The sequence below is a fragment of the Pseudomonas sp. NFXW11 genome, assembly GCF_049887815.1.
Classification (GTDB): domain Bacteria; phylum Pseudomonadota; class Gammaproteobacteria; order Pseudomonadales; family Pseudomonadaceae; genus Aquipseudomonas.
The window spans coordinates 107,501-165,171 of the sequence record NZ_JAGEKI010000016.1 but is presented as its reverse complement, the minus strand read 5'-3'; the positions used below and the strand labels follow the sequence as shown (position 1 = coordinate 165,171).

General features: G+C 66.7%; 37 protein-coding genes and 1 pseudogene (2 of these 38 running past the window's edge). 27 read left to right on the top strand and 11 right to left on the bottom strand.

Translation table 11 applies throughout. The features are described from left to right. Positions 1-913: the 5' portion of a methionine gamma-lyase gene (locus tag J4P02_RS23230; protein WP_426194633.1), read on the bottom strand. The gene continues 329 nt to the left of window position 1, outside the view; the window shows 913 of its 1,242 coding nt (coding positions 1-913); the start codon lies at positions 911-913; its stop codon lies beyond the left edge, outside the window. A gap of 124 nt (positions 914-1,037) precedes the next feature. Between J4P02_RS23230 and J4P02_RS23225 the strand changes: the two genes are divergently transcribed. The 11 genes from J4P02_RS23225 to J4P02_RS23175 all read left to right on the top strand — a co-directional run bounded on the left by J4P02_RS23225 (position 1,038) and on the right by J4P02_RS23175 (position 18,744). Beyond that, a complete protein-coding gene (locus J4P02_RS23225; RefSeq protein WP_426194631.1) occupies positions 1,038-1,517 on the top strand; it encodes an Lrp/AsnC family transcriptional regulator in 480 nt (159 codons plus the stop codon). 302 nt (positions 1,518-1,819) lie between these two features. Continuing rightward, entirely contained in the window at positions 1,820-3,229 is a 1,410-nt protein-coding gene (locus J4P02_RS23220) for a TolC family outer membrane protein (protein ID WP_426194629.1), read from the top strand. 59 nt (positions 3,230-3,288) lie between these two features. After that, on the top strand, positions 3,289-5,439 hold the full coding sequence (locus J4P02_RS23215) for a type I secretion system permease/ATPase (RefSeq protein WP_426194627.1): 2,151 nt from the start codon (positions 3,289-3,291) through the stop codon (positions 5,437-5,439). A gap of 45 nt (positions 5,440-5,484) precedes the next feature. Next, entirely contained in the window at positions 5,485-6,900 is a 1,416-nt protein-coding gene (locus J4P02_RS23210) for an HlyD family type I secretion periplasmic adaptor subunit (RefSeq protein WP_426194625.1), read from the top strand. A gap of 94 nt (positions 6,901-6,994) precedes the next feature. Beyond that, a complete protein-coding gene (locus J4P02_RS23205; RefSeq protein ID WP_426194623.1) occupies positions 6,995-7,177 on the top strand; it encodes a hypothetical protein in 183 nt (60 codons plus the stop codon). Positions 7,178-7,309: 132 nt separating this feature from the next. Beyond that, on the top strand, positions 7,310-7,969 hold the full coding sequence (locus J4P02_RS23200) for a hypothetical protein (RefSeq protein WP_426194621.1): 660 nt from the start codon (positions 7,310-7,312) through the stop codon (positions 7,967-7,969). 613 nt (positions 7,970-8,582) lie between these two features. Then, positions 8,583-14,591, top strand: coding sequence for a S8 family serine peptidase (locus tag J4P02_RS23195; RefSeq protein ID WP_426194619.1), 6,009 nt, complete (start codon positions 8,583-8,585; stop codon positions 14,589-14,591). Positions 14,592-14,771: 180 nt separating this feature from the next. Next, positions 14,772-15,827, top strand: a complete 1,056-nt coding sequence (locus tag J4P02_RS23190; protein ID WP_426194617.1) for a sugar phosphate isomerase/epimerase family protein — start codon at positions 14,772-14,774, stop codon at positions 15,825-15,827. Positions 15,828-15,854: 27 nt separating this feature from the next. Then, positions 15,855-16,742 carry an alpha/beta fold hydrolase gene (locus tag J4P02_RS23185; RefSeq protein ID WP_426194615.1) on the top strand — a complete coding sequence of 296 codons (888 nt, stop codon included), beginning with the start codon at positions 15,855-15,857 and terminating at the stop codon, positions 16,740-16,742. Positions 16,743-16,880: 138 nt separating this feature from the next. Beyond that, the gene (locus tag J4P02_RS23180; protein WP_426194613.1) at positions 16,881-17,477 is read left to right on the top strand and encodes a TetR/AcrR family transcriptional regulator; all 597 of its coding nucleotides are present in this window, start codon (positions 16,881-16,883) and stop codon (positions 17,475-17,477) included. Between the two features lie 88 nt (positions 17,478-17,565). Then, complete coding sequence (locus J4P02_RS23175) at positions 17,566-18,744, top strand: sugar transporter (protein ID WP_426194611.1); 1,179 nt, start codon at positions 17,566-17,568, stop codon at positions 18,742-18,744. A gap of 18 nt (positions 18,745-18,762) precedes the next feature. Here J4P02_RS23175 and J4P02_RS23170 read toward each other — a convergent pair whose 3' ends face one another. From J4P02_RS23170 to J4P02_RS23140, 7 genes are all read right to left on the bottom strand, one after another. After that, positions 18,763-19,995 (bottom strand): MFS transporter, encoded by a 1,233-nt coding sequence (locus tag J4P02_RS23170; RefSeq protein ID WP_426194609.1) that lies wholly within the window; start codon positions 19,993-19,995, stop codon positions 18,763-18,765. Positions 19,996-19,998: 3 nt separating this feature from the next. Next, positions 19,999-20,829, bottom strand: coding sequence for an ABC transporter ATP-binding protein (locus tag J4P02_RS23165; protein ID WP_426194607.1), 831 nt, complete (start codon positions 20,827-20,829; stop codon positions 19,999-20,001). Beyond that, a complete protein-coding gene (locus tag J4P02_RS23160) occupies positions 20,826-21,893 on the bottom strand; it encodes a FecCD family ABC transporter permease (RefSeq protein WP_426194605.1) in 1,068 nt (355 codons plus the stop codon). The genes J4P02_RS23165 and J4P02_RS23160 overlap by 4 nt, the downstream gene beginning before the upstream one ends. Then, positions 21,890-23,020, bottom strand: coding sequence for an ABC transporter substrate-binding protein (locus J4P02_RS23155; RefSeq protein ID WP_426194603.1), 1,131 nt, complete (start codon positions 23,018-23,020; stop codon positions 21,890-21,892). The genes J4P02_RS23160 and J4P02_RS23155 overlap by 4 nt, the downstream gene beginning before the upstream one ends. Beyond that, a complete protein-coding gene (locus tag J4P02_RS23150) occupies positions 23,007-23,888 on the bottom strand; it encodes a PepSY domain-containing protein (RefSeq protein WP_426194601.1) in 882 nt (293 codons plus the stop codon). The genes J4P02_RS23155 and J4P02_RS23150 overlap by 14 nt, the downstream gene beginning before the upstream one ends. A 7-nt stretch (positions 23,889-23,895) precedes the next feature. Next, positions 23,896-26,109 (bottom strand): TonB-dependent siderophore receptor, encoded by a 2,214-nt coding sequence (locus J4P02_RS23145; protein ID WP_426194599.1) that lies wholly within the window; start codon positions 26,107-26,109, stop codon positions 23,896-23,898. A gap of 167 nt (positions 26,110-26,276) precedes the next feature. Further along, complete coding sequence (locus J4P02_RS23140) at positions 26,277-27,179, bottom strand: helix-turn-helix domain-containing protein (protein WP_426194597.1); 903 nt, start codon at positions 27,177-27,179, stop codon at positions 26,277-26,279. Between the two features lie 374 nt (positions 27,180-27,553). Between J4P02_RS23140 and J4P02_RS23135 the strand changes: the two genes are divergently transcribed. From J4P02_RS23135 to J4P02_RS23095, 9 genes are read left to right on the top strand one after another with little or no spacing between them, the layout of a single operon-like run. Further along, positions 27,554-29,221, top strand: coding sequence for a (2,3-dihydroxybenzoyl)adenylate synthase (locus J4P02_RS23135; RefSeq protein WP_426194595.1), 1,668 nt, complete (start codon positions 27,554-27,556; stop codon positions 29,219-29,221). Continuing rightward, on the top strand, positions 29,214-30,959 hold the full coding sequence (locus J4P02_RS23130; RefSeq protein ID WP_426194593.1) for an ABC transporter ATP-binding protein: 1,746 nt from the start codon (positions 29,214-29,216) through the stop codon (positions 30,957-30,959). The genes J4P02_RS23135 and J4P02_RS23130 overlap by 8 nt, the downstream gene beginning before the upstream one ends. Then, positions 30,956-32,722, top strand: a complete 1,767-nt coding sequence (locus J4P02_RS23125; RefSeq protein WP_426194591.1) for an ABC transporter ATP-binding protein — start codon at positions 30,956-30,958, stop codon at positions 32,720-32,722. The genes J4P02_RS23130 and J4P02_RS23125 overlap by 4 nt, the downstream gene beginning before the upstream one ends. Beyond that, positions 32,712-36,179: an amino acid adenylation domain-containing protein gene (locus tag J4P02_RS23120; RefSeq protein ID WP_426194589.1), complete on the top strand. Its 3,468-nt coding sequence runs from the start codon at positions 32,712-32,714 to the stop codon at positions 36,177-36,179. Before J4P02_RS23125 ends, J4P02_RS23120 begins: the two co-directional genes overlap by 11 nt. Then, complete coding sequence (locus J4P02_RS23115) at positions 36,176-41,599, top strand: amino acid adenylation domain-containing protein (RefSeq protein WP_426194587.1); 5,424 nt, start codon at positions 36,176-36,178, stop codon at positions 41,597-41,599. The genes J4P02_RS23120 and J4P02_RS23115 overlap by 4 nt, the downstream gene beginning before the upstream one ends. Further along, positions 41,596-42,723, top strand: a complete 1,128-nt coding sequence (locus J4P02_RS23110) for a saccharopine dehydrogenase NADP-binding domain-containing protein (RefSeq protein WP_426194585.1) — start codon at positions 41,596-41,598, stop codon at positions 42,721-42,723. The genes J4P02_RS23115 and J4P02_RS23110 overlap by 4 nt, the downstream gene beginning before the upstream one ends. Next, positions 42,720-43,499 (top strand): thioesterase II family protein, encoded by a 780-nt coding sequence (locus tag J4P02_RS23105; protein ID WP_426194583.1) that lies wholly within the window; start codon positions 42,720-42,722, stop codon positions 43,497-43,499. Before J4P02_RS23110 ends, J4P02_RS23105 begins: the two co-directional genes overlap by 4 nt. 23 nt (positions 43,500-43,522) lie before the next feature. Beyond that, complete coding sequence (locus J4P02_RS23100; protein WP_426194651.1) at positions 43,523-43,846, top strand: isochorismate lyase; 324 nt, start codon at positions 43,523-43,525, stop codon at positions 43,844-43,846. After that, positions 43,839-45,263 carry an isochorismate synthase gene (locus J4P02_RS23095; RefSeq protein WP_426194581.1) on the top strand — a complete coding sequence of 475 codons (1,425 nt, stop codon included), beginning with the start codon at positions 43,839-43,841 and terminating at the stop codon, positions 45,261-45,263. The genes J4P02_RS23100 and J4P02_RS23095 overlap by 8 nt, the downstream gene beginning before the upstream one ends. Positions 45,264-45,363: 100 nt before the next feature. On the opposite strand, the gene J4P02_RS23090 is transcribed toward J4P02_RS23095, so the two are convergent. Further along, the gene (locus J4P02_RS23090; RefSeq protein WP_426194579.1) at positions 45,364-46,305 is read right to left on the bottom strand and encodes an alpha/beta hydrolase; all 942 of its coding nucleotides are present in this window, start codon (positions 46,303-46,305) and stop codon (positions 45,364-45,366) included. 189 nt (positions 46,306-46,494) lie between these two features. Here J4P02_RS23090 and J4P02_RS23085 point away from each other — a divergent pair, with 189 nt between their 5' ends. After that, a complete protein-coding gene (locus J4P02_RS23085) occupies positions 46,495-47,460 on the top strand; it encodes a bifunctional helix-turn-helix transcriptional regulator/GNAT family N-acetyltransferase (RefSeq protein WP_426194577.1) in 966 nt (321 codons plus the stop codon). Here J4P02_RS23085 and J4P02_RS23080 read toward each other — a convergent pair. Further along, the gene (locus J4P02_RS23080; protein WP_426194575.1) at positions 47,448-48,341 is read right to left on the bottom strand and encodes a LysR family transcriptional regulator; all 894 of its coding nucleotides are present in this window, start codon (positions 48,339-48,341) and stop codon (positions 47,448-47,450) included. The two genes, J4P02_RS23085 and J4P02_RS23080, sit on opposite strands and share 13 nt — an antisense overlap. A gap of 116 nt (positions 48,342-48,457) precedes the next feature. Between J4P02_RS23080 and mdlC the strand changes: the two genes are divergently transcribed. From mdlC to J4P02_RS23050, 6 genes and pseudogenes are all read left to right on the top strand, one after another. After that, positions 48,458-50,044, top strand: coding sequence for a benzoylformate decarboxylase (mdlC, locus tag J4P02_RS23075; RefSeq protein WP_426194573.1), 1,587 nt, complete (start codon positions 48,458-48,460; stop codon positions 50,042-50,044). A 63-nt stretch (positions 50,045-50,107) separates the two neighbouring features. Continuing rightward, entirely contained in the window at positions 50,108-51,499 is a 1,392-nt protein-coding gene (locus J4P02_RS23070; protein ID WP_426194571.1) for an MFS transporter, read from the top strand. A gap of 25 nt (positions 51,500-51,524) precedes the next feature. Further along, entirely contained in the window at positions 51,525-52,463 is a 939-nt protein-coding gene (locus J4P02_RS23065; RefSeq protein WP_426194569.1) for a ketopantoate reductase family protein, read from the top strand. Positions 52,464-52,546: 83 nt separating this feature from the next. After that, a pseudogene (locus J4P02_RS23060) lies at positions 52,547-54,003 on the top strand (aldehyde dehydrogenase family protein). Positions 54,004-54,077: 74 nt separating this feature from the next. Further along, positions 54,078-55,748 (top strand): arylsulfatase, encoded by a 1,671-nt coding sequence (locus tag J4P02_RS23055; protein WP_426194567.1) that lies wholly within the window; start codon positions 54,078-54,080, stop codon positions 55,746-55,748. Positions 55,749-55,759: 11 nt separating this feature from the next. Beyond that, positions 55,760-56,791 (top strand): formylglycine-generating enzyme family protein, encoded by a 1,032-nt coding sequence (locus tag J4P02_RS23050; RefSeq protein ID WP_426194565.1) that lies wholly within the window; start codon positions 55,760-55,762, stop codon positions 56,789-56,791. Between the two features lie 21 nt (positions 56,792-56,812). On the opposite strand, the gene J4P02_RS23045 is transcribed toward J4P02_RS23050, so the two are convergent. Further along, positions 56,813-57,671, bottom strand: partial view of a MalY/PatB family protein gene (locus tag J4P02_RS23045; protein WP_426194563.1) — the 3' portion only. The gene runs 290 nt beyond the window's last position; the window shows 859 of its 1,149 coding nt (coding positions 291-1,149); its start codon lies off the right edge, out of view — the gene reads right to left on this strand; it ends in the stop codon at positions 56,813-56,815.

The following is a 57,671-nucleotide window of genomic DNA, read 5'->3' as shown; positions in this document are numbered from 1 at the left end:
TGGCCAACTCGTATTGGACGAAGGACGGCAGGCCGGGGTAGGCCACCCACTGCACCAGCGGGTGCCGTTCAAGGTACTGGGCAACGGCCAGGGCATTGCTGCAATGGCGATCCATGCGCAGCGCCAGGGTCTTGATCCCGCGCAGCAGGAGGAAGGCGTCCTGGGGCGAGAGCACGGCCCCGGTCAGGTCCTTCAGGCCTTGCAAGCGCAGGCGCTGGGCCAGGTCCTGGCGGGTGACCACCACCCCGGCGGTGATATCGCCGTGGCCGCTGAGGTACTTGGTGGCCGAATGCACCACCAGGTCGGCGCCTAGGTCCAGGGGCCGCTGCAGGTAGGGGGTGCAGTAGGTGTTGTCCACCGCCAGCAGGGCGTTCGGGTAGCCGCGCACAATCGCCGCCGCGCCGGCAATGTCCACCAGTTGCATGCTGGGGTTGGCCGGGGTTTCGCAGTAGACCATGCGGGTGGTCGGGCCGATGGCGGCGCGCAGCTGGTCGAGGTCGGCGAGGTCGATATGCCGCACCCTGACCCCGAATTCCGCCAGGCCATGGTGCAGCAGGGCGAAGGTGCAGCCATACAGGGTACGGGCCACGATGATTTCGTCGCCGGGACGCAGGAAGGTCCAGAAGGTCGCGGCAACGGCGCCCATGCCGGAGGCGAAGGCCACCCCGGCCTCGCCGTTTTCCAGATCGGCCATGCGCGCTTCCAGCAGGCTCAGGCTCGGGTTGCCGATGCGCGTATAGACGTAGCCCGGCTCCTCGCCGGCAAAGCAGCGGGCGCCATATTCAGCAGTGGGGAAGGTGAAGGTGGAACTCAGGTAGATCGGTGGCACCAACGCGCCCTGATGTTCTTCGGGGTGGTAGCCGTGATGGATGGCGCGGGTGGAAAAACCAAGCTCGGTGTTTTTCTTGTGCATGCTGGAGGCTCCGGGATTTAACCTAATGCTATGCTCAAGCTCGGCATAATAATTTCCAATATCGACCCTTAAAATCAGAGTTATTGGAATAAACATCCATAAAAACAAAACTACGAGGCAAGAAATGCCTATTGATCTGGACCGTATCGACAAGGCCCTGCTCAGCGCCCTGCAACACAATGCGCGCCTGACCACCGCCGAACTGGCCGACAGCGTGGCCCTCACCACGTCGCCCTGCTGGCGTCGGGTCAAGTTGCTGGAAGAAAGCGGGGCGATCACCGGCTACCAGGCGATTCTCTCGCCCAAGGCCCTGGGCTATGGCGTCACCGCCTTTGTCAGCGTGATGATGGAATCCCACTCCCGGGAAACCGCCCGGGCCTTCGAGCAACGGCTGCTGGAAATTCCCGAGATCATCGCCTGCCACAACATCTCCGGGCGCTACGACTTCCTTCTGGAAGTGCTGGCCCGGGACCTGGAATCCTTCGGCGAATTCGCCCGCGAAGTGCTGCAGACCCTGCCGGCGGTGAAGGAAATCTATTCGAGCTTTTCCTTCAAATCGGTGAAGCCGGCGCGGCTGATCCCGGTGCTGCATAACGGCAGTTGAGAGCCGACGGCGCTGCTGCGGTTGCTGCGCGGCGAGCCCAGCCCTGAGGGAAGGTTTTACGCTGGCCGTCACGGGGTTCGCTGGCGCGCCCTTTGAGTGACGCGCTTTTCTACGGGCCAATCATCTGCCCAATGCCCGCGATGCAACCGCGGGCCGGTTTCGGAAACGCCTTAATGCAAACGATTCCCGGTCCTGTGCAGACTGCCTCGCGCTTGCACTGAGGCGGTAACGCGTTATCGCCATCGCATCACCACGGACAGCGGCCGCAACGGCTGCTCGTGCCTTGATGGACATGGACTGTTATGACGCTCTTGATCCGTACCCGCCGCTTCGTCAATGCCGCATGCCTGAGCGCGCTGCTGGTGCCTGGCGCATGGGCCGAATCGGCGAACCTGCTGGAGGTCTATCGACTGGCGGTGACCGAAGACCGGCAGCTTGCCGCCGCCCGCCACGACTACCTGGCGCGGCGTGAAGCGGTGCCGCAAGCCTACGCCGGGTTGCTGCCGCAACTGAGCAGCGGGGTGTCCTGGGAGGACACGCAACTGCGCCGCGATGAACCCGGGCTGGTGCGCAGGCGCAGTGCCGCGGTATTCCAGGCCAACTTGAAGCAACCGCTGTTTCGAGTGGATCGCTGGTTCCAGTTGCAGGCCGCCAAGGCCGACACGCAACAAGCCGAGCTGGAACTGTCGGCCAAGGAACAGGCGTTGATCCTGCAGGTGGCGCAAGCCTATTTCGAAACCCTCAGGGCGCGAGATCTTTTGGCCGCGGCCCAGGCCGAGGAAACGGCGCTGCGGCTGCAGCAGCAACAAGCCGAGGGGCGCTTGCGCAGCGGTGCCTCGAATATCACCGATGTGCTGGACGCCCAGGCCGCGTTCGATAACGCCCGGGCCAATCGCCAGTTGGCGCAGCGCAAGGTCGAAGAGGCGTTCGAGGGCCTGTATCGCTTGACCCATCGCGAGTATTCGTCGATCGACGGCATTGCTCACCACCTGCCGGTCCATCCGCCGCAGCCCCGGGATACCGAGGCCTGGATCAAGCAGGCACTGCAGCACAATCTGTCGCTGCAGGCCCGGCAGCTTGCCGTGCGCGCCGCCGAGCAGGCACGCCATCAGCGCCAGGCGCAATACACGCCGAGCCTGGATGCCGTCGCCTCATATCGCCGGGGCGACAACGATCACTTCGGCTACAGCAACCCCACCGACTTCGGTCGTGACGGTTATCGCGGCAACGTTGCCCAAGGCAGCCTGGGGCTGGAACTGAATATTCCCCTGTACTCCGGTGGCATGACCCGCTCCCAGGTTCGAGAGGCCAGCGAGCGCCTGGCGCAAAGCACAGACCTGCACGAACTGCAGCGGCGCGAGGTGCTGCTCGACACCCGCAACCTGCATCGGGCCGTGAACTCCGCAGTGGAACAGGTCGGCGCTCGCCGCCAGAGCATCCGCTCCAGCCAGGCGGCGCTGCAGGCCAGCCAGGTGGGCCGAGAACTGGGCTCGCGCAACACCGTGGATGTGCTCAATGCCCAGCGCCAGCTCTACAGCGTGGTGCGCGAATACAACCATGCGCGATACGACTACATCATCGACAGCCTGAAGCTGAAGCAGGCCGCCGGCACCTTGAGCCCGGCCGACCTGCTCAGCCTGTCCAGCTACCTGCAGGCCGGCTATGACCCGCAGCGCGACTTCCTGCCGCCCGACCTGCCCGCCGGCTCCTGAACCCGCGGGCAGGGCCGCGGGCCCTATCCATGATTCGAACGCGAAGGTACGCAAGCACCATGAGCAATCAAGCAACGAGCGCCGAGAGCCTCGAGCAGCCCTCGACACTGGACACCGGTCTGATCTGCCTGGCGATGTTGGCCCGTTTCTACAACATCGCCGTTTCTGTCGAGCAGCTCGCCCATGAATTCGCCACGGCCGATCAGCTGTTTGGCGAGCGTGAAATAGTGCTTGCGGCGCGCAAGCTCAAGCTCAAGGCGCGGTCGGTACGCAGCCGTTCGGCGCGCCTTGAGCACACGCCCTTGCCGGCGATTGCCATGGGCGGCGACGGTGGTTTCTTTATCATCGCCAAGATCGACCAGGGCCAGGTGCTGATCCAGGACCCGCGTGCGGCGCGCCCTGAAGTGCTGGACCTGGCCAGTCTTGAGCAACGCTGGACCGGGCAACTGCTGTTGCTGCGCTGTGAGTCGGGGCTGCCGGGGCAGGCCTCGCGCTTCGACTTCACCTGGTTCATTCCGGCCATCGTCAAGTACCGCAAGCTGCTGGGCGAAGTGTTGCTGGTGTCTTTTGCCCTGCAGCTGTTCGCCCTGGTCACGCCGCTGTTCTTCCAGGTGGTGATGGACAAGGTCCTGGTGCATCGCGGCCTCACCACCCTGGATGTGATCGCCAGCGGCTTGCTGGCCATCCTGGTGTTCGAGTCGCTGTTGAGTGCCTTGCGCAGCTATGTGTTCTCCCATACCGCCAGCCGTATCGATGTGGAACTCAGCTCGCGCCTGTTCCAGCACCTGATCAGCCTGCCCCTGGCGTACTTCCAGGCACGGCGGGTGGGGGATTCGGTGGCGCGGGTGCGCGAGCTGGAGAACATCCGCAGTTTCCTTACCGGCAATGCCATCACCCTGGTGCTGGACGTGTTGTTCTCGCTGGTGTTCATCCTGGTGATGTTCATCTACAGCGGCTGGCTGACCCTGGTGGTGGTGCTGTCGTTGCCCTTGTATGTGCTGGTCTCGGTGCTGGTGACGCCTGTATTGCGGGCCCGGCTGCAGGAGAGTTTCAACCGCGGCGCAGAGAACCAGGCATTCCTGGTGGAGACCATCAACGGTGTGGACACGTTGAAGTCCATGGCGGTGGAACCGCAAGTGGTACGCAAGTGGGATAACCAGGTGGCGGCCTATGTCGCCGCCAGTTTCAAGACCCAGGTGCTCTCCACCATCGCCAATGAAAGCGTGGCCCTGATCGGCAAGCTGGTGACCGTCGCCACCCTCTGGCTGGGGGCGCGACTGGTGATCGATGGGCAACTGTCGGTGGGCGAGCTGATTGCCTTCAACATGCTGGCCGGTCGGGTCAGCGGGCCGATCATGCGCCTGGCCCAGTTGTGGACCAGCTTCCAGCAGACCGGGGTCTCGGTGCAGCGCCTGGGGGACATTCTCAATGCCCGTACCGAGCTGTCCCAGACCGACCGCGGCGCGCTGCCGCCGCTGCTGGGCCGGATCGAATTCGACCAGGTGGATTTCCGTTACCGCGCCGACGGCTCGCTAGTGTTGCGTGGTATCGACCTGGATATCGCCGCCGGCGAAGTGATTGGCATCGTTGGCCGTTCCGGCTCCGGAAAAAGCACCTTGACCCGTTTGCTCCAGCGCCTCTACGTGCCCGAGCGCGGCCGGGTACTGGTGGACGGCATGGACCTGGCGCTGGCGGACGTGTCCTCGTTGCGCCGGCAGATCGGCGTGGTGCTGCAGGACAACATGCTGTTCAACCGCAGCATCCGCGAAAACATCGCCCTCACCGACCCGGGGGCGCCCCTGGAACTGGTGATGCAGGCCGCGACCCTGGCCGGCGCCCATGAATTCATCCTGGAACTGCCCGAGGGCTACGACACCCTGGTGGGTGAACACGGCGCCTCGCTGTCCGGTGGCCAGCGCCAGCGGGTGGCCATAGCCCGGGCGCTGATGGGCAACCCGCGCATCCTGATTTTCGACGAAGCCACCAGCGCCCTGGACTACGAGTCCGAACGGCTGATCCAGCAGAACATGCAGGGCATCTGCCAGGGCCGCACGGTGATCATCATTGCCCACCGGCTTTCCGCGGTGCGTGACGCCACGCGGATTCTGGTGGTGGAGCGTGGGCAGATCGTCGAGCAGGGCAGTCACGCCCAGCTGCTGGCCCTGGCGGATGGGCACTACGCCCGGCTGTACTGGATGCAGCAAGGCTGAGGCGCCAGGCATGAAGGCAATTCTGACCACGGGAGCCACGTACACATGAGCAGCAGCCTGTCTTTACTGCAGCGCTATCGCCAGGCCTGGCGCTCGGCCTGGCGGCAACGCCGGAGCATGGATGCCCCGAAGCGCCTGCCCGATGAAGCGCAGTTTCTGCCGGCGGCCCTGGCCCTGCAGGAAACCCCGGTGCACCCGGCGCCGCGGATCTTTCTCTGGAGCATTCTGGGCTTTGCCGCACTGACCCTGGCCTGGGCGTGCCTGGGGCAGATGGACGTAGTCGCCGTGGCGCCCGGCAAGATAGTCCCCAACGGCAAGAGCAAGCTGGTGCAGTCCAGCGATACCGCGGTGGTCCGGCGCATTCATGTCAGCGACGGGCAGCGGGTCGCGGCCGGGGAGTTGCTGCTGGAGCTGGACCCGACCGCTGCGGACGCCAAGGTCAGGCGTTTGCAGGGTGAGCTGCGGGCGGCGCGGGTCGACGACGCGCGCAGTTCGGCGATGCTCGAAGCCACAGTGCGGCAGCAAGCGCCGGCAGCGCTGCTGGGGCGGATCGCCGAAGCCGGCCCGGAACAGGTGCTCGATGCCCAGCGCTGGCTGGCGGGGCAGTACCAGGAATACCGCAGCCACCTGGAGCAGGCGGATGCCGAACTGCTCCAGCGCGGCGCCGAGATCCAGGCCGCCCGGGCCCAGGTGGCGAGCCTGCAGCAGAGCCTGCCAATCGCCACGCAACTGGCCGAGGACTATCAACGGCTGTTGCAGCAGCAGTATGTAAGCCGTCACCAGTACCTGGAAAAGGAACAGCTGCGGCTCGACCTGCAACGCCAGTTGCATGTCCAGCAGGCCAGTGTCCGGCAGTCTGCCGCGGCCCATGACGAAGCCCGCAAGCGCCGCGAAGGCATCGTTGCGCAAACCCGGCGCAGCATGCTCGACCTGCAACAGCAGGCCCGGCAGAGAATCGCCGCGCTCGAGCAGGAACTGGCCAAGGCCCGCTACCAGGAAACCCTCACCAGCCTCAAGGCCCCGGTGGCGGGCACGGTGCAGCAACTGGCGATCCACACCGTGGGTGGCGTGGTCACTGCCGCCCAGCCACTGATGGTGATAGTGCCCAGCGACCAGCCAGTGGAAGTGGAGGCCATGCTGGAAAACCGCGACGTGGGTTTTGTCCGGGCGGGCCAGGCGGTCACGGTCAAGGTCGAGACCTTCACCTTTACCCGCTACGGCACCGTCGACGGTGAAGTGCTGAGCGTTTCCAACGACGCCATCGAAGATGAAAAGCGCGGGCTGATCTACACCAGCCGGATCCGCCTGAATACCGATCATCTGCAAGTCAATGGCCAACGAGTGTCGCTATCGCCCGGCATGTCGGTGACGGCAGAGATTAAAACCGACCAGCGCCGGGTGATCGATTATTTCCTCAGCCCATTGCAACAGTATGTGGGGGAGAGTTTTAGGGAGAGGTAGTAGCTCTTGTAGGAAGAGCTAAAGGAATGAGTGTTGTTTTCGGAATATTTGCATTTTTTGTTATTGGTGTTTGGTGTAAGTCTCAGGAGGTTGAATGGAAGTGTTATGGGCTTTTCTGGACTTGGCATTTTATTGGATTGGTTATGCGGCTTTAAAGCTTCTGACGGGAGGTAGGTTTGAAGATGCAGCGGCGAGCAAACTATGGGTTGGATTTGTAGGTCTGATAGTGGTTGCTTTGCTTTTTGTGATGTTCTTGTTGGTGTGGAGAACTATGTAGTGATTTTGGAAGTTTGGTGGCTGATTTGTTTGGCTCTACTAGAAGGCTTGAGGGTATTGAAGTGTTCAAGGATGTCGAAACTTATGCGAAATTCTCTTGTTTGACATTAAGCGTTGATTTTAGGGTGGCTTGATGGTTGTGAAGTTCTATGAGTTGTCGGCTTGCTGTCTTATGGGCTTCGTGTTTACGAGGTATGGCTGGTTTGATGCCGGTTTAGTGTTTGGTGTTGAAGGACTTGAATGGGTTTCAGGAGGTGGAATGTTTTATTCGGGTATTGTTTTGTTGGTGTCGCTTCTTGTTTCTTTTAGTGCGTTAGCACGTTGTGAGTTGTCGCGTAAAGATGGGCATGTTTACGTATACGAAATCTCTGATGCCGAATGCAAGTCTATTAACTACTCAAGAGGGTACTCAGGTGGGCGCACGGTCAGAATGATAGTTAGATATCCCGATGCTCAGGTGGTTGTTGAAAGCAAAAGGCGCGACGAGGTTGTTTTTCGCCTGATGGATACAGTTAATGAGAATTTCAATTTTTGGAGGGTCTTTGAGGGACGGTACCCAATTCGCTATGAACAAGATATGAAGGTTTATGACTTGGGTAGCGGGGATGAGACATATATGTTCTCGGGAGAAGATGGAGAGGGAGTCCTTGTGGAAAAAAAGATGTATACGTGGCAGGCAGATAGGTTGTTTGAGGGAGTCTCCATTAGCTATCAGTATTCGGAGGATTACTTGGATTTTAAGCTGATGGACGATTTTGCTTTGTTTTTTTTGAGAAAGATTAAAGCTAAATAAGGAGTCGAAAATGAGCGCAATAAAATTGACGGTTAATGAGGTGGCCGAGGTTGAGCGCATTAGAAGTAGTAAGAGCTATCCTGAAATGTATGAGTTTCTAAGGGGGATTGTAGTTAGGGAGCAAGCTCGTCTAAAAGGCTCTGCTGCTGAGGAAGATTTGGCGATTGCTGCAAACTGGTTAGCGGTTGCTAGTAAGATCAATGCGAACGATGGTTCGTTTTCTAGCGAAATGGTCCGTGGGTCGATGCAGTTCGCTGCATCAGCCCAAGGGCAAAAATTGACAGACGTTGATTTTCAAAGAGCATCCGATAAATTGGCGGATGATGTGGCTAAACACGTCATTAGTGGCCAAGTAATACCGCATATTGACCAGATAATTGCTAAGGATGTGAACTCGGCTGTAGATAGCTTTGAACTTGAGCAGTGGAACTGGGCAGGCACAATTGCCGACCAGTTGCCAACGCGCCTTGGGGGACTCGGGCGGGATTTTGTACAAGTTTCTGGGGAGGGGCTTGAGTATGCTAGGAATCTTGGTATTGCAATCCTGCAGAATATATCCGGCCTGGATCGCTTTATCGTTAACAAAATAGGAATAGATGTAGAGCGATCAAAAATGATCGCCGAGGAAATGGGGCGTTACGCTGGCGATAACCGCTATCGCGTTTTTCAGTGGCGAGGAGCGGGATCTTCAACAGATGCCACCAATCAACCAATTCAGATCCATATCAACTCCTCACCACAGCCTCAGCAGCAGATCCATGGCGAAAGCAAGGCCCAGCAGGATGTGGCCAACGGTTATATTCAGCACTCGGCCACGCACAATATCTTTGCCCTGGGCGGCATTCTCAGCAAAACCGATTTCGCCTCCACCCAGATGGCCAGCCTGGCCGCCGGTGGTGTTCGTCCGGGGGCCATGCAATTGGACCCCAACGCCCGGCCCAACGACTATCTGTCGCAGTTCTACCAGGCTCCCGACAGCAACAAGCCGGACTTCAGCCTGCGTAACGCAGTGACCCTCAACGGCCTGTCGGCCATGACCACCTTCAACACCTTTGTCGACCCCTTGCTGCTCGACCTCAGCGGCCAGGGTGTGGGCATGACCGACCTGCGGGACGGGGTGCTGTTCGACACCGACAACAGCGGCACCCTCAAGCGCACCGGCTGGGCCGACCGCCGCACCGGGATGCTGGTGGTCGATGATGGCAGCGGCCAGATCAAGGACGTCAGCCAGATGTTCTCCGAGTACTACGGCGGTCGCCAAGGGGGTGACGGCGCGGCCGGCGAAGTACGTTTCAAGGACAGTTTCGCCGCCCTGGCCAGCGAGGATGCCGACGGCAACGGGGTGATCGACTCGCGCGATTCGATCTGGAGCCAGTTGCGGGTCTGGGTCGACGCCGACCACGATGGCCGCAGCGCGCCAGGGGAACTGAAAACCCTGGCCGAACTGGGCATCACTCAGATCAACCTGGGCACTCGCAGCGCCGACGGTGAAATGCGCAATGGCAACCGGGTGCTGGCCCGGGGCTCCTTCATCATCAATGGCCTGAGCCGTGAGGCCCTGGCGGTGGACTTCCTCGGCGACCCGGTGAGCAGCAGCCTGCTGGCCCGTGGCGATGGCGTCCAGGTGACCTCGACCTTCGACGGCATCAGCACCACGGCCTATGCCAGCCAGAGCAGCGTCGGAGAAACTCTCGACGCCGCCAAGCTGGGGGTTGGCAACCTGTATGGCGGCAGCGGCGACGACACCTTGATCGCCGCGCCCGGCGGCAGCTGGCTGGTGGGCGGGGGTGGCAGCAACAGCTATCACGGCTCGGCCGGCGATGATGTGTTCGTGATCAGCGCCTCGGACGACCCGCGCAATATCCATGGCAATGGCGGGCGCGATACGGCGATCATCGTTGGCGACCGGGGCATGGTGCTGAACATGGCCCAGGCCGGGCTGACCATTGCCCAGGGCGGCGCCGGCAATGACCTGATCGTCAGCGGCGGCGCGTCCAGCGCCTTCATCAAGGGGGGCGCGGGTGATTCGACGCTGATTGGCGGCGCCGGCAACGATGTGCTGGTGGGCGGCAGTGGGCGCAACACCATCATCGGCGGCAGCGCCAAGGCGGTGATCTATGCCGGGCCGCAAGGCGATACCATCCACGCCTCCGAAGGCGGCAGCCTGATCTATGCCGGTGGCGGCGCCGATCGGATCTACGGCGGCGACGGCGATGATGTGATCGAAGTCGGGCAGGGCAATGCGCAGATCGATGGCGGTGGCGGTATCAACCTGGTGACCTTGCACGGCACCCACGGCGAGTATCGGATCAGCCGCACCGACCACGGTTACCAGATAGCCGACAAGGTGGCCGGGCGCGATGGCACGGTTACTTTGAAGAACATCCACAAGCTGAATTTCTCCGACATCTCGGCGGTCGACCTGCAGACCCCCAATGCCATGCCCGTGGCCGATACCCTGACCCACAACCAGCAGGGCCGGCCGTTCGATCGCCATCAGCCGCAACTGATCGGCGCCGCGGCCCTGCTGGCCAACGACCAGGTGCTGAACAGCCAGGGCGCGCTGCGTATCAGCCAGGTGGGCGATGCCATTGGCGGCGCGGTCAGCCTCACCGCCGAGGGCGATGTGCTGTTCACCCCCGACCGGCATTACACCGGCCTGCTGAGTTTCAAGTACGGCGTGGTGGACGCCGCGGGCAACACCTCGGCCCTGGTGGTGGACCTCAACAGTGGTGAAACCGCGCCAATGCGCGCCAGCGTGACCTTGCTCACCCCCGAGGTGCCCCTCGATCCGCTGGCCGCGCAACAGTGGTACCTGAGTGACAGCCATATCCTTCCGGTATGGCGCGACTACACCGGCAAGGGCGTGCGCATCGGCCAGTTCGAGCCGGGCGGTGCGTTCGCCACTGCGCCGGAAATCTTCGATATCGCCCACCCCGACCTGGCGCCGAACGTCGACCCAGTCTGGCTGCAGACCCAGCAGCACAACGCCAGCCTGCCCGGCCCGGTGTCCAACCACGCGACCATGGTGGCGGGGGTGATGGTGGCGGCAAAGAATGGCCAGGGGGCGGTGGGCGTGGCCTACGACGCGACATTGGGCGGGCATTACCTGGCCAACGACGGCGCCGACCTGAGTGGCCTGGGGCATATGGTCAGCTACGACATCGCCAACCACAGCTGGGGTTTCAAGCACGACTTCGCCATCGGCAACCTGCAACGCGGGCAGATCGACACCGCCAGCGCCCTGTTGCTCAACGCCCAGTATGCGGCGCACAACGGGCGTGGCGGGCTGGGCACGGTGCTGGTCACCGCCGGTGGCAACAGCCGCGCCAGCGGGGGCGACGCCCAGGGATCGCTGACCAACAACAACCGCTACTCGATCCAGGTGGGCGCGATCAACGCCCAGGGCGACCTGTCCACCTTGCAGATCGGCTCGGCGCCTTTCTCCAACCCGGGGGCGAGCCTGCTGGTATCGGCCCCCGGCAGCAACGTGGTGTCCACCAGCCATATGCTCAAGACCGAACGGGGCTCGGTGTTCGGCAACGACTACAGCGCCATGCAGGGTACCAGCTTCGCTGCGCCGATCGTCTCCGGGGTGGTGGCGCTGATGCTCGAGGCCAACCCCAACCTGGGCTATCGCGATGTCCAGCAGATCCTCGCGCTGTCGGCCCGCGAGGTCCGCGACCCCGCCACCCAGTGGCGCGACAACGGCGCCCGGTTGTGGAACGGTGGCGGCCTGCTGGCCAGCGACGACTACGGCTTCGGCCAGGTGGATGCGCGGGCCGCGGTGCGCCTGGCCGAAACCTGGATGACCCAGAGCACCGGGGCCAACGAGCAAGTGTTGAGCGCCTCCAGCGGCACCCTCGGCCGGCACCTGACGGCGGGAATGCAGATCGAATCCTCCATCGCCATGAGCGCCGGGTTGAACGTCGAGCATGTCGAGGTCGATTTCGATGCCCAGGTCGGGCGCCTGGGGGACCTGACCCTCAAGCTGATTTCCCCCGACGGCACTGAAAGCATCCTGCTCGACCGTCCGGGCAAGGTTCCCCAGGGCGCGCCCGGCGCCAGCACCGACGACAGAGGCAACAGCCGCTCGGGGAGTTTCCAGTACAGCTTCATGAGCACCCACAGTCTGGGAGAAGGTTCGGCGGGCAACTGGACCTTGCAGGTCAGTGATGCGGCGTCCGGCTTGCCGGTCACCCTGAACAACTGGTCGTTGCGTTTGTATGGCAGCCAGAGCCGCGCCGACGACACTTATTTCTACACCGATCAGTACCTCAAGCTGGCCGGGCAAGGCGCTCGCGCCGTGCTCGACGATGGGCACAACGGAGTGGCGGGCGGGCGCAACACGCTCAACGCCGCCGCGGTGTCCCGGGACACCTCGGTCAACCTGCTGACGGGGGTGGCCAGCATTGGCGGCGCGGCGTTGCAGATACGCAACCCGGGGTCGATCCACAATATCGTCACCGGCGATGGCGACGACACCCTGATCGCCGGCCCGGGCAATGCACTGCTGGACGGCGGACGTGGCAACAACCTGCTGGTGGGCGGGGCTGGCAAGGATATCTTCGTGGTGCGTCGCCGCGATGGCGGCAGCGACAGCATCAGCCACTTCGAGGCGCAGCGCGGCGAACTGATCAATCTGGTGGGCTTTGTCGGCAAGGGCTTCAAGGATCTGCTCCTGACCCAGCAAGGTGCGGATGTGCGGGTCGAGCTGGGCCAGGGGCAGCACATTCTGCTGAAGAACCAGGATCGCAACAGCCTGGGGCCGCAGCACTTTCGCTTCCAGGACAGCTATGTCGCCCCGGCCACCTATGTCGACAGCAGCGCCACCGCAGACCAGCAGCTGGACGGCCCGGGCACCGTGATCCTTGCGGGCGGCGGCAACCGCGTCAGCATGAGCAGCAATGCCCAGGGGCAGATGGTGTTTGCCCTGGGCGGCAAGGTCTACAGTCGCGACAGCGCGGCGTCGGATGTGTTTGTGCTGGCCGCGCAGCCGGGGGCGGTGAACTACGGCAATGCCTTGCGCGGATTCCGCCATGGGGTCGACAAGATCGACCTGCGCCAGATCGGCGTCAGCGACTTCAGCCAGTTGCTCATCACCAAGCAGCAGCGCGGGGTGATCAATGGCATCGCCCAGATCCATGGGGTGAACCTGGCAATAGGTACCGCGGCGGGCATCAAGCAACCGATCAACCTGCTGTACCTCGATGCGCTGGATATTCCGCAGATCGGCGCGGGGGATTTTATCTTCGCCGAGCAAGGCGCCGTCGGCGATGCGGTGTTTGCCGCGGTGACCGCGCCTCAGGTCGAGGTGCCGCCCCAGGTAACGCCGCAGCTTCCGCCTTCCAGCCTGCTGCCGACGATAAAACCGGTCGAGCCGATCGTGGTGCCGGAAATAACCATCCCGGTGATCGAGCGCAAGACCATCGAGCAGATCCTCGCCGAGCGTGAGCAGATGCATGGGCCATCCCCGGTTCGTCCGCCCATCAGCGTGCCTGATATAGGCGGGGGCAATCCGGGCATGGGCGGGCGCGGTGAGGTGCTGCCGCCGCCGCGCGAGCCTATACAGGTACCGCCGATTGTGTTGCCCGATGCTTGGCCGGCGGATCTGGATCAGCCGCAAAAGCCGGTTATCGACCAGGGCTCGGCGGCTAACGACGCGGGGATGGAAAGCCTGACCATCGAGGATTTCGGCAGCACCGTGACCCTGGATGATCAGAGCCGCAAGATCCAGGTGCAGGCGTTCGGGATCAAATTGATTGCCGGCAATGGCGACAACCAGGTGACGGTCAATAGTTCCATGACCGACCTGGTGCTGGGCGACGGCAACAACCGGATCACTGGCAAGCCCCGAACCATCAAGGCGGGTGACGGCAACAACCAGATCAGCGGTGAGGTCGATGCCATTACCGCGGGCGATGGCCATAACCGGATCGCCGGCAAGGTCGACAGCATCACCCTGGGCCATGGCGATAACCAGATTGTCGGCAAGGGTTTCGCCTGGAGCGTTACCGCGGGCGACGGCAACAACCGCATCACCAGCGAGGCACGGGATATCACCGTGGGCCATGGCGATAACCTGATCACTGGCACAGGTTTCGCCAGCACCGTCACTGCGGGCAATGGCAACAACCAGATCACCAGCGAGGCGCGAAACATCACCGTGGGCCATGGCAACAACCGGATTACCCATACCGGGCGCTCCGGGCCGGATATCACCCTGGGCGACGGCCACAATATCGTCTCGGTGAATGGCTCAATGGCCAGGGTGCAAGTGGGGCGCGGAGCCAACGACATCGAGTTCGGCGGGAGCATGGAATCCTTGCGCTTCACCCCCGAGGTGAGCCATGAGCACCTGTGGTTCCAGCAGCAGGGCGCGCACCTGGGCATTGCCGTGATCGGCACTTCGCAACAGGTGACCCTGCGTAACTGGTACTCCGGCGAGTCGCGCTCGATGATGGAAATCCAGGCCGGCAGTGGCCAGCGCCTGGGTGGCAACGATGTCGATAACCTGGTTCAGGCCATGGCCGCATTCGCACCGCCGGCACCAGGCTCCACGGTATTCGACCCGGTTGTGCAACAAGCCTTGCAACCGGTACTGGCGGTCAACTGGCGCTGACCGCAGCCGCCGCTGTGGAACGGGCTCGCAACGCTGTTGCGGGCCCGTTTTGCTGTTTGCCGGGGCCCCTTTCGAACCAGACCCGAGCACCGGCTCGAGGCGTTTCTGCACTTCGGTGATTGACGCATCCACGGCGCGGCCCTATTCTTTGTCGATCGACAAACAATAGGAAGCCACTCGATGCAAACCCTCAAGGGCCCCAGCCTGCACCTGGCGCAATACAGCGCCGACACCGCGCCTTTCAACAGCTTGCCGGCCATTGGCCAATGGGCGGCGAACCTGGGTTTCAAGGCGTTGCAGATTCCCGCCTGGGACGCACGGCTGTTCGATGTCGCCACCGCGGCAGACAGCCAGGACTACTGCGACGACCTCAAGGGCCAATTGGCCGAGCAGGGCCTTGAGATCAGCGAACTCACCAGCCATATCTTCGGCCAGCTGGTGGCGGTGCACCCGGCCTACGACGCCATGTGCGACAACTTTGCCCCTGAGGCGCTGCGGGGCAAACCCCAGGCGCGCACGGACTGGGCAGTGGAGCAGATGAAGCTCGCCGCCCGGGCTTCCCGGCGCCTGGGCCTGACTGAGCTGGGGACCTTCTCCGGGTCGCTGGCCTGGCCCTATCTGTTCCCCTTTCCCCAGCGTCCGCAGGGCCTGATCGAAACCGCCTTCGAGGAACTGGCGCGGCGCTGGCGGCCGATCCTCGATGTCTGCGACGAGCAGGGGGTCAACCTGTGCTACGAGATCCACCCCAGCGAAGACCTGCACGACGGCACCAGCTTCGAGCGTTTCTATGAGCTGGTGGATCACCACCCGCGCTGCAACATCCTCTTCGACCCCAGCCACTTCGTCATGCAGCAGCTGGACTACCTGGCCTACCTGGACATTTACCACGAGCGCATCCGCATGTTTCACGTCAAGGATGCCGAGTTCAATCCCACTGGCCGCCAGGGCATCTACGGCGGCTACAGCTCCTGGGTCGAGCGCGCCGGACGCTTCCGTTCCCTGGGCGATGGCCAGGTGGACTTCAAGGGGATCTTTTCCAAGCTGGCGCAGTACGACTACCCGGGCTGGGCCACCCTGGAATGGGAGTGCTGCCTCAAGGACCAGGAAGACGGCGCCCGCGAAGGGGTGGCCTTTATCAACCAGCACCTGATCCGGGTCACCGAGCGGGTGTTCGACGACTTTGCCGGTGCCGCCCTCGACCGCCAGCAGATCAACGCCATGCTCGGCCTGGCCTGAGCCCTGACCTTTTTCAAGAGAACTCTGATGAACGCTTACACCGCAAACCCCCAGGCTGAAACCTACGAGCTGATCCATGACTATGTGCGCATCGATGGCCAGCGCATCCACTGCGTACGTGCCGGCAGTGGCCGGCCGGTGCTGCTGGTTCCCGGCTGGCCGCAGACCTGGTACGCCTGGCGCGAAGTGATCCAGGCCCTGGCCGCCAATGGTTTCCAGGCAATTGCCGTGGACCCGCCGGGCAGCGGCCAGTCCGACCGCCCGGAGCAGGGCTACGACACCGGCCATGTGGCCGGGGTGCTGCACCGGGTGATGCAGCAACTGGGGCACGAGCGCTATGACCTGGTGGGCCACGACGTCGGCATGTGGATCGCCTACGCCCTGGCCAGCGACCAGCCGCAAGCAGTGCGCCGCCTGGCCATGACCGAGGCAGTGATTCCCGGGCTGGCAGCGGCGCCACCGATCTTCGTCGCGCCGGAGCAGAACATCTTTCTCTGGCACTTCATGTTCAACCAGCTGCGGGACTTGCCCGAGGCGCTGATCGCCGGGCGTGAAAGGGTCTACCTCAATTACATCTTCGATCGCTGGTCGCACCGCCGTGAAGCGGTGGCTGCTGAGGTGTACATCGAGGCCTATGCCGCGCCTGGCGGCTTGCGTGCGGGCTTTGCCTATTACCGGGCGATTCCCGAGACCGTGCGCCAGAACCTGCTGCGCGCCGAGCGGCCGCTGAGCATGCCGGTGCTGGCGATCGGCGCCGAACACGCCACCAACGATGCGCCATTGCTGACCCTGCAAGGCCGCGCCACTGACCTGCGCGGCGCCATAGTGGCCGACTGTGGGCACTTCATCATGGAGGAGGCGCCCGAGGCCTTCCTCGGCCACTTGCTGCCGTTCCTGCTGCAAGGCGACGACTGACGCCCCGCGCCACCCCGGCCACGACAGTGGCCGGGACGGGCGCAAATCCCCTATCATTTCGTCGCGGCGCCCTTGCCGAGCACTTGAGCGCAGCTTGTTGCGATCAGCTCCCCTGTCCTGACGAGATACCCCACCCCCATGGCTGGAAGACCCCGCGAATTCGATCGCAACCAGGCGTTGCGCCAGGCCCTTGAACTGTTCTGGGCCCAAGGTTTCGAAACCACCTCCATGGCTGACCTGGTCGCCGCCCTAGGCATCGCCTCGGCGCGCATCTATGCCGCCTTCGGTTCCAAGGAAGCGCTGTTTCGCGAGGCCATCGAACTCTATGAAAGCCAGGAGGGCGGCTTTGCCGACCTGGCCCTGGAGGAACCCTGCGTGTACCGCGCCATCGAACGCATGCTGCTGGAGGCGGTGGCGCTCTACACCCGACCCGGCCAGCCCCAGGGCTGCATGGTGGTGTCCTCGGCGGTGAACTGCTCCAGCGACAACGACGGCGTGCGCCAATGGCTGGCGGAACATCGCCGGGCCCGCACTGCGAGCATCATCCAGCGCCTGGAAGTGGCGCGCCAGGCCGGAGAACTGCTGCGTGAAAGCGATGCAACGGCTTTGGGGGATTACTACGCCATGGTGCTGCACGGCCTGTCGGTGCAGGCGCGTGACGGCGTGTCCGCGGCCTGCCTGCAGAACGCAGTGGCCCTGGCCCTGCAGGTGCTGGCGGGCTTGCGCCAACCCTGACCCGAACCGGGCCGCCGACCTTGGCCCGGGTTGTGCATTTTTTACCGGGGCGCCAAGCCCCTCGATCCGCCAGTGAGAAACCTGCCCCATGAGCAATCCCCAGGCTACCCCCCAAGGCAACTGGCAGTCGGTCATCGCGCTGGCCCTGGCGGCCTTCGTCTTCAACACCACCGAGTTCGTCCCGGTGGGGCTGCTCAGTGCCATAGGCGCCAGTTTCGACCTGGCCAGCGAACGGGTAGGGCTGATGCTCACCCTCTACGCCTGGGTGGTGTCCCTGACTTCGTTGCCAGTGATGCTGCTGACCCGCAACGTCGAGCGGCGGCGCTTGCTCACGGTGCTGTTCGGGCTGTTTATCGTCAGCCATGTGCTGTCCAGCCTGGCCGGCAACTTCGGCCTGTTGATGCTCAGCCGGATCGGCGTGGCCCTGGCCCATGCGCTGTTCTGGTCGATCACCGCGTCCCTGGCGGTGCGCCTGGCGCCGCCGGGCAAGCAGGTGCAGGCCCTGGGCCTGCTGGCCACCGGCACCTCCCTGGCCATGGTTTTGGGCATTCCCCTGGGCCGCCTGCTGGGCGAGGCCCTGGGCTGGCGCACCACCTTCGGGGTGATCGCCGCCATGGCCGGGTTGCTGGTGCTGTGGCTGATCCGCACCTTGCCGCTGTTGCCCAGCCAGAACTCCGGTTCGTTGCGCAGCCTGCCGCTGTTGTTCAAGCGCCCGGCGCTGGTGGCGATCTATGTCTTGACCGCTTTGGTGGTGACCGCGCAGTTCACCGCCTACAGCTATGTCGAACCCTTTATCAAGGTGGCGGCGGGCCTGGGCGGTGAGGTGGTGACCCTGGTGCTGCTGGTGTTCGGCGGTGCCGGGATCATCGGCTCGCTGCTGTTCAGCTGGCTGCACCGCCACAGCCCCCAGGGGTTCCTGCTGATTGCCGTGGCGCTGCTGGCGCTGTGCCTGTGCCTGCTGCTGCCGCTCAATGGCCAGGTCTGGAGCCTGGTGGCGCTGAGCGTGATCTGGGGCATGGCGATCATGGGCTTTGGCCTGGCCCTGCAATCCAAGGTGCTGACCCTGGCGCCGGACGCCACCGATGTGGCCATGGCGATGTTCTCCGGCATCTACAACATCGGCATCGGCGGTGGCGCCTTGCTCGGCAGCTGGGTTGGCGGGCAGTTGGGGTTTGCCTACGTCGGCCTGGTGGGGGGCGCCTTGGCCACCCTGGCCTTGCTGCTGTACGGCCTGGCCCTGGGGCGCATGGCCCGCGCGTCCGCCTGACGGGCGCCGGGCCAGCCGTTATCGGGCCTGCTGGCGGGTTTGTGGCCAGGCGGCCACCAGCACCAGCAGCAACGCTGCCAGCAGGTAGGGCAGGCGTGGCTCCAGGGCATAGATCAGGGTGCCGGCCAGGGGCCCGACCACCACCCCCAGGCCCTGGGCCGCGCCGATGGAACCGGCGGTGGCGCCTTGCTCGGCGGCGTCCACCGCGTTGCTGGCCAGGGCGGCGAAGGAGGGGAAGATCCAACCCATGCCCGCCGCCGAGATAAAGAAACCGATCCATAGCACCCAGGCCTGGGCCGCGACAATGCTTGCGGCAAAGCCCAGCGCCGCCACCAGGGCGCCGATGCGGATCATCCGCAGCGGCGGCCATTCCAGCCTGCGCACCAGCAGTTGCGAGGCGATCAGCGCCACTCCCACCAGGGTCAGGGCGATGCCGGCGGTCTGCGCCGCCGCGGTGGGGTCCATGCCCAGGCGATCGAGGGCGAAGAAGCCCACGGTGATCTGTGCCATGGCCACGCACAGCATCGAGACAAAGGCCACCAGCAGCGGTCGGCGCAGGCGCGGGTCTGCCAGGCTCACCGACTTGGGCGGCTGCTTGAGGTGCAGCTCCTGCTGTGGCAGCCGTGCCCGCAGCAACAGGAAACCCAGCAACGGCAGCAGCGCCAGCACATAGAACGGCAGGCTCAGGCTGTGCCGTGCCAGCAGCGCGGCCAGCGCCGGGCCCAGCACCAAGGCGCAGGCATTGGCCGCCCCCAGGGAGGCCATGGCCCGGGCCCGGTGCTCGGGCTCGATGTTGTCGGCGATCAGCGCGTAGCCGCCCACCGGAATCGCCGCGTAGAACACCCCGATCAGCCCGCGCCCCAGCAGCAGCCCGGCGAACGCCAGCAGCGCCGTGGGCAGGGCATGCAGCGCCAGGTCGATAAACAGGCTCAGGGCGAGAAAAGCCAGGGTGAAACCACCGGTGCCCAGCAGCAGGATGCGCCGCCGCCCCAGGCGATCGCTGGCCCGACCCCAGGGCCGCGCCAAAAGCATCCAGATCACCCCGGAGACGGTCACCGCCATGCCCGCCTGCCAGGTGGCCAGGCCGAGAATCCGAGCAATGGGGCCGATCAGCGAGACGAACGCCATCATCGCCATGGTGCAGGCCAGGTTGGCCAGCAGCAGTGGTCGCAGGTCGAAGGCGGCTGTGGCCCGGGCAGTCGCCTGGGGCGTGTCGAGGGTGTCGAAGGGCAGTTCTTGAGGCTTGGTCATGGCTTATCCCAGGGCTGAATGAAAGGGCAGGCGGCCGTCGACCATCACCAGCGGTCGACCGCGCACCTGTTCCAGGCTGCCGTCCACGCCATACACCTCGCGCAGCAGCTGTTGGTTGATCACCTCCAGGGCCGGCCCCGCGGCCGCCACGCCACCCTTGTGCAGCACCACCACCTGCTGGCTGAAACCCAGGGCCAGGTTGATGTCGTGGACCACCACCAGGGTGATCAGCTGGCGCTCGCGGGTGGCCCGGGTAATGGCTTCCACCACCTGGCACTGGTGGTACAGGTCGAGGGCGCTGGTGGGTTCATCCAGCAGCAGCACCCGGGGCTGGCGCACCAGGGCCTGGGCCAGCCCCACCAGCTGGCGCTGGCCACCGGACAGGGCATCGATGGGGCGGTCGGCCAGGGCTTGCAGGTCGAGGTCGGCCAGCACCTGCTCGACCCCGCGCAGCACCGCCGCGCTGGGTCGGCCGGGGGCGAAGCCGGCACCGCGATGCCCGGCCATGGCGGCACTGAGCACCGCTTCGAAGGCGCACAGGCGGGTGCGTTCCGGCAGGCTCTGGGGCAGGTAGACGATGTGTTGCGCCCGCTCCACCTGGGGTAGGCGATTGAGGTCGGCGCCGTCCAGCAGCACCTGGCCCGAGGTTTTCTGCAAGCCGGCGATGCCCCGCAGCAGGGTCGACTTGCCGGCGGCGTTGGGGCCGATCAGCGCGGTCAGGGTGCCGGCGGCCAGTGGCGGCAGGTTGACTTCGCGCAGCACCTGGCGGCTGCCGTAATGCATGTTCAGGCCGTGGGTACAGAGGCCCGGGGCCGGGGGCTGGGGACGGTTCACAGAACACCTCGACGGTTGCGCATGACAATCGCCATGAAGAAGGGAATGCCCACCAGGGCAGTGACGATGCCCACCGGCACCAACACCCCGGGAATCAGCGCTTTGCTGGCGATCGAAGCCATGGACAGGATCAACCCGCCGCTGAGCACGCTGGCCGGCAGGAACAGGCGGTGGTCTTCGCCCACCAGCAGGCGGGCGATATGCGGGGCGATCAGGCCGATAAAACCTATGGTGCCGACAAAGGACACCGCCAGCGCCGACAGCAGGCTGATGCGCAGCAAGGACAACAGGCGCAGGCGGCCGACATCGATGCCAAAGCTGCGGGCGCGCTCCTCGCCCAGGGTCAGGGCGGTCAGGGCCCAGCTCTGGCGCAGGGAAAACGGCAGGCACAGCAGCAGCGCCAGGGCCAGCACCGCGAGCTTTTCCCAGGAGGCCCGGGCCAGGCTGCCCAGGGTCCAGAACACCAGCTGTTGCAGGCTGTCCTGGGTGGCGACGAATTGCAGCAGGGCCACCAGGGCATTGAAGGCGAACACCAGGGCGATGCCGAACAGCACCAGGCTTTCCACGCCGAAACCGCGCCAGCGCGCCAGCAGGTAGAGCAGGGCCACCGAGGCCAGGGCGAAGACAAAGGCATTGGCCGAGATCAGGTACTGCGCCGGCACCCCGGGAATGCCCAGGCCCAAGACAATCGCAAGGGCCGCACCAAAGGCCGCCGCGGCGGACACCCCAAGGGTGAAGGGGCTGGCCAGGGGGTTGTCGAGCACGGTCTGCATCTCGGCCCCGGCCAGGGCCAGGGCGGCGCCCACCAGCACCGCCATCAGGGCATAGGGCAGGCGCACGTTCCACACGATCACCGCTTCCACCCGGGGCATCGAGCCCGGGTCCCACAGCACCTGCAACAGCCGCGCAAGGCTCATGCCCGAAGGCCCGGTGGTGATGTCCAGGGCCAGTGACAGCAACAAGGCCAGGCCCAGCCCGGACAACAGCAACAGGCGCTTGCCGTGGCGCTTCTGGTAATCACGGGAGGCGAGGCTGTCGTCCACCTCGCTGGCGATCCGGGTCATGGCGCCAGGCTCGTGGCGAACACGCCGCTGGCGGGAATCGGCATGAAACGCTGGTACAGCTCACGGCGGGTGTGGTCCGGGTCCAGGTCCTTGAACAGCTCCGGGTGCAGCCACTTGGCCAGGGCCTGGACCGCGATCAGGTGCTCCGGCGAGTCGTAGAAGATGTGCCACAGGCCATGCACATTGCCTTGGCGCACCGCCCGCAGCTCGTTTAGCGGCGGGCGCTGGGCGGCTTGGCGCAGGCTGTCCCGGGCCTGTTGCAGGGTGGCCGAATAACCCAGGGTCACACCGCCCTGGCCGGCGGCAAACACCCCGGTGGCCACGTACACATCCGGGTCGCTGGAAAGGATGTATTCGACATTGAGCACGCCGATGGGGCCGGGGATGCGCCCGTCGGCGATATTCTGGCCGCCGGCCAGCTTGATCATCTCGCCGAAGTTGCCGGTGCCCGGCGAGCCGCAGCAGTCCTGCAGGCCGGCGAGCATGTCGATGAAGATTTTCGGCTGCTTGACTGGCGCGGCCTTGGCCAGGGTGTCGCTGACCTTGGCCAGGGACGCCTGGTAGAAGGCGATAAAGGCCTCGGCCTGCGGTTCACGGTCCAGGGCCTGGCCCAGCAGGCGCATGCTCGGCACCGTGTTGCGCAGCGGGTGGTCGCTGAAATCGACGAACAGCACCGCCACCCCGGCGGCTTCCAGCTGCTTCACCGCCTCGCTGTCCGGGCTCGGCCCGTGGCCGCCGCTCAGGGCCATGATGGCCAGGTCCGGATGCACTGCCAGGGCTTTTTCAACGCTGAAGGTCTCGGCGGAGGTGCCGCCCACCAGCGGTACCTTTTCCGCTTCCGGGAAGGCCTTGTGGTAGGCGTCGTAGCCCTGCACGTCGAGGCCGCGGAAATCCCCCTGCCAGCCGGCAAGGCGGGCGAAGGGGTTCTGGCCTTCGAGCAGCGACAGGGAATAGATCATCCGCCCTTCGCCCAGCAGGATGTGTTCGACCTTCTCCGGCAACTGGACCTGGCGCCCGGCGAGGTCGGTGACTGTCGTGGCGCTGGCGGTGGCGGGCCACAACAGGCCCAGCAATAGGCCCAGCAATAACCCCTGGCGGGCGCGGCGAATGAAATCACGGTGTGTCATGGGAAGCTTCCTTGAACGATTGGACGGCCCGGCGGGCAACGCGCTTGCGCCACCACAGCAGCAGGCCGGTGATGTACAGCAGGGGTAATGAAATACCGCAGAGAAACGCCAGCCAGGCACCGGCCGTGCCCAGCAGCAAATGACCGTGGGCGGCGGACAGCAGCGGCTTGAGCGCCATGGGCTGGGCGGCCAGCCAGGTGAACAGCTCCGGGCGGGCCAGCCAGGCGCCGCTGCCGGCAATCAGCAGCAGCGGCAGGCACAGCCAGGCCGCGGCGAGGTTGTGCCATTCCCGCAGGCGCCGGCTGCCCTGGCTGCCGGGACGCAAGCTGGCGGCCTTCCACCAGCTGCGCCGGCCCGGCCACCACAGGTACAGGCCACTGCCCAGGGAACCCAGCAGCACCAGGCCACAGAGCAGCACCAGGTTCGCGCCCCAGGCCGGCGGCAGCAGCAGGCTGCGGTGCAGCGCCACCAGCTTGGCCAGCCACAGTTCTTCGAAGACGAAGAAGCCCCGGGGCTCGCCGCTGTAGGGGTCGATCATGGCGATGCCGGTGCCGGGGCCTTGCTTGAGCGCGCCGAACACAATTGCATTGTCCGACTCGAGAAAGCCCTGGCGCGGGGGCGCCGCGCCAAAGACTTTCTGCAACTGCGGGTAGGCACGGGAGGCGGCGCTGATCCAGGCGCTCTGCTCCAGCGGCGCGCCGTGCTCGCCGGGGGCCAGTTGCAGCATCTGCGCACCGACCTCCCAGCGCAGGATCGGCCCCTTGAGCTCCAGCAGCGCGCCGCTCAGGCCCAATAGCGCCAGCAGCAGGCCCAGGCTCAGGGCCAGCCAACGATGCAGCTTGAGCCAGATATCGCGCATGCGCAGCATCGGCGGCCTACCAGCGGTAGCGCAGGCTGGCGATGACACTGCGGTCATAACCGGCGCTGCAACTGCTCAGGGAGCAGCCTTCGTAATAGCGCTTGTCGGTGAGGTTGGTGGCGTTCACCGCCAGGCGCAGGCCCTTGGCCGCGGGAATCAGCTTGTCGAAGTCGTAGTGCACCGCGGCGTCCAGCAGGGTGTAGGAGGGCACGCTTTGGGTATTGGCGGCATCGGCTTGGGTGGCGCCGATATAGCGCACCCCGGCACCGAAACCCAGGCCCTGCAGCGGGCCTTCCGGCAGGCTGTAGTCGGCCCACAGCGAGGCCATTTTTTCCGGGGTGTCGGTGGGCCGCTGGCCTTTTTCCAGGGGATTGTTGCTCTTGCTCACTTCGGCGTCGTTGAGGGTCAGCGCTGCCAGCAGGTCCAGGCCCCGGGCCAGGCTGGCCTTGCCTTCGAGTTCGATGCCGCGCACGTTGATCTCGCCGGTCTGGAGCCTGTTGAGGGGTTGCACCGGGTCGGCGGTCTGGACGTTTTCCTGGGTCAGGTCGAACAGCGACAGGGTGATGTAGCTGTCGATGCCCGGCGGCTGGTACTTGACCCCCACTTCCGACTGCTTGGCGCTGGTGGGCTTGTAGGGGGCGCCGTAGAAGTTGGTGCCCAGCACCGGATCGAAGGAGGTGGAATAGCTGATATAGGGCGCCAGGCCGTTGTCCGCCAGGTACACCAGGCCGGTGCGGTAGGTGAACTTCTCGTCGTCCTGCTTGCTGCCGTTGTTGTTTTTGCGGTCGTCAGTGCGGGCGCTGGAGCGATCCTGGCGTCCGCCCACCGTCAGCACCCAGTGGTCGTCGAAGGTGAACTGCTGCTGGGCGTAGACCCCGACCTGGTCGGCGCGCTGCAGGGTATTGGCGAAGGTCTGGTTGGGGTTGAACACCCCGCCGTGCACCGGGTTGTAGATGTCGATGGGCGAGGCGCTGCCGCCGCGCAGGCTGTAGTCCTCGCGGGTGCGCCGGTAGTCGATGCCCATCAGCGACAGCATCTGGGTGTTGCCCAGGTTCCAGCGGGCCTGGAGGTTGTTGTCCAGGGAGTAGGTGTCGCCAATGATCCGGAAGCGATAGGCCGAGCGCTCCAGGGTGCGCAGGTCCGAGTTCAGGGAGCGGCCGCTGACGGTGTTGGTCAGCAGGTTGACGTGGCCGTAGCGGGCGCTGGAATTGAGGCTCCAGGTGTCGTTGAAACGATGCTCCAGCAGGTAACCCAGGGAGTACTGGGTGCGGTCGTTGTCCAGCCCGGGCTCATCGAGGAATAGGTTGTGCTTGACCTTGCCGTTGGGGTTGGCCAGCAGGGTGCCGCGGGCCGGCAGGAACACCCGGGGGGCGCCGAACTGGTCCTGGGTGTAGTCGGCGAGCAGGGTCAGGCTGGTGTCGTCATTGGGCTTCCAGGTGAAGGACGGGGCGAAGTACTGCTTGTCGTCCTTGATATGGTCGAACTGGGTGCCGCTGTCGCGCTCCAGGCCCACCAGGCGGTAGAGAAACTGGCCTTCATCGTCCAGCGGGCCGCTGAAGTCGAACTGGCCCTGGGCGCGGTCGAAACTGCCGCCCTGGATCTGCACCTCATGGTAGGGCTTGTCCAGCGGGCGCTTGCTGATCTGGTTGACCACCCCGCCCGGGGAGTTCTGGCCGAACAGCACCGAGGCCGGGCCCTTGAGCACGTCGATGCGCTCCAGGCCATAGGCTTCGACTTTGGGCCAGGCCTGGGCGGTATTGCCCTTGAGGCCATCGCGCAGCATGCCGGTGGTGACGTCGAAACCACGGATCGAAATAGTGTCGAAGCGCTGGCTGGCAGCAGTGGTATTGGCCTGCACCCCGGCGGTGTAGCGCAGCGCCTCGTTCACCGACTGCACCTGCTGGGCGTCCATCTGGTCGCGGGTGACCACCGAGATCGATTGCGGAATCTCGCTCAGCGAGGCGTCGGTCTTGGTGCCACTGAGGCTGCGCTTGGCCACGTAGCCTGCTTGCGGGCCGGTAGGCGAGTCGGCCTGGGTGGCGCTGATCACACTGGTGTCCAGCACCAGCGGCTGCTCCGGGTCGCGCTCGGCGTCGGCGGCCATTGCGGCACCGGCCTGGGTCAATGACAGGCCCAGGGCCAGACCGTGGATCAGGTTCGCCAGAGGACTACGGCGCAGGCCAGTGGCTGGCCAACCTGAGGTGTTTCGATGCGCGACGCGGGTGCCCATGCTTCACTCCGTGATGGGGTATCAAATGAGAATGCAAACGTATCTCATTAATGGACGTAGGCAGGGCGCTAAAACTTTGGCTTGCGCGATCATTTCTTTCGTTTGCGGAACATCGAGGGGGCAGCGGGGAGGGTGGGATGGCCGCAGGCGCCCGGCGGGCGCCGGGCTCAGCGCAGGGACTTGGGGGAAACCCCGAAGCGCTTGCGAAAGGCGGTGGAGAAGTGCGCCGGGCTGTAGCCGACCCGGTAGGCCGCGCTGGAGACATTGGTTTCGCCACTGGCCAGCAGGCGATAGGCCTCGCCCAGGCGCTGTTCCTGCAGGTAGGCATAGACACTGGTGCCGAACACTTGGCGGAACCCGGCGGTGAGCTTGCGCGGGTTGAGGCCCACCAGGCGCGACAGGTCGGCCAGTGATGGCGAGTCTTGCAGCGAACCCAGCAGCAGGTCGCGGGCAGCGTGGATGCGTTCGATGTCTGCCGAGCTGCAGGGGCTGTCCTGCAGCGGCCGCGATTCGGCCTGGGCCAGGATGCCCTCGACCCCCAAAGCGGTGAGCTCCAGGGCCTTGCCGCCCAGGTAGAAGGAGCGCGTGGGGCCCTGCAGCGGGCAGGTGAAAATCTGCTGGGCCAGGGCCAGCAGCGGCTTGCTTGCCGGTTGGCAGAACAGCATCGGGCCGCCGCCACGCTGGTCCAGCAGGCGCTCGGGCTCCAGGCCGACATTGCGGATCGAGGGGAAATCCAACTGCACCGTGGTGTAGCGCACCGGTACCCCGCTGGCGAACAGGTGGTCGCCGCAGTGTTCGCCCTGGTTGGCCACGGCGCATAGGGTGGGGCCGCGGATCTCCACTTCCGGCTGGCCCTCGACCCGGCAATTGAGCTGGCCGCTGAGCACCAGGATGATTTTCAGGCCCTCCCACAGGGGTTCCTGCATCCACATCTGGCTGTCCATCAGCACGGTGCCGGTGGACAGGGTGATCTCCGGCACCACGGCGGCGGGGCCGGTGTTCTGCGGGTTGGGAAAGTGCAGGGTGAAATCCCTTTTGACAGGCTGCGGCGCAGCTTTTGGGCTGAGCATGGCGAACTCCCTGTGGACCTGAAAAGAGGCCATACGCTAGCAGGATTTTCCGATCCTGTAATTAAGAATGATTATCCTTTAGCCTCCGAGCCCCGTCCTGACGGGGTCTGCCGCCGGTGCGCCGCGCAATCAAAAGAAAAAGCCGCGCAAACGAATGTCCTGGCGATTGCCGGGTCGCTGAAATTGCCTATTAATAATCACTCTCATTTCCAGGCATGGCAGCCCCTCATGGACCAACCCTCCCGCCGTCACCGGCCTGCTCAGCCTTTGGGGCTGTATCCCCGCCACGGCTGACGGCCTTATTCCAGAGCCCTCCAGGGCGCGAAACCTTCGCGCCAGGGGCCGGCTTTTGCCTAAAAAACACAGGAGACCCCATGTCCACTTTCGCTGACCACCAGGATTGCCCCCCGTGGCCCGAGGATTTCGCCGAGCGCTACCGCCAGGCCGGCTACTGGCGCGAGGAAACCTTTGGCGACCTGCTGCGCGACGCCGCCCGGGCCTTTGCCGAACGCGAAGCGCTGACCGACGGCGAGCTGCGCCTGAGCTATGGGCAACTGGACCAGCGCGTCGACCAGCTCGCCGCCGGCCTGTACCACCTGGGCCTGCGGGCCGGGGATAACGTGGTGCTGCAACTGCCCAATTGCAGTGCCTTTGTCGAAGTCTGCTTTGCCCTGTATCGCCTCGGGGTGCGGCCGATCTTCGCCTTGCCCGCCCATCGCCAGCTGGAGATCGGCCGCTTCTGCGAGTTCGCCCAGGCCCGGGCCTACTTCTGCGCCGACCAGGACGCCGGCTTCGACTACCGGGCCATGGCCCGCGAACTCCAGGCCAGCAATCCGCAGCTTGAGTGGGTGGTCGTGGCCGGCGAGGCCGAAGAGTTCAGCGCCCTTGAGCAACTCTACGCAGCAGCCCCGATGCCCGATCTGCCGGCCCCCAGCCCTGAGGCCGTGGCCTGCTTCCAGCTGTCGGGCGGCTCCACCGGGATTCCCAAGCTGATTCCGCGCCGCCATCAGGAATACCTCTACAACCTGCGGGCCAGTGTCGAGCGCTGCGGGCTCTCCAGCGCCAGCGTGTACCTGGCGGCGCTGCCCATGGCCCATAACTTCCCCATGTGCTGCCCGGGTTTCATGGGCACCCTGGCGGTGGGCGGGCGGGTGGTGCTGACCACCTCGCCGAGCGCGGAGGTGTGCTTCGAGCTGATCGAGGGCGAAGCCGTGACCCACACCGCCCTGGTACCGCCCCTGGCCCTGGTCTGGCTGGACGCGGCCCAGGCCCGTGGCCGTGGCTTGCCGCAGTTGCAATTGCTCCAGGTGGGCGGCGCCAAGCTCAGCTTCGAGGCAGCGCGGCGCATTGAGCCGGTGCTGGGTTGCCGCTTGCAGCAGGTGTTCGGCATGGCCGAGGGGCTGATCTGCTACACCGACCCGCAAGACCCGCCGCAGCGCGTGCTGCATACCCAGGGCCGGCCGCTGTCGCCGGCGGACGAAATCCTGGTGGTCGATGAATTCGACCAGCCCGTGCCGGTGGGGCAGGTGGGGCAACTGCTGACCCGCGGCCCCTACACCATTCGCGGTTACTACCGGTACCCGCAGCACAATGCCCAGGCCTTCACCGCCGACGGTTTCTACCGCACTGGCGACCGGGTGCAACTGACCGCCGACGGCTACCTGATGGTGGAAGGGCGGGACAAGGACCTGATCAATCGCGGCGGCGAGAAGATCGCCGCCGAAGAGGTGGAGAACCTGTTGCTCAGCCACCCGGCGGTGGCCGATGTGGCCCTTGTGGCCATGCCCGATGCCTTTCTCGGCGAGCGTACCTGCGCCTTTATCATTGCTCGCGGCACGGCGCCGCGCCCGCCTGAGCTGCTGCGTCACCTGCGGGCCCAGGGGCTGGCGGCGTTCAAGCTGCCGGACCGCTTCGAATTCATCCCGGCCTTTCCCCAGACCGGGGTGGGCAAGGTCAGCCGCAAGCACCTGCGCGAGGCGATCCAGGCCTTGTATTTCGGCGACCAGGCCGAGGCCCGGCAGGGAAGTGGCGCCCGTGGCTGAACCACAAGGATTGTCCGACCTGTTGCACCCGGTGCGTGGGCGCCTGCTGGCGGCCATGCTTCTGCAAGGGCTGGCGGCGCTGGTGGGCTTGCTGCCGTTTATTGCTGTGGCGGAGCTGGCGCCGCTGCTGTTGGCCGGTGAGCTGGATGCGCCGCGCGCGCGGTTCTGGTTGCTGGCCGGCGCTGGCGCCTTGCTGTTGCGCCTGCTGGGGCTGGCGGCGGCGTTGCAGATCAGCCATTTGGCCGACAGCGACCTGCAACGGCATCTGCGCCAGCGCATTGCTGCCCATCTGGCGCGGGTGCCCCTGGCCTGGTTCGGCCAGCAGCGGCAAACCGCCGAGCGGGTGCTGCTGGAAGATGTGGGCGCCCTGCATCAACTGGTGGCGCATTTGCCCAACAACCTGGTGGCGGCGCTGGTGGTGCCGCTGGCCAGCCTGGTCTATCTGCTGACGGTGAACGGGCCCATGACCCTGGTGGTGCTGCTGCCGCCGCTGCTGGCCCTGTGGCGCCTGCGGGTGATGCGCAGCGCCAACTACAAGGCCGAGCGCCAGGGCCTGGGGGCGGCGCTGGGGGCGTTGTCTGCGGCGACCCTGAATTTTGTGCAGAGCATTGCCATGGTCAAGTCCTTTGGCCGGGTGGCGCGGGTGCAAGACGATTTCTTCGATGCGGTGCAAGACTTCGGGCGCTTCTTCTCCCAGTGGGTGGAACGCTGGGCGGGCCTGGGCGCCAGTGTCGAGGTGCTGCTTTCGCCACTGCTGGTGCTGGCCCTGGTGCTGCTGGCCGGGGTGCCGCTGATTGCCGCGGGCTGGCTGCAGCCGGTGCAACTGTTGCCGTTCGCCTTGCTCGGCCCGGCCCTGGCAGCGCCGGTGGCGGCCCTGGGGCATGGCGCCGATTCCCTGGTGCAGGGGCGGGCGGCGGCGCAGCGCATCAGCGCGGTGCTGAGCCTGCCCGAGCTGGCGCAGCCGGCGCGCTCCCTGCAGCCTGAAGGCAGCCTGGTGAGCTTCGAGCAGGTGAGTTTCAGCTACCCCGACGGCAGCCAAGTGCTGCGCGATATCGACCTGCGCCTGCAACCCGGCACCCTGACCGCCCTGGTGGGGGATTCCGGGGCCGGCAAGAGCACCCTGGCCACCTTGCTCGCGCGCTTTGCCGATGTCAGCGGCGGGGCGATCCGCATCGGCGGCGTGGACCTGCGGGACATGGACAGCAGCACCTTGTATCGCCAGGTGGCCTTTGTCTTCCAGGAGGTGCGCCTGCTGCGCGCCAGCGTTCTCGACAACCTGCGCCTGGGCAACCCCGAGGCAAGCCTGGCCGAGGTCGAGGAAGCGGCACGGGCGGCGCAGATTCACAGCCGCATCAGTGCCCTGGCCGAGGGTTACCACACCCAGCTGGGGGCCGGGGTGCAGCTGTCTGGTGGTGAAGTGCAGCGCCTGGGCATCGCCCGGGCGATGCTCAGCCGGGCGCCGATCCTGGTGCTCGACGAAGCCACCGCCGCCAGCGACCCGCAATCGGAGGCGGCGATCCAGCAGGCCCTGTCGCGCCTGGCGCAAGGGCGCACGGTGCTGGTGATCGCCCACCGCCTGAGCAGCATCCAGGACGCCGATCAGATCGCCGTGCTGCAAGGCGGGCAACTGGTGGAATGCGGCCGCCACTCGGCCCTGCTGGAGCGCCAGGGGGTCTACGCCGGGCTCTGGGCCGCGGAGCAGTTTTCCGCCGCCGGCTGGACTGGAGGTCAGCCATGATCACTACCCTGTTAGGCCTCTTGCAGCCACGGGAAGCCGGGCTGCTGCGTCGGGCCTTGCTGGCGGTGGCCGCCAGTGCCCTGGCCCAGGGCCTGATGCTGGCCTTGCTGCCCATGGCCTTCGCCAGCTTCCTGGGGGGCGGTGCGGTCCCCGTGCTGTGGCTGTGGGCCGGGCTGTTTGCCCTCGGTGCCGGGCTGTGCCTGGGCTTGCGTCGCTATGCCCAGCTGGCCGGTTATCGGGCTGGCGCGGCGGCGGCGCAGTCGCTGAACCAGAGCATTGGCCGGCAACTGGCGCGGCTGCCGCTGGAGTGGTTTGTCGAGCGCCGCAGCGCCGAGCTCAACCGTTTGGTCACCCATAACGTGCTGCAGATCATGAGCACCCCGGCGCACCTGTTGCAGCCCATGGCCAACGCCGTGCTCACGCCCCTGGCGTTGCTTGTGGCGCTGTTCTGCTATGACCGCAACATGGCCCTGGCGGCCCTGGCCAGCCTGCCGTTGCTGCTGTTGATCTATCGCTGGGGCGTGCGCTGGGGCGGGCAGGCCGAGCAGCGCAGCGAAGCAGCGGCTGGCGAGGCGGCGGCGCGGGTCCTGGAGTTCCTGCGCCAGCAGCCGTTGCTGCGGGCCAGCGGCCGCGGTGCCCAGGGCTTTCGCCAGTTGGGCGAGGCCCTGCAGGAGCAGCGCCGTGCCCAGCTCCAGGCCCACTGGCGCACCTTTCCCGCCGCCCTGGGCCTGGCCCTGGTACTTCAGGCCGGCTACACCGCGATGCTCTTGAGCGGGCTTTATGCGGTGCTGGGCGGCACCTTGGGCGCGGCGCAGTTCCTCGCCCTGGCGCTGCTGGCCACCTGCCTGGTGGAACCCATGGGCGCCCTGGTCAACCTGGGCACCACCTTGCGCCAGACCCGCCATGGCCTGTACAGCCTGCGCCAGTTGCTCAACCTGCCGCCCCTGCCGGAACCCGCGGTGCCCGAGGAGCCCCGGGACCTGCGCGTGGAAGTCTGCGCCGTGGGCCTTGAGCGCCAGGGCCAGGTGATCTTGCAGGACATCAGCTTTGCCCTGCAGCCCGCTTCGCTGAACCTGCTGGTGGGCGCTTCCGGCTCCGGCAAGTCGAGCCTGCTGCGGTTGCTGGCGCGCTTCAGCGATGTCGACAGCGGCGCCATCCTGCTGGGCGGCGTGGACCTGCGCCAGCTCTCGGCCGAGCGCCGTGACCGGGACATCGCGCTGATGTTCCAGGACTGCCCGCCGCTGGCCGCCAGCCTGCTGGACAACCTGCGCCTGGGCCGCCCCGAGGCCAGCGACAGCCAACTGCAGGACGCCGCCCGCGCCACCGGCCTCGACCGACTGGCCCAGCGCCTGCCCCAGGGTTGGCAGACCCGGGTCGGCGAGGGCGGGGTCAGCCTGTCCGGTGGCGAGCGGCAATGCCTGGCCCTGGCCCGGGTGCTGCTCAAGGACGCCACGCTGATTCTGCTGGATGAACCCACCGCGGCCCTGGATGCTATCAGCGAGGCGCGGGTCAACCGCTGCCTGCTGCAACTGGCGCGCAAGCACACAGTGCTGCTGGTGACCCATAAACCGACCCTGGCCCCCAGCGCCACGCAGATCTTGCTGCTGGACCAGGGGCGCCTGAGCCAGTGCGGCAGCCATGCCCAACTGATGGCGCAGCCTGGGCGCTATCGCCAACTGTTCGACGAGCGCGAGGCGATCAATCGCTGGCGCTTGCGACCCACTCCTTCCGTATTGCAAAGGACCGTCCCCCATGATCGATAACCCAGCTTTGGCCTGCGCCCGGCCCGCGCCGGCCGGCCTGAGTCATTCTGCCCAAGGGCTGCGCGCCGGCGTGGCCGGGCTGCTCGGCTACGGCCCCGACGACCTCGAACCCGCCGCCTCGCTGATCGAGCAGGGCCTGGATTCGGTGAGCATCATGCGCCTGCCGGCGCTGCTGGCCGCCGAGGGGGTGAGCCTGAGTTTCGCCGAGCTGATCCAGCAACCAACCCTGGAGGCCTGGTGGGCGCTGATCGAAGCCCGTGCCGGGGCCGCCACGCCGCACCTGCAGGCAGTGGCCACGGGCGCCAGTGGCGACTTCCCCCTGACCCCGCTGCAACAGGCCTACTGGTTCGGTCGCGAGCCGGCCATGCCCCTGGGCGGCGTGGGCTGTCATCTGTATCAGGAACTGGACGGCCAGGGCCTGGAACCCCAGCGCCTGGAGCAGGCCGTGCGCCGCCTGTGCCTGCGCCATCCGATGCTGCGCGCAAGTTTTATCAACGACAGCTGCCAGCGCATCCTCAGCCAGAGCCCCTGGCCTGGGCTGAGGGTTCACGACCTGCGGCACGGCTCTCTGGTGGAGGCTGCCGAAGCCCTCGATCAGTTGCGCCAGCGCTTGTCTCATCGGCGCCTGGACGTGGGCCGCGGCGAGGTTTTCGACCTGCAGTTGAGCCTGTTGCCCGACGGCCGTAGCCGCCTGCACCTGAATATCGACCTGCTGGTGGCCGACGTGCTGAGCATTGGCATCCTGCTGCGCGACCTAGCGTTGATTCATGCCGGCGAGGAGTCGCAACTGCCGGCCCTGGACTGGGACTTCGCCCACTACCTGAAGGCCGAGCAGGCGGCCCGCGCCCCGCAACTGGCGGCGGCCCGGGACTACTGGCTGCCGCGCCTGGAAGAGCTGCCCGAGGGCCCGCAACTGCCCCTGGCCCAGGACCCGCAACAGCTCGGCACGCCGCGCTTTCGGCGCCTGGCCATGCGCCTGTCCCTGGAGCAGTTGCAGGCCCTGGAGCAGCGCGCCCGTGGCCACGGCCTGACCCTGGCCAGCGTGCTGGCCTGTGCCTATGCTCAGGTGCTGGGGCGCTGGAGCGCCAGCCAGCACTTCTTGCTCAATGTGCCGCTGTTCAACCGCCAGGAACTGCACCCCTGCGTGCCCCATCTGCTGGCGGATTTTTCCAACCTGGTGCTGCTAGAAGTGGACCAGCGCCAGCCCCTGGGCTTCTGCCAGCAGGCCCTGGCCTTGCAGGCCCAGCTGCACCGGGATATTGCCCACAGCGCCTGGCCCGGGGTCGAGGTGCTGCGTGAACGCGCGCGCTTGCGCCAGGGCGCCGGCCAGGGCGTGCCGGTGGTGTTCGCCTGCAACCTGGGCCCGGCCTTTGTCGACACCACCTGCCGCGAGCAGTTGGGCGAGCCCGGCTGGGCCCTGTCGCAAACCCCTCAAGTGTGGCTGGACCACCAGAGCTACCCCCAGGCCGACGGCCTGCTGCTGAACTGGGACGCGGTGGACGGGTTGTTCCCCGAGGGCCTGCTGGAGCAGATGTTCGAGGCCTATCGGCGGCTGTTGCTGTGGCTCTGCAACCATGACTGGCAGCAACCGGCACCCTTGCCGCTGCCGGCGGAGCAGGAGCAGGTGCGCCACGGGGTCAACCATTGCCCCCACGCCACTCCGGCACAACGGCTGCACCAGGGCTTCTTCGCCCAGGCCCAGGCGCACCCCGAGCGTGTGGCGCTGATCTGCGCCGAGGGCCAGCTGAGCTACGCCGAGCTGGCCCGCGAGGCCCTGCAACTGGCCGGGGCCCTGGTGGACTGGGGCGTGCAGCCGGGCGAGGCGGTGGCTATCACCCTGCCCAAGGGCCGTGAGCAAGTGATTGCCGCGCTGGGGGTTCTCGCTGCCGGTGCGGTGTATGTACCGGTGGGCATCGAGCAGCCACCGGCGCGGCGCGACATGATCTACCAGCGCGCCGGGGCCCAGGTGGTACTCACCGACCAGGCCCGACGCGACGGCGGCATCTGGCTGGCCGAACTGCGCGTGGTGACCCTGGCCCAGGCGCGCCTGGCCGCGGCCCTGGCGCAGCCGCGAGAAGTGCCGGCAGAGGCCCTGGCCTATGTGATCTTCACCTCGGGCACCACCGGTGAACCCAAGGGCGTGGAGCTGTCGCACCAGGCGGCGATGAACACCATCGACGCCATCAACCGGCGTTACCAAGTGGGTGCCGAGGACCGGGTGCTGGGGGTCTCGGCCCTGGATTTCGACCTGTCGGTGTACGACCTGTTCGGCCTGCTCAGTGTGGGCGGCGCCCTGGTGCTGCCGGCGGATGAGTTGCGCAAGGAACCCCAGGAGTGGCTGCGCCTGATTCGCCAACAGCGGGTGACCCTGTGGAATTCGGTGCCGGCGCTGCTGGACATGCTGTGCCTGCAAGTGCGCGATGGCGCGGGCCTGGGCCAACTGCGCCTGGCCATGGTGTCGGGCGATTGGGTCGGCCTCGATCTGCCCCTGCGTGCGGCGCAGGCCGCCAGCGGTGAGTTGCAGTTCGTGGCCCTGGGCGGCGCCACCGAGGCGGCGATCTGGTCGAACTTCCAGGACGTCGGCCAGGTGCCTGGGCACTGGCGCTCGGTGCCTTATGGCCGGCCCCTGGACAACCAGTGTTTCCGCGTGGTGGACCAGCAAGGCCGGGACTGCCCGGACTGGGTGCCGGGGGAGCTGTGGATCGGTGGCGCCGGGGTGGCCGCGGGTTATCGCGGGCTGCCGCAGCTGACCGCCCAGCGCTTTGTCGAGCATGACGGCCAGCGTTGGTATCGCACCGGCGACCAGGGCCGCTACTGGGCCGACGGCACCCTGGAATTCCTCGGGCGCATGGACCATCAGGTCAAGGTGCGCGGCTTTCGCATCGAGCTGGCGGAAATCGACGTGGCCCTGGAGCGCCACCCGGCCATCAGCCGCGCGGTGAGCCTGGTGCTGCCCGGCAGCGAGCCGCAGCTGGCGGTGGTGCTGGTGGCCGAGCCGGTACAGGCGCAACCCCAGGCCCTGCGCCAGTGGCTGGGGCAATGGCTGCCCGAGCACATGCTGCCGGAGCAGTGGCTGGCCCTGGCCGAGCTGCCCCTGAGCGCTAACGGCAAGGTCGATCGCGCAGCCTTGCTGTGGCTGTTGCAGGAGCAGCGCCGGGGCATCCAGCCCCACAGCGAGGAAGCCCCGCAAGGGCCCTGGGAAGAAGCCGTGGCGGCGCTGTGGCAAGAGCTGTTGCAGGTGCCCCGGGTGGGCCGCCACCAGGGCTTTTTCGCCCTCGGTGGCAACAGCCTGCTGGCGGCCCGGCTGATCGAACGCATCGCCCGGCAGTTCCAGGTGGAACTGTCGCTCAAGGATTTTTTCAACGCGGCCACCGTGGCCCTGCAAGGGGCCTTGCTGGCCTCGCGCCGGGAGCAGCGGCCCGTCAATCAGAACGCAATGGTGGAGGGCGTGCTATGACGCTGCAACAACTGCAACAGGACCTGCAACAACAAGGCGTGGAACTCTGGGAAGAACAGGGCCGCCTGCGCTATCGGGCCCCGGCCGGGGTCATGGATGAAGCCCTGCTGGGCCAGATGCGCGAGCACAAGGAGGCGCTGCTGCAACAGCTGCAGGCGGCGCAGATGCCGACCCTGGAAGCCGACCTGACGGCCCGCGAGGAACCCTTCCCGCTGACCGATGTGCAGGCCGCCTACCTGCTGGGCCGCACCAACGCCTTCAGCTACGGCGGCGTGGCCTGCCACGGCTACCTGGAGTTCGCCCAGGCCAACCTCGACCCGGCGCGCCTGGAGCGGGCCTGGAACCAGTTGATCGCGCGCCACGAGATGCTGCGCGCGGTGGTGCTGGAGGAGGGCTACCAGCGCATCCTGCCCCAGGTGCCGCATTACGCCATCGCTCGCCACGATCTCAGCCAGGACGACGGCAGCGCCTTACAGGCCCTGCGCCAACGCATGGAACTGCGCCGCGCCACGCCCCAGCAATGGCCGCTGATCGAGCTCTGCGTAAGCCAGGGCCGCGACACCTCGCGCCTGCACCTGTCGGTGGATCTGCTGGTGTGCGATTACCAGAGCGTGCGCATGCTGCTGGCCGAATTGCAGCAGCTGTATCGCGGCGAGGCCTTGCCGGCGCCGGCACAGATCAGCTTCCGCGACTATGTGCTGGGCGAGCGCCGCCTGCGGGAACAGCCGCGCTACCAGCGTGATCGCGACTACTGGTGGGCGCGCATCGACGCGCTGCCGGGGGCGCCCGAGCTGCCCTTGCTCGGTGCGCCCAGCGGGCCACGTTTTCAGCGCCGGGCCATGAGCCTGGAGGCCCGGGACTGCAATGCCTTGCGCCTGAACGCGGCGGCGGCCGGGGTCGGGGTGTCGGCGGCGATCCTTGGCGCCTATGCCGAAACCCTCGGGCGCTGGAGCCGGCGCGGGCATTTCTGCCTGAGCCTGACCCTGCTCAATCGCCTGTCCCTGCATCCGCAGGTGGACCGCCTAGTGGGGGATTTCAGCTCGGTGGAGCTGCTGGAAGTGCAGACCCTGCAGGGCGGCAGCTTTGGCCAGCGCAGCCAGCAGTTGCAGGAGCGCCTGTGGCAGGACATGGACCATCGCCTGTGCTCGGGCATCGAGGTGCTGCGGGAACTGGCGCGGCGCAAGGGCCAGGACGCGGCACTGATGCCCTATGCCTTCACCAGCACCCTGGGGGCCGGTGGTGAGAGCGGCGGCGGGGCCTTCATGCCCGGTGCCGAGCTGGTGTTCGGCATCAGCCAGACGCCCCAGGTGTTGATCGACTGCCAGGTCAGCGAGCGCGACAACGGCCTGGCGATCAACTGGGACATCCGCGAAGGGGTGTTCAGCGACACCCTGCTGGAAGCACTGTTCGACACCTTCGAACGCCTGCTCAAGCGTTTGGCTCGGGAACCCTCGGCCTGGACCCTGGACGACTGCCTGGAACTGCCGGCGGCCCAGCGCCTGCAACGGGAACTGGTCAACCAGACCGCCGCGCCGCTGCCCCAGGGCTTGCTGCATGAACCGTTCTGGACGCAAGCAACGGCCACCCCCGAGCGCGTGGCGCTGATCCAGGGCGCCGCGCAACTGAGCTACGGCGAACTGGCCGGGCGCGCCGAGTCGGTGGCCGAGGCCCTGCTGGATGCCGGCTGCCAGCCCGGCGAGCGGGTGGCGGTGTGCATGCACAAGGGCCTGGAGCAGGTGATCGCAGTGCTCGGCATTCTGCGGGCCGGGGCCGCCTACCTGCCGCTGGACACCAACCAGCCCGAGGCCCGCCGCGCACTGATTCTGGAGAATGCCGAGGTCAGCCGGGTGCTCAGCCAGTCCTGGCTCAGCGACGACCTGTGCTGGCCGGCGCGGGTGACCCAGGTGATCCAGGTCGACCAGGCGCCACGGGCGGCCCGTCGACCCTTGCCGGCCTTGCTCGGTGACCCGCAGCAACTGGCCTACGTGATCTACACCTCGGGCTCCACCGGGGTGCCCAAGGGGGTGATGATCAGCCATCAGGCGGCGCTCAACACCATTGTCGATATCAACCAGCGCTTTGTCATCCAGGCCGAGGATCGGGTACTGGCCCTGGCCAGCCTGGGCTTCGATCTGTCGGTGTACGACATCTTCGGCCTGCTGGCGGTGGGCGGCGCCCTGGTGCTGCCGGACCCGCAACGGCGCGCCGACCCTTCGCACTGGGCCGAGTGTGCCCGCGAACACGGGGTGACCCTGTGGAACTCGGTGCCGGCGCAATTGCAGATGCTCACCCACTACCTGCAAGCGGTGCCCGCCATGGCCCCGGCAAGCCTGCGCCTGGCGCTGCTGTCCGGTGACTGGATTCCCCTGAACCTGCCGGCGGAAGCCGCGCAACTGCTGCCGGGCCTGGGCCTGATCAGCCTGGGCGGCGCCACCGAGGCGGCGATCTGGTCGATCTACTACCCGATCGGCCAGGTCGATCCGCAATGGCGCAGCATTCCCTATGGCCAGCCCCTGGCCAACCAGCGCTTCCTGGTGCTCGACGAACAGGGCCGGGACCGGCCGCAAGGGGTGGCCGGCGAGCTGTTCATTGCCGGCGATGGCCTGGCCCTGGGTTACCTGGGGGATGCCGAGAAGACCGCCGAACGCTTTATCGATCACCCACGCACTGGCGAGCGCCTGTACCGCACCGGCGACCTGGGGCGCTACCTGGAGGACGGCCTGATCGAGTTCCTCGGCCGCGAGGATTTCCAGGTCAAGGTGCGCGGTCACCGCATCGAGCTGGCCGAGGTGGAGAGTGCCTTGCTCAGCCACCCTCATGTGGAGTCGGCAGTGGTGGTGGCGGCGGGCGAGGGCACCTTCGACCGGCGCCTGCAGGCCTGCTTGCGAGCCAGCCTGCGGGATACCCCGATTGCCTGGCCGGAACAGCTGGAGGCCCGCACCCAGGCGGCGGCCCAGGCCGTGCGTGGCGGCTTGAGCGATGCCCTGGTGAGCGAGATGTCGGCCTGCGTCGAGCGCGCGGCGCTGTTGTCCATGGGCCTGGCGCTGCAACGTCCGGGGCTGTTCCAGGCGCCGGGGCAGAGCCATGCCCTGGAGGAGATCGTCGCGGCCTGCGAGGTGGCGCCGCGTAACCAGCGGTTGATTCGCCGCTGGCTGCAAGCCCTGGCCCGGGAAGGCCTGGTGCAGCAGGAGCGGTACACCGGCCGCTACTCGAACCTGCAGGTGTCGGCCGAGGAATACCGCCAGCAGTGGCAACGCATCGATGCCCTGGAGCCCAGCGTGGGCTGGGGTGGCGAGGTGCTGCGCTACCTGCGCGAGAGCCAGGAGCAACTGCCGGCGCTGATGAGCGACCGGCTGGACCCGCTGCACCTGCTGTTCCCCGAGGGCCGTACCGACACCGCCGAGGGCGCCTATCGCAAGAACCTGATCAGCCAGTACCTGAACCAGGCGGTGTGCGCTGCAGTGCAGGAGATCATTCGCCAGCGCCCGGCCGGCCAGCGCCTGCGCCTGCTGGAAATCGGCGCCGGGGTGGGCGGCACCAGTGCCGACCTGATCCCGGCCCTGGACGGCTTGCCGGTGGACTACCAGTTCACCGACCTGTCGCATTTTTTCCTCAACGAGGCGCGAGAGCATTTCGCCGCTTACCCCTGGGTCAGCTACGGCCTGTTCGACCTCAACCAGGACCATTGGGCCCAGGGCGTGGCCGCCAACTCCCTGGACGTGATTCTGTGCGCCAACGTGCTGCACAACTCGCGGCACGCCAGCCGGGTGCTGGCACGGCTGCGGGAGATGCTCGCCCCGGGGGGCTGGCTGATCTTTATCGAAGCCACCCGCGACACCTACCAGATCATGGCGTCCATGGAGTTCAAGGAGGGCCTGACCGCCTTCGAGGATTTCCGCGCCGAGCTGGACACCACCTTTATCCGCCGCGAGCAGTGGCAGCAGCTGCTGCTGGACGCTGGTGGCGAAACCCCGTTGTGCCTGCCCCGGGCTGACGACGCCATGTCGGAGATCGGCCAGCACCTGTTTATCACCCGCTTCAAGAGTGAGCGCCAGACCCTGGAACCCGAGCAACTGCGGGCCCATCTGGCCCAGCGTCTGCCGGACTACATGATTCCGGCGGACTGGCAGATCCTCGATGAAATGCCCCTGACCGCCAACGGCAAGGTCGATCGCCAGGCCCTGGCGCGCATCGGCGTGGCCGGGCCGGAGCAGCAGGTCAACAGCGGCGCGGCGCCCCAGGACGACCTGGAGCGCAGCATTGCCGAGGTCTGGCAAGCGCTGCTGCGGGTGCCGGCGGTGGGTCGCGAGCAGGGCTTCTTCGAGCTGGGCGGCGACTCGCTGCTGGTGGCGCAAGTGGTGGGGCGCCTGCGCGAGGTGCTGCCCCAGGCAAGGCAGCTGCCCTGGAGCGACCTGCTGCGCCAGCTGATCAACCAGCCCACGGTGGCGGCCCTGGCCGACTACCTGCGCGGGCAGGGGCTGGAGGGCGACTCGCCCCTGGTGCGCATCAGCGACAAGGCCCAGGGCCCGACGCGGATTTTCGTCCACGACGGCAGCGGCACCCTGGCGCCGTATCGCGCGTTGTTTGCTGCCCTGGGCGAAGACGCGCCCCTGGAAGGGCTGGTGCTCAATGATGTGCCGGGCTACCTGGCCCTGGAGCCGGCCACGGCAATTCGCCAGTTGGCCGAGCGCTATGCCGATACCCTGCAGGCCGAGGGCCGGCGCCAGGTGAATATCGTCGGTTATTGCCTCGGCGGGCTGCTGGCCACCGAGCTGGCGGCGTGCCTGGCCCAACGCTCCATCGAGGTGCTGCAACTGAGTGTGATCAGCAGCTACCGGGTGCCGTTCATGATCGAGGACGACCTGCTGGCCGAGTATGTGTTCGCCCGGGTGATGCAGGCCGACCCGTTGGCGTTGGGTTACCCGGCGGACGAACAGGCCATGGAGCGCTGCATCGCCCGGGTGCTGGAGCAGACCCCGGGGCGGGTGCCCCAGGGCTCGCTGCTGGCCCTGAGCGAAGAGGCCCAGTGCGCCCCGGCCCTGGCCTGCCTGCGGGCCCTGGCCGGGAGAACCCCGGAGCAGCGCCTGCAAGCGGTGGCCGAGGCCATGCGCCATGCCGGTTCGCAACTCAGCGATCTGGACTGGCTGCGCGAGCAGTTGCAGGTGCTGCGCCATAGCCTGGCGGCCGTGGCCCTGCACCAGGCCACGCCGTATCAGGGCGACATGCTGTTCATTCGCCAGAGTGGCGAGGTGCAGGTGTTGCCGGGCATGCACCGGGACATGAGCGCCTACTGGCAAGCGCTGTGCCAGGGCCAGTTGCGGGTGGTGGATGTGCCGGGGGATCACTTCAGCTGCATGCAGCAGCCCCAGGTACAGGCTGTGGCCCAGGCCTTTGATACTCCGGCCGAGGTGGCGGCATGAGTGGTCCACAGATCGGCCCATTGATTGGTCTGGTGGGCGCCTACGGCAGCGTCGGCCGCCAGGTGGCCCTGCTGCTGGCGGGCTCGCGCCGCTTGCGCCTGGGCGGGCGCGACCCGCAGCAGGCCGAGCAATTGAACCAGCAACTGGGGGCGCGCGCCGAGGTGCGCGCCCTGGACCTGTGGGATGACGCGAGCCTGGCGGACTTCTGCGCCGGCTGCGCCCTGGTGATCAACTGCGCCGGGCCCAGCTACCGGATTCTCGACCGGGTGGCCCGGGCGGCCCTGGCTGCAGGCGCCGATTACCTGGATGTGGGCGGTGACGACCCGCTGCATGAGTGCTTGCAGGGCCAGCTGGCGCCGGGCCGTCGGCTGCTGTTGTCGGCGGGTATGCTGCCGGGGCTCTCGGGGCTGTTTCCCCAGCTGCTGGCGCGCTCCTTTCAGCGCATCGAGCAGATGCGCTGCTATGCCGGTGGCCTGGGGCGCCTGTCCGCCACCGCCGCCGAGGACTTTCTGCTGAGCCTGGGCACGGGCTTCGGCCGCGCCCAGTACGCCTGGTGCGATGGCCGCCCGCAGCGCTCCAGCGAGCCGCCGGAGCAACTGCTGGAGCGGCCCTGGCTGCCGGTGAGCGGGGTGCGCGCCTATCCCTACCTGAGCTGCGAGCAGCAGCGCCTGTTCAGTGAGCTGCAATTGGCCCGGGGCCAGGGCTTTAACCTGTTCGAGGGCGGGCAGTTGGCGGCAGCCCTGCAACGCATCCAGGGTTCGCCGCCCGAGACCCGCCACTCGGCGCAGAATATTGCCGCGCTGGTGCAGGCCAGTGCCCTGGATGTGGCCGGGCGCCGGCCCTACCAACTGCTGACGGTGGAAATCGACGGGTTGCGCGATGGCCGCCCGCAACAGGCCAGTGCCTGGTTGCGGGCCAGCGACGGTTCGCGGCTCACCGGCTGTGTCGCGGCGTTCTGCGCCCTGCACTGGCAGCAGCTGCCCGAGGGCCTGCATTACGCGGCCCAGGTGCTGGATGCCAGCGCTTGCCTGGAGCAGATCCAGCGCTGGCTGCCGGATACCCGGGTGAGCCTGGGGCTGCAGCCCGCGGCCCCGGCGCCGCAGCTTGAGGAGGGCGTGCTGTGAGAAAGGCTCCTAGTGCCTGGCTGCGCCGTTACCCCCAGGCCCGGCCACCGCGATGCCGCTTGGTGTGCCTGCCCCATGCCGGTGGCAGCGCGAGTTTCTTCAATGACTGGCGCGCTCTGTTGGCGGCGGATATCGAGCTGGTCAGCGTGCAGTACCCCGGGCGCGAGGAGCGCCTGGGCGAGACCTGGCCCGGCAGCCTGGAATGGATGGCCGGGACCCTGACCCGGGCCCTGTCGGACCTGGCCGATCGGCCCCTGGTGCTGTTCGGCCACAGCATGGGCGCGGCCCTGGCCTACGAGGTGGCGCTGCGCCTGCAACAACAGGGGGCGGCGCCGCAGCGGCTGATTGTCTCGGCGCACCCGGCGCCCCATCGCCAGCGCTCCGGCGAGCTGCACCTGGGCCCGGACGCAGGCTTGCTGGCGGATGTGCGGCGCTTGTCCGCCGACGCGCCTTCGGCCCTGGACGACCCGGCGCTGCGCGAGCTGTACCTGCCGGCGCTGCGCAATGACTACCGGTTGATCGAGTGCTACCGCGGCGCGCTCGGCCGCACCCTGGACCTGCCGCTGAGCGTGTGCCTGGGCAGCCGCGACAGTGAAGTGGACGCCGACGAGGCCTATGCCTGGGCCGAGGTCAGCGCCCAGGTCACCGATTTCCAGACCTTCCCCGGTGGGCATTTCTACCTGCGCGAGCAGCAGGCCGAGGTGCTGCACCACCTGACCCGGCTGCTGGCCGGCCATGGCGAACAGCCGTGGCAGTGCTGGCCTTCGACCCCATGAATTTTCCCTTGGTAGACCTCGACATGAAGACACCCGAGCAGTGCAGCGGCCTGGACGATATCCGCTGCGGTATAGACACCATGGACCAGCAGATCATCCAGGCCCTGGGCCTGCGCCTGGCCTACGTCAAGGCGGCGGCGCAGTTCAAGCCGACCGAAGACAGCATCGCCGCGCCGGAGCGGGTGGCGGCGATGCTCCCCGAGCGTTGTCAGTGGGCCGAACAGGCGGGCCTGGACCCGATGTTCGTGGTGCCGCTGTTCGCCCAGATCATCCACTGGAACATTGCCCAGCAGGTGCGCCACTGGCGCCTGATGCACGGGCTGGAGCAAGGAGCGCGTGATGAATGAGCCATGCCTGCCGGGCTTGAGCGCTGCCCTGTGCGAGGGCGAGGCCCGTGCCCGACGCGAGGGGCGGGCGGTGCTGGTGGTGTTCAGCCAGCTCGCCGAGCGCCTGGAACCCTTGCGGTTGTTTGCCGCCAATCGCCAGGCCTTCGGCCAGAGTCTGTTCTGGTCCAGTGACCAGGGCGCCCTGGCCCTGGCCGGCTTTGGCTGCACCGAGGAAATCAGCCCACCGGCCGCCGAGCGCTTCAGCGCCAGCACCCAGGCCTGGCGCCAGTTGCTGGAGCAGGCCCATCAGGTGGGCCCGCGCAAGGCCTACCTGTGCGGCGGCTTTGCCTTCGACCCCCAGGGCCCGCGCAGTGCCCAGTGGCAGTCGTTCGCTGCCACCTCCCTGGTGTTGCCGCGGATTTTGCTGTTGCGCGAAGGCGAGCAGCAGCACTGGCTGTTCAGCCTGTGGCTTGAGCCTGGGGCGGATATCGAGCATTGCGCGGCCGGCCTGGAAGCGGAGTGGGCCCTGCTGCTGGCGCGCTACAGCCATGCGCCGCTGGCGCAGATGCCCGCCGGGGTGCAAGAGGAGGAAGGTCTCCAGGCCGCCGAGCGCTGGCAGGACTGCGTGGCCCGGGCCATCGGGCGAATCCAGGACGGTGAGCTGAGCAAGGTGGTACTGGCCCGGGAAGTCTGCCTGCGGGCACCGCGCAGCATCCCCTGCGGGCCCTTGCTGGAGAACCTCAGGGCGGCCTATCCCCAGGCCTTCCTGTTCGCTTTCAGCCGCGGCGACAGCTGTTTCCTCGGTGCCACCCCGGAGCGCCTGGTGCGCCTGGCCCGGGGTACCCTCAACACCGTGGCCCTGGCCGGCACCTGCGCCCGCGGCCTGCACGAGCAGCAGGATGCGGAGCTGGGCCAGGCGCTGATGGACAGCGCCAAGGACCGCTACGAACACGCCCTGGTGGTGCAGACCCTGCGCGAATCCCTGCAGCCCTACTGCGCCATGCTGGAGATTCCCACCCAGCCGCAGTTGCACCGCCTGGCCCATGTGCAGCACCTGCTGACCCCGGTGCTGGGGCGCCTGCGACCCCAGGTCGACCTGCTGCAAGTGGTGGACGCCCTGCACCCGACCCCGGCGGTGGGCGGCCTGCCGCGGGGCCCGGCCCTGGGTTATATCCGCGAGCACGAGCAACTGGACCGTGGCTGGTACGCCGCCCCCGTGGGCTGGCTCAACGCCGAAGGCGACGGCGAATTCGCCGTGGCCCTGCGCTCGGCGCTGATCCGCGGCAACCAGGCGCACCTGTTTGCCGGCTGCGGCATCGTCGGCGAGTCGGACCCGGTGAGCGAGTATCAGGAAACCTGCCTGAAACTGCGCACCATTGGCGAGGCGTTGCGGCCGCAACCGGCCACTGCCTATGAAGTGCGTGAGGTTTCGCTGTAGCGCCGATTGGGTGGTGATGTGTTTGTTGGCGAGGGTGGCCTTGCGGGCCTCTTCGCTGGCAAGCGGAACGCCGCCCGGCCAGCTCCTACGCAATGGCAGGTCAGCTGGTGGGGACGGCGCTGGGGACGGGGCCGGCGATGCTGTGCTCGGGCTTGGCCCGCAGCAGGGCGTTGATCGCCCGGGCGTAGTCCTTGCCCGCCAGGCTCATGCTGTTGTTGTGGGTGCCGCCGGGCACCAGCAGCAGTTGCTTGGGTTGCAGGGCGACCTTGAACAACTCCTGGCTCAGGCGCGGCGGGATGTAGTCGTCCTTGAGGCCATGGACCACCAGCAGCGGCATATTGATCTCACGGATCTTGTCGATCGAATCGAACTTCAGCGACATCGCCCAGCGCAGGGGCAGGGCGGTCTTGGTCGCTGCGGCAGCAGCATCAGCCAAGGTGGTGAAGGTGGATTCGACGATCAGCCCGCGAGCCGCGGGCGGGGTGTTGCCGGCGGCGGCCGCGCGGCCCAGTTCGGCGGCCAGGTCGATGGCCACCGCGCCACCCAGGGAATGGCCGTAGATCAGGCGCTTGGCGGGGTCGGGCTGCAGGGTCTGGAAGCGCGCCCAGGCAATTCGCGCATCTTCATACACGCTGGTTTCGCTGGGCAGGTCGCCCTGGCTCTGGCCAAAGCCGCGGTAGTCGATGGCCAGCACCGAGTAGCCCAGGGCATGCAGTTGTTCGATGCGAAACAGCTGGCCGGTGAGGTTCCAGCGCACCCCGTGCAGGTAGAGGATTGCCGGCGCATCGGCGCGCGCGGCCGGATACCACCAGGCATGAATGTTCTGCCCGGCCTTGAAGCTGTTGGGCTTGAGCTCGAACTCCTGCACCGCGCTGGGCAGGCCGCGGTACCAGCCGGCGGTGCCGGGCTCGATGCGAAACACCAGCTTGCGCTCCTGATGCTGGAGCACCGCGCAACTGGCCGGCAGGCCAAGGACCAGCAGCACCAGGCACAGCAGGCGCAAGCCGCGAAGACGCAGGCGCTGGAGCAGGGGTGGGGACATGGAGGCGTTGCACCGCAGGAAATCAAAAAGGCGTTTTAACAGATCTGTCGGTGTGGGAATAACTGATTTGTGTACGAACCTCGCCCGGTTGCGGTCAAGTGATCCAGGGCGCCAGTGGCCGCTGAGAACGCTTGCGGGTTATTTGGTTGTGCAGTACAACTATCTGCCTTAGATCCAGGGGTTCACGCCATGCCTATCCAGTCCTCAGAACGGGTTCAGCAACTGCGCCAGGCCTCGCGGCAACTGGTCCGCGAGTTGGGCTTCATGCACAGCACCCTGGCCGCCACCGATTATTCGCCTTCGGCTGTGCACACATTGCTGGAGATGGGCCTGGGCAACGCCACGACCGCCGGCGACTTGGTGCAACTCTTGGGCCTGGAGAAATCCAGTGTCAGCCGCCTGGTAGGCAAGTTGGTGCTGGCCGGCGAGATCGCCGAAGTGCCCAACGCCGAGGATGGCCGTTCGAAAAGGTTGCAACTGACCGCGCAAGGACGCCAGACCCTCAAGGACATCGACCGCTTCGCCAATGCCCAGGTCGCTGCGGCGCTGGCGCACCTGAGCGCCCATCAGCAAGGCAACGCCGCCACGGGTATCGCCGACTACTGTGCGGCACTGCGCGCGGTGCGACTGCGGCAGGCGTCGGAGAGCCTGGAACCTGGGCACATTGCCGCCGGTTACCGGCCGGGAATCATCGGCCGGATCGCCGAAATGCACGCCACCTATTACGCCGCCCGGGCCGGTTTCGGCCAGGCCTTCGAAAGCCTGGTGGCCCGTGACATGGCCGAGCTGATGGGGCGCTTGGCCAACCCGCGCAACCAGGTCTGGGTGGCACTGCAAGGTGAGCGGATTGTGGGTTCCATCGCCATTGACGGCGAAGGCGAGGGCGGCGAGGCGATCCTGCGGTGCTTCATTCTCGATGACACCGCGCGTGGCCAGGGGCTGGGCAAGCGCTTGCTGGCCGAAGCCTTGGCGTTCTGTGACCAGTGGGGCTTTGCTGCCACTCGCCTGTGGACCTTCAAGGGCCTGGATGCGGCGCGCAAGCTGTATGAGGACCAGGGTTTCGTGCTGGTGCAGGAGCAGTTGGGCGAGCAGTGGGGCGCGGCGGTGACCGAGCAGTGTTTTGTGCGTGCTGGCACCGGCTACTACTGCCCCTGAATGATCGCTTCGGCCACGGTCTGGCGGAACCAGCGCAGGGCGGCGCTGCGTTCGCTGTTGGGGTGCCAGTGCAGCGACACCTCGAACTCGGCCACGGGGAAGGGCAGCTCCAGTTGCCTGAGGCCGCCTTCGAGGGTGAACAGCCGGGCGATCTGCGCCGGCAGCACCGCCAGCAGTTCGGTGCCGGGCAGTACCTTGGGCAGCACCGAGAAGTGCGGCACCTGCAGGCTGATCCGGCGCTGGCGCTGCATCTGCTTGAGGGCATCCTCGACGCTGCCGTGGCCGGTGTTGCGGGTCACGCTGATATGCCGCTCGGCGAGAAACTGCTCAAGGCTCAGCACGTCGCCGATGCGCGGATGGCGGTCGCTGAGCAGGCACACGTAGCGTTCGCGGATCAGCTTCTGGCTGCGCGCCCCCGGCACCTGCTGGCGGCAGATCAACGCGTCCACCTTACCGCTGGCCAGCCACTCGCCGGCCTGGTCCATCTGCAGCGGCAGGACTTCCACTTCGGCCTCCGGCGCCTGGCGATTGAGGCGGGCCAGGATCAGGTTGAGGAAACCCATTTCACCGAGGTCCGAAAGGGCGATGCGAAAGCGCCGCTCGGTGCTGGCCGGGTCGAAGCGTCGGCTGCCCTGCACGCTGTCGTCGATCCGGGTCAGGGCGTCGCGCAGGTTCAGGTACAACTCGTCGGCCAGGTGGGTGGGGCGGATGCCGTCGCGGGTGCGGCTGAACAGCGCGTCGTCGAACAGTTCCCGCAGGCGCGCCAGGCCGTAGCTCACCGAGGGCTGGGTGACGAACAGGCGCTCGGCCGCGAGGGTCACGCTGCGGGCTTCGTAGAGGGTGACGAAGGTGCGGATCAGGTTCAGATCGATATGGCTCATGGCGGCTCTGGATATAGACAGTTTTTATTCTTGATAAAGATAGTATCGATTTGATCAATCAGGCACTGCCTGCAAGAGTGGCCCGGACTCCAAGAACAACAACCTCAAGGGGCCTTATGAACACCGTCCACAGCGCGTGCTACGCGATTCTCCGGCAACAGGGGCTGACCACCGTTTTCGGCAACCCGGGTTCCAACGAACTGCCCTTTCTCCAGGGCTTCCCCGACGATTTCCGCTACATCCTCGGCCTGCATGAAGGCGCGGTGGTGGGCATGGCCGACGGTTTCGCCCTGGCCAGCGGCGGCCCGGCGCTGGTCAACCTGCATGCCGCGGCGGGCACCGGCAATGGCATGGGGGCACTGACCAACGCCTGGTATTCCCACAGCCCGCTGGTGATCACCGCCGGCCAGCAGGTGCGCTCGATGGTCGGGGTCGAGGCCATGCTGGCCAATGTCGACGCCGCGCAACTGCCCAAGCCGCTGGTGAAATGGAGCCATGAGCCGGCCTGCGCCGAGGATGTACCGCGGGCCTTGAGCCAGGCCATTCATCTGGCCAACCAGTTGCCCAAGGGGCCGGTGTACCTGTCGATTCCCTATGACGATTGGAGCCATGAGGCCGCCGCCGGTGTCGAGCATTTGCTGCAGCGCCAGGTGGCCAGTGCCGGGTTGCCTTCCTCGGCGCAGTTGCAGCGTTTGGTGCAGCAACTGACCGCGGCGCACAACCCGGTGCTGGTGCTCGGGCCGGATGTGGATGGCAGTGGGAGCAACCACCTGGCGGTGCAATTGGCGGAGAAATTGCGGATGCCGGCCTGGGTCGCCCCTTCGGCTTCACGCTGCCCGTTTCCCACCCGTCACCCGAATTTTCGCGGGGTGCTGCCGGCGGCCATTGCCGGTATCAGTCGCTGCCTGGCCGGGCATGACCTGATCCTGGTGGTGGGGGCCCCGGTGTTTCGCTATCACCAGTACGCCCCGGGGGCTTACCTGCCTGAGGGCGCGCGCTTGCTGCAGATCACCTGCGATGCCGGCGAGGCGGCGCGGGCGCCCATGGGTGATGCCCTGGTGGGGGATATCGGCGAGATTCTCCAGGCGCTGGTCTGGGTGCTGCCGGAGGGTGATCGACCGCCGCTGCAAGCCTTGCCGCGGCCACAGCCGGTGCCGGAGCAGGGGGGGCTGCTGCGTCCGGAAACCCTGTTCGATGTGCTGGATGAGCTGGCCCCGCGGGATGCGATCTACGTCAAGGAATCGACCTCTACCGTGGGCGCTTTCTGGCAGCGGGTGGAGATGCGCGAGCCCGGCAGCTACTACTTCCCGGCCGCCGGTGGCTTGGGCTTTGGCCTGCCGGCGGCGGTGGGGGTGCAACTGGCGCGGCCCGAGCGGCGGGTGATCGCGATTATTGGCGACGGCTCGGCCAACTACGGTATTACCGCGTTGTGGAGCGCCGCCCAGTACCGGGTTCCGGTGGTGTTCATCATCCTCAAGAACGGCACCTACGGCGCGTTGCGATGGTTCGCCGAGGTGTTGCAGGTGGAAGGTGCGCCGGGGCTGGACGTGCCTGGCCTGGACTTTTGCGCCCTGGCCCGCGGCTACGGCGTCGAGGCGCTGCAGGCCACTACCCGCGAAGCCTTTGCCGAGGCCCTGAGCCAGGCCCTGGCCGGGGATGGCCCGGTATTGATCGAGGTGCCGACCCTGACCATCGAGCCATGACGCGCGCGCCGTCATCGGCGCGCATCCTGTGCCAACACCAGAAAAATAAATACAGAGGTGGTTATGAACACGACGTCCTTCAGTGCACTGCAGGCGGGGGCTGACGCGCAACCGCAGGCCGCTGGCACTAGCGCCGATATCGGCACCCTGCTGGATGAGGGCCCCTTTACCTGGATGCAGAAATGCGTGGTGCTGCTGGCCGCGCTGTCCATTGTGTTTGACGGTTTTGACGGCCAGCTGATCGGCTTTGCCATCCCGCTGATGATCCAGGAGTGGGGCATTACCCGTGAGGCCTTCGCCCCGGCGGTGGCGGCGGGGTTGATTGGCATGGGCATCGGCAGTGCCTGCGCCGGGCTGTTTGCCGATCGCTTCGGCCGGCGCATGGCGGTGATTGGCAGTGTCTTTGTGTTCGGCACGGCCACCTGCGCCATCGGCCTGGCCCCGGATGCGCTGACGGTGGCGCTGCTGCGGTTCATCGCCGGGCTGGGCATTGGCGGCGCGTTGCCCAGCGCCACTACGGTGACGGCGGAGTTCACCCCGGCGCGGCGTCGTACCCTGGCGGTGACCGCGACCATTGTCTGCGTGCCCCTGGGCGGGATGCTGGCCGGGCTGTTCGCCTCCCATGTGCTGCCACTGTATGGCTGGCGCGTGCTGTTCCTGGTGGGAGGCGCCTTGCCCCTGGTGCTGGGGTTCCTGCTGCTGGCGGTGCTGCCGGAAACCCCGCGGTTCCTGGCGCGGCGGCCGCAACGCTGGAGTGAACTGAGCCGGTTGCTGGGGCGCATGGGGCGGTCGATGCAGGTGGGTACTCGCTTCACTGATGCCGTGGAGCAGTGTCGGGAGCAGCAGGGCGGTTTCCGCGCCCTGTTCGTCAGCGGCTTTGCTCGTGACACCCTGGCGCTGTGGGTGGCGTTCTTCATGTGCCTGACCGCGGTCTACAGCGCCTTCAGCTGGCTGCCCACCATGCTCCAGTCCGAAGGCCTGGCGCTGACGGTGGCCGGCTCCGGGCTGACCGCCTACAACCTGGGCGGGGTGATCGGCGCGCTGCTCTGCGCGGTGGCCATGACCCGCTGGGGTTCGTTCTGGCCGCTGACCCTGTGCTGTGCCGGCGGGGCGATCAGCGCCTTTGCCCTGCAGGCGCTGGATGTGCAGCAGCACACCAGCCTGCTGATTTTCGGCTTCGGCGTGCATGGGCTGTTCGTCAACGCCGTGCAATCCACCCTGTATGCCCTGTGCGCCTTTATCTATCCCACCGGAGTGCGTGCCACGGGCACTGCCTCGGCCCTGGCCTTTGGTCGGCTAGGGGCGATTCTCAGCGCCTTTATCGGCGCCACGGTGATCACCCGAGGCGGGGCCCAGGGTTACCTGATGCTGCTGGGATCGGCGATGGTGCTGGCGATGATCGCGCTGCTGATAGTCGGCCGGCACATTCCCCGGCGTGGGCCGGGCAAGGCATGAACCCCGGGATTGATAAGGAGGCTCGATGAACATTTCCATTCTCGGCGCAGGGGCCATGGGTTCGCTGTTTGGCGGCCTGCTGGCGGAAAGCGGGCAACAGGTGACCCTGCTGGATATCAACGACCGTCACCTGCAGGCCATCCACAGTCGCGGCCTGAGCCTGGAGACCGACGCCGGCCAGCGCTATGTCCATGGCCTGGGGGCGTGTCGCCCGGAACAGGCGTCGGGCCAGCCTGATCTGTTGCTGGTGTTCACCAAGACCCTGCACACCGACAGCGCCTTGCGCAGCGTGGCCGGGCATATAGGCCCTCAGACCTGGGTGCTGACGCTGCAGAACGGCCTGGGCAACGCCGAGACCCTGTCGCGCCATGTGCCGGCATCCAGGGTGGTGATCGGCATGACCAACTGGCCCGCCGACCTGCTCGGGCCGGGCCAAGTGCGCTCCCATGGCCTGGGCGAGGTGCGGATCATGGGGCTGCAAGGCCATGACGATGGGCGGGTTGCCCAGGTGGCGGCGGTGCTCGACGGGGCGGGGCTGCACTGCGCGGTGGACCGGGAGGTGTGGAGCGCGATCTGGGAGAAGGTGGCGTTCAACGCCGCGCTGAACAGCCTGTGCGCCGCCAGTGGTTGCACCGTGGGGCAATTGGATGGGGCGCCCGAAGGGCTGGCGCTGGCCCGCAGCATTGTCCTTGAGGTGCTGGCGGTGGCCCAGGCCCAGGGGGTGGCGGTGGATCGGCAGCGCTGCCTGGACGCGGTGTCCTATGCCATTGCCCACCACCGCACGCACAAACCGTCGATGTTGCAGGACGTGCTGGCCGGACGCCCCACGGAGATCGCCTCGATCAATGGCGAGGTGCTGGCCCGGGCCCGGCAGGCGGGCATTGCGGTGCCGCATAACGAGACCTTGCTGGGGCTGTTGCGCTTGATCGAGGCGCGGCAACGTAGGCGGGTACCTTCGTTGTAGGAGCCGGCTTGCCGGCGAAGAGGCCTTTGGATGGGGCAGCGAGACGGATGGCGTTTGAATTTCATTGTTTGAGGAGATTGATGATGAGCGATTCACCCACGGTGTACAGCAATCTGCATCTGCAACCCATTGCCGGGCAATGGCGCGAGGGCCGAAGTGAAAAGACCCTGCGCGTGCTCAACCCCTTCGATGGCGAGGTGCTGCTGGAATTGGCCCAGGTCGATCGCGGCGACCTCGACGCGGCCTGCAGCCGCAGTGGGCGGCTCGGGCGCCTTCCGAGCGGGCCGCAGTGCTGCATCGGGTGGTGGCGATTTTCGATCGGCGCCGGGAGGAAATCCTCGACTGGATCATCCGCGAATCCGGCAGCACGCGGATCAAGGCCCAGGCCGAATGGGCCGCGGCGCGGGCCATCACCCTGGAGGCGGCTTCGTTTCCGGCGCGGGTCCATGGACGGATTGTCGAATCCGATGTGCCGGGCAAGGAAAGCCGGGTCTATCGCAGTGCCCTGGGGGTGGTGGGGGTGATCAGCCCGTGGAACTTCCCGTTGCACCTGACCCAGCGCTCCATCGCCCCGGCCCTGGCCTTGGGTAATGCGGTGGTGATCAAGCCGGCCAGCGACACCCCGGTGTGCAGCGGCCTGCTGCTGGCGAAGGTCTTCGAGGAGGCCGGCCTGCCCGCCGGGCTGTGCAGCGTGCTGGTAGGGGCCGGCAGCGAGATTGGCCAGGCCTTTGTCGAGCATTCGGTACCGTCGTTGATCACCTTTACCGGCTCGACGGCGGTGGGCCGCGATATCGGCCGTGTCGCCAGTGCCGGCGCGCACCTCAAGCGGGTGGCCCTGGAGTTGGGGGGTAACAGCCCGTTCGTGGTGCTGGATGACGCCGATATCGAGCGGGCGGTGAAGGCCGCGGTGTTCGGCAAATTCCTGCACCAGGGGCAGATCTGCATGGCGATCAATCGGATCATCGTCGACCAACGCCTCTACGACAGCTTTGCCGAGCGCTTCGTGGCCCGAGTGCGTAGCCTCAAGGTGGGCGATCCGCAACGGCCGGACACGGTAATCGGTCCGGTGATCAATGCCCGGCAGTTGCAGGGCCTGCAGGACAAGATCGCCCTGGCCCGTGCCGAAGGCGCCGAGGCGCTGTACGAAGGCGGGGTGCAGGGCAACCTGCTGGCGCCCCATGTGTATGGCGAAGTGCGTGCCGACATGGACCTGGCGCGCAATGAGATCTTCGGCCCACTGGTGGGGCTGTTGCGCGCCCGCGACGAGGCCCACGCCCTGGAGTTGGCCAATGCCAGCGAGTTCGGCCTGTCCAGCGCGGTGTTCTGCGCCAGCCTGGAGCGCGGGGTGAATTTCGCCCGCCAAGTGCGCGCCGGCATGACTCATATCAACGATGTGCCGGTGAACGATGATGCCAACGCGCCGTTCGGCGGCGAAAAGAACTCCGGGCTGGGGCGTTTCAATGGCGACTGGGCGATCGAGGAGTTCACCCGGGATCAGTGGATCAGCCTGCAGCATCGGCCGCGACACTATCCGTTCTAGACCCTGGCAACCCCGGCATTTCACACCGAGGTGCCGGCTGGCGTTTGTCCATGACCCAAACAAGGGCCAATACCATGAACCGACTGCTGATCTGCCTGCTGGCCAGTGTGTTGACCTGGCCTCTGGCGGCATTCGCCACGGCCAATGCCAAGAAACCGAACATACTCCTGCTGGTGGCCGATGACCTGGGGTTTTCCGACCTTTCGGCGCTGGGCAGCGAGATCGCCACCCCGAACCTCGATCGCCTGTTGCGCCAGGGGCGCCTGTTGTTGGACTTCCACAGCGCCCCGGCCTGTTCTCCGACCCGGGCGATGCTGATGTCGGGCAACGACCCGCACCTGGCCGGCCTGGGCATGATGTCCGAGGCCCGCAGCCGTTTGCCCGAAGGCAGCGAGGTGCACCCGGGGTACGAGGGGGTGCTGGGGGACAACGTGGCGACCCTGGCGGAGCTGCTGCGCGATGCCGGCTACCGCACCTACATCGCCGGTAAGTGGCACCTGGGCGGTGCTCCGGAGCAACAGCCCCATCGCCGTGGGTTCGACCAGGCCTATGTGCTGCTCGAAGGCGGTTCTGCGCATTTCAAGCAAGCCAACATGGGCTTGATGCCCAACTATCCCTGGACCTTCGTGCACAACGGCCAGGCGCTTGAACTGCCGGATGACTTCTACTCCAGCACCTGGTTCACCGAGCGCCTGATGGCGATGATTGGCAGTGCAGAGGATCGGCCGTTCTTTGCCTTGGCCGCCTATACCAGCCCGCATTGGCCCTTGCAGGCGCCGGATGCCTACCTGGAGCAACAGCGCGGCCGGTATGACCGGGGCTATGAGGTGCTGGCCGAGGAACGCTTGGCCCGGCAGCGTCAGTTGGGGATGGTGGCTGCCGACTATCGGCCCCGGCCCTTGCTTGAGGGCGTGCCGGCCTGGAATGCACTGAGCCCGGAAGAACAGCAGCGTTCGGCCCGCAGCATGGAGGTGTATGCGGCCATGGTGCGCTCGCTGGATGACCAGATCGGGCGTCTTGTGGACTTCCTGCGCCAGCGTGGCGAACTGGACAACACGCTGATTGTGTTCATGTCCGACAACGGCCCGGAAAGCCTGGTTCGCGGCGACCCGGCCTGGGTCGCCGAGCATTTTGACAATCGGCTGGAGAACTACGGCCGGCGTGATTCGTTTCTCAGTACCGGACCGGCCTGGGCCCAGGTCAGTGCCTTGCCCAACAGACGCTACAAGATGACCCCATATGAGGGCGGTATCCGGGTGCCGGCCTTTGTGCATTTTCCTCGGCGGTTCAGTGAAGGTAGCAGTGACCAGTTCGCCAGCGTTCGCGATGTGCTGCCGACCCTGGTGGAACTGGCCGGCGCCAGCCTGCCGGGAGTCAGCTATCGCGGGCGCTCGGTGATAGTGCCCCAGGGCACCTCGCTGCTGGCGCACCTTGAAGGGCGTGATGCGCTGGTTCATTCGCCGGGTGCCACCCAGGGCTGGGCCATGCTCGGCAGCGCCGCCATGCGCCGCGATCGGCTCAAGCTGCTGTTTGACCTCAAGCACAAGGCTCCGGGTTGGCGCCTCTACGACCTGGCCAGGGACCCGGGGGAGCGTCATGACCTGGCCGCGCAACATCCGCAGTTGGTGGCGCAGTTGCTGCGGGACTGGCGGGCCTACGCCCAGCGCAACAACATTGTGCTGCAGGCGAACGGGCAGCCGCTGTTTCCGGCCGTGCAGGCGCCTGCCGTGGTGGCCGGGCCGTGAAGCTCGGGCGCATGACGCTGGCGGTTGCCGCCCTGGGGCTGGTGGCCGGGCTTTCGTTGGGCAACCTGCTGGAATGGGGCCAACCGCCGCAGGACCATCTTCTTTGCCAGGCCTATAGCGGTGTTCCCGCGTTGTACCAGGGGCCGTGGCGCAAGGGCATGCGCTGGGTCGAAGGGGGGCATTTCACGTTGGGCTCCGATCGTTTCTATGCCGAGGAGGGCCCGGCGCAGCGGGTGCAGGTTTCAGGTTTCTGGATTGATGTGCACCCGGTGAGCAACGCGCAGTACGCCGCGTTTGTTGCGGCAACCGGCTATCGCACCCTGGCCGAGCGGGGCATCGACGCCAGGCTCGACCCCAGCCTTGGGGCGGGGGCGCAGGTGCCTGGTTCCATGGTGTTTCGCCAGGGATCGGGGCAGCTGAAATCGTCCTGGCAGTTTGTCGAGGGTGCCAGCTGGCGTCATCCCGAGGGGCCGGGTAGTGCCTGGCAAGGGCGGCACAACCATCCGGTGGTGCATGTCGCCTATGAGGACGCGCTGGCCTATGCACACTGGCTGGGCCGCGAACTGCCCAGCGAGGCGCAACTGGAATATGCCGCCCGTGGCGGCCTGGAAGATGCCGATTTCAGCTGGGGCATGCACGAACCCGCCGCAGAACGTTACCTGGCCAACACCTGGCAGGGGCGGTTTCCCTATCAGGACCTGGCCCGCGATGGTTTCCGCGGCACCTCGCCGGTGGGGTGCTTCCCGGCCAATGGCTTCGGCCTGTTCGATATGGCGGGCAATGTCTGGCAGTTGACCCGCACCTGGTATCGCCCAGGGCATGGGTCCATGCCGGCGAAGGACCCTGAAGGGCCGGTGGCCAGCGCGAGTTTCGACCCGCGCCAGCCCGGCGTACCCGTGAGGGTGATCAAGGGCGGCTCACACCTGTGTTCGGCCGATGCCTGCCTGCGCTACCGGCCTTCGGCGCGCCAGCCCCAGGTCACCTACATGGGGGCCTCGCATCTGGGCTTTCGCACCTTGCTGGCCGGCCCGCCAGCGCCATGAGCGGGCGAGCGTCCCCAGGTTTCAGCGCCGGCTCAGGCTCTGCTCCAGGCGCTGGATACCCTCTTCGAGCAGGGCCCGCGGGCAGCCGAAATTCAGCCGCACGAATTGCCCGCAGTCGTCGCCGAATTCCAGGCCGGCGCTGAGGCCGACCTTGGCTTCCTTGAGAAAGAAGGCGTGGGGATCGTCCAGGCCCAGTGCGCTGCAATCGAGCCAGGCCAGGTAGGTGCCTTGCGGGGCGTGCATGCGGATGCCCGGCAAGCGGGTCTGCACCGCGTGCAGCAGGTAGTCGCGGTTGCCTTGCAGGTAGCCGAGCAGGGCCTGCAGCCAGGGGCCGCCATGGGTCAGGGCGGCCAGGGTGGCCTCCAGGCCCAGGGGGCTGACGCTGTCGACCATGCCACAGCGGGCATTGTTGAACGCCAGGCGGGTGGCCGGGTCCTGGACGATGGCGAAGCAGGTCTTCATGCCGGCGACGTTGTAGGCCTTGCTCGCCGACATCAGGGTGATGGTGCGTTGGGCGATTTCCGGGCCGAGGGAGGCGGTGGGGATATGCCGGCGACCGTCGAAGCAGAGTTCGGCATGGATCTCGTCGGAAATGATCAGGGCGCCCTGGTCGAGGCAGGCCTCGGCCACGGCTAGCAGTTCCTCGCGGGGGAAAACCTTGCCCAGGGGGTTGTGCGGGTTGCTCAGGAGCATCGCACCGGCGCCTTGCAGGGCCTGGCGCAGGGCGTTTATGGGGGTGCTGTAGGTGCCGTCGGCATTGAGCTGGAATGGCACCTCGGTCTTGCGCAGGCGCCAGTTGTCCGGGGCCATGCGCAGCGGGCGGTAGTTGGGGGTTTGCACCACCACCGACTGCTGCGGCTGGACGAAGGCATGCAGGGCC

What these genes read in the sequence shown, in the direction of transcription:
- J4P02_RS23160 (WP_426194605.1), bottom strand. Translation starts at nt 21,893, where the DNA reads ATGACCCGGATCGCCAGCGAGGTGGACGACAGCCTCGCCTCCCGTGAT.
- J4P02_RS23195 (WP_426194619.1), top strand. Translation starts at nt 8,583, where the DNA reads ATGATCGCCGAGGAAATGGGGCGTTACGCTGGCGATAACCGCTATCGC.
- J4P02_RS23205 (WP_426194623.1), top strand. Translation starts at nt 6,995, where the DNA reads ATGGAAGTGTTATGGGCTTTTCTGGACTTGGCATTTTATTGGATTGGT.
- J4P02_RS23210 (WP_426194625.1), top strand. Translation starts at nt 5,485, where the DNA reads ATGAGCAGCAGCCTGTCTTTACTGCAGCGCTATCGCCAGGCCTGGCGC.
- J4P02_RS23080 (WP_426194575.1), bottom strand. Translation starts at nt 48,341, where the DNA reads ATGAGCCATATCGATCTGAACCTGATCCGCACCTTCGTCACCCTCTAC.
- J4P02_RS23120 (WP_426194589.1), top strand. Translation starts at nt 32,712, where the DNA reads ATGATCGATAACCCAGCTTTGGCCTGCGCCCGGCCCGCGCCGGCCGGC.
- J4P02_RS23115 (WP_426194587.1), top strand. Translation starts at nt 36,176, where the DNA reads ATGACGCTGCAACAACTGCAACAGGACCTGCAACAACAAGGCGTGGAA.
- J4P02_RS23190 (WP_426194617.1), top strand. Translation starts at nt 14,772, where the DNA reads ATGCAAACCCTCAAGGGCCCCAGCCTGCACCTGGCGCAATACAGCGCC.
- J4P02_RS23140 (WP_426194597.1), bottom strand. Translation starts at nt 27,179, where the DNA reads ATGCTCAGCCCAAAAGCTGCGCCGCAGCCTGTCAAAAGGGATTTCACC.
- J4P02_RS23065 (WP_426194569.1), top strand. Translation starts at nt 51,525, where the DNA reads ATGAACATTTCCATTCTCGGCGCAGGGGCCATGGGTTCGCTGTTTGGC.
- J4P02_RS23145 (WP_426194599.1), bottom strand. Translation starts at nt 26,109, where the DNA reads ATGGGCACCCGCGTCGCGCATCGAAACACCTCAGGTTGGCCAGCCACT.
- J4P02_RS23220 (WP_426194629.1), top strand. Translation starts at nt 1,820, where the DNA reads ATGACGCTCTTGATCCGTACCCGCCGCTTCGTCAATGCCGCATGCCTG.
- J4P02_RS23055 (WP_426194567.1), top strand. Translation starts at nt 54,078, where the DNA reads ATGAACCGACTGCTGATCTGCCTGCTGGCCAGTGTGTTGACCTGGCCT.
- J4P02_RS23085 (WP_426194577.1), top strand. Translation starts at nt 46,495, where the DNA reads ATGCCTATCCAGTCCTCAGAACGGGTTCAGCAACTGCGCCAGGCCTCG.
- J4P02_RS23180 (WP_426194613.1), top strand. Translation starts at nt 16,881, where the DNA reads ATGGCTGGAAGACCCCGCGAATTCGATCGCAACCAGGCGTTGCGCCAG.
- J4P02_RS23100 (WP_426194651.1), top strand. Translation starts at nt 43,523, where the DNA reads ATGAAGACACCCGAGCAGTGCAGCGGCCTGGACGATATCCGCTGCGGT.
- J4P02_RS23170 (WP_426194609.1), bottom strand. Translation starts at nt 19,995, where the DNA reads ATGACCAAGCCTCAAGAACTGCCCTTCGACACCCTCGACACGCCCCAG.
- J4P02_RS23135 (WP_426194595.1), top strand. Translation starts at nt 27,554, where the DNA reads ATGTCCACTTTCGCTGACCACCAGGATTGCCCCCCGTGGCCCGAGGAT.
- J4P02_RS23175 (WP_426194611.1), top strand. Translation starts at nt 17,566, where the DNA reads ATGAGCAATCCCCAGGCTACCCCCCAAGGCAACTGGCAGTCGGTCATC.
- J4P02_RS23110 (WP_426194585.1), top strand. Translation starts at nt 41,596, where the DNA reads ATGAGTGGTCCACAGATCGGCCCATTGATTGGTCTGGTGGGCGCCTAC.
- J4P02_RS23185 (WP_426194615.1), top strand. Translation starts at nt 15,855, where the DNA reads ATGAACGCTTACACCGCAAACCCCCAGGCTGAAACCTACGAGCTGATC.
- J4P02_RS23200 (WP_426194621.1), top strand. Translation starts at nt 7,310, where the DNA reads ATGGTTGTGAAGTTCTATGAGTTGTCGGCTTGCTGTCTTATGGGCTTC.
- J4P02_RS23125 (WP_426194591.1), top strand. Translation starts at nt 30,956, where the DNA reads ATGATCACTACCCTGTTAGGCCTCTTGCAGCCACGGGAAGCCGGGCTG.
- J4P02_RS23095 (WP_426194581.1), top strand. Translation starts at nt 43,839, where the DNA reads ATGAATGAGCCATGCCTGCCGGGCTTGAGCGCTGCCCTGTGCGAGGGC.
- J4P02_RS23225 (WP_426194631.1), top strand. Translation starts at nt 1,038, where the DNA reads ATGCCTATTGATCTGGACCGTATCGACAAGGCCCTGCTCAGCGCCCTG.
- J4P02_RS23050 (WP_426194565.1), top strand. Translation starts at nt 55,760, where the DNA reads ATGACGCTGGCGGTTGCCGCCCTGGGGCTGGTGGCCGGGCTTTCGTTG.
- J4P02_RS23155 (WP_426194603.1), bottom strand. Translation starts at nt 23,020, where the DNA reads ATGACACACCGTGATTTCATTCGCCGCGCCCGCCAGGGGTTATTGCTG.
- J4P02_RS23090 (WP_426194579.1), bottom strand. Translation starts at nt 46,305, where the DNA reads ATGTCCCCACCCCTGCTCCAGCGCCTGCGTCTTCGCGGCTTGCGCCTG.
- J4P02_RS23070 (WP_426194571.1), top strand. Translation starts at nt 50,108, where the DNA reads ATGAACACGACGTCCTTCAGTGCACTGCAGGCGGGGGCTGACGCGCAA.
- mdlC (WP_426194573.1), top strand. Translation starts at nt 48,458, where the DNA reads ATGAACACCGTCCACAGCGCGTGCTACGCGATTCTCCGGCAACAGGGG.
- J4P02_RS23150 (WP_426194601.1), bottom strand. Translation starts at nt 23,888, where the DNA reads ATGCTGCGCATGCGCGATATCTGGCTCAAGCTGCATCGTTGGCTGGCC.
- J4P02_RS23215 (WP_426194627.1), top strand. Translation starts at nt 3,289, where the DNA reads ATGAGCAATCAAGCAACGAGCGCCGAGAGCCTCGAGCAGCCCTCGACA.